Below are 57671 nucleotides of genomic sequence, written 5' to 3'. Positions count from 1 at the left end.
CGCCTGCGTGCCGATACGCCTGCCGGTTCACCGTTTCCAGCCCAACCGCACGCAGCAGCGTATCTTCCGGCGCAACCATGAACTGCTCAGCATGGACGTGCTGCCCCGCGCGACGGAGGAACAGTTCGCCCTGTTCCGGCGATACCAGCAGTCACGCCATGGCAATGGCGACATGGCGGGGATGAATGCCGCCGATTACCGCAACATGGTCGAGGATACGCCCATCCGGACCTTCATGATCGAATTCCGCGACCGTGAGGGACAACTGGTCTGCGTCAGCCTGCTCGACCGGGTGGAGGATGGGCTGTCGGCGGTCTATACCTTTTTCGACCCGGACATGCCGCGACGCTCCCTTGGCACTTACGCCATCCTGTACCTGGTGGAGCGGGTGCGCATGATGGGGCTGTCACACCTCTATCTGGGATACTGGATCAAGGGCAGCCCCAAGATGGCCTATAAATCGCGGTTCCATGCGGCTGAAATCATGCGTCGGGGTGTGTGGAGCGAACTTGTCGAACCCCAGCACGACACGTCCCATTTCCTGCCGGTGCTGCCGGTTACGGTGGGATAGCAGGGCCTTTTAGTCCCCGGAGACTTTTACGAACATCCTGTTGAGCAGGGAATGAACGTTTCCGGGGACGCTTTTTGATCCAAAAACAGGATCAGTCCGCCTTGCGTGGCTTACGCACCGCCCATGCCGGGGCCGGGCGTCCCATGTCGCCACGTTTTCCCATCTGTTCCTTCATGTCCGACATCGTGCGCACGCGCTGCGGGTCGGGCCATGCAACCCCGTCCGCCGCCGTGAACACCACGGCGTCACGCAGGTGGCCTTCCTTGTATTTCTGCAGGGCCACGCCAAGGCCACGCGTCATTTCCGGCAACTGTTCCAGCGGGAAGACCAGCATGCGTTTGTTGGTGCCAAGGACAAGGACATGATCCCCCTGCGCCGGCACGCAGACCTGCGCGCTTTCCCCGTCCTTGAGGTTCAGCACCTGCTTTCCGGTGCGCTTTTCCGCCACCATGTCTTCTTCACGTACGATCATCCCACGACCCGCGCTCGACGCCAGCAGGCGCCGGGCATCCTGGGTCACGGGGAAGATCGTGATGATGTCTTCCTCATTCGACAGCTCGATCGTCAGGCGCAAAGGCTGCCCGTCCCCACGTCCACGCGGCAGGTCGGCGGCGCGCAGCGTAAAGGCGCGCCCGTCGGTGGCGAAACAGCACAGCCGGTCGGAACTCTGGCACTCCACGATCAGGCGCAGCCCATCGCCTTCCTTGAATTTCTGCGCTTCAGGATCGACCCCGTGCCCGCGCACCGTCCTGATCCACCCCTTCTGCGACAGGATGACACTCAGCGGTTCGCGCTCGACCGGCAGGGCGGCGGAAATATCGACCTCGGCCGGGGGGGCCGCCAGCGTGCTGCGACGCGCACCCAGCGCACCGCCGCCAAATTTCTTCTGGATCGCCTTGATTTCCGACGTGATGTGCTTCCAGCGCAGGCTTTCCTTTTCCATCAGCGCCAGCAGGCCGGAACGCTCCTCGGTCAGGGAGGCATGTTCCTTGCGGATCTCGGTCTCCTCCAGCCTGCGCAGGCTGCGCAGGCGCATGTTCAGGACCGATTCCGCCTGCAGTTCACTCAGGTCGAACGCCGCCATCAGGGAGGCGCGCGCATCGTCTTCCTCGCGGATGATGCGGATGACCTCGTCAAGGTTCAGGTAGACCGCAAGGAAACCGTCAAGGATTTCCAGCCGCCGGTCCACCGCCTCCAGCCGATGGCGCGTGCGGCGCACCAGCACGTCATGGCGATGGTCCAGCCATGCCTGAAGCACTTCCTTCAAGCTGCGCACGCCGGGCACCTGATCCGCGCCAAGCACGTTCATGTTGAGGCCAAAGCGGCTTTCCAGCGGCGTGGCCCGGAACAGGGTCTCCATCAGGACTTCCGGTTCGATCCCGCGGGATTTCGGTTCCAGCACCAGCCGGATATCAACCGAACTTTCGTCACGGATATCACCAAGCAGGGGCAGCTTCTTCTGCTCCATCAGGTCCGCGACCTGCTCGATCAGGCGTGATTTCTGCACCTGGTACGGGATTTCGGTCACCACGATCTGCCATGTGCCGAAACGCCCCTGCTCCACACTCCAGCGTGCGCGCATGCGAAAGCTGCCGCGCCCGGTTTCGTAGGCGCGGACGATGGCGTCGCGATCCTCCACAATGGTGCAGCCGGTGGGAAAATCCGGCCCCGGCATGACGTCCAGCAACTGCGCGGTCGTTACCGCCGGGTTGCGGATCAGCAGCGTGGCGGCGGCGCAGATTTCCCCCACGTTATGGGGCGGGATGCTGGTGGCCATGCCCACCGCGATGCCCGCCGCGCCATTGGCCAGCAGGTTGGGAAAGGCCGCAGGCAGGACGACAGGCTCATGCTCCTCACCGTCATAGGTGGGGCGGAAGTCAACGCTGTCCTCGTTGATGCCCTCGAGCAGCGCCTTGGCCACCTCCGTCAGCCGTGCCTCGGTGTAACGCATGGCGGCGGCATTATCGCCATCGACGGAGCCGAAATTCCCCTGCCCTTCGACCAGCGGGTAACGCACGGCAAAATCCTGCGCCAGCCGCACAAGCGCCTCGTAAACCGAGGCATCGCCATGGGGATGGTATTTACCGATGACATCGCCCACCACACGGGCGCACTTCTTGAACCCCGCCGTCGGGTCCAGCCGCAACTGCTGCATGGCGAAGATCATGCGGCGATGGACGGGCTTCATCCCGTCGCGCACATCCGGCAGGGAGCGCGACATGATGGTGGACATCGCATAGGCCAGATAGCGCTCGCTCAGCGCATCAACGAGCTTTGTATCCTCAACATGACCACGCGTGACATCGACAGACATGAAAACTCCTCCAGCACCGGAAGAACAGATAGCGAAAATGGAGGCTTTGTCCAATGCCCCAATTCGGCAAAAACTACGCGCCCCCTTCCGGGTCGTCGGGGATATCGCCGTTTTCAGCCATTCTGGCCACCATATCGAGCAGCCTGATACGCGCGGCAGGTAACGGGCGATGACGTTGCCCAAATGCGTCACGGGCCAGGAAATGCCCCGTCAGCCGCAATCCGGCGAGCCAGTCGGCCGGGGTGCCGTCCTGCGCCGGGTCCAGCAGGAATGGCGGCAGTGCCAGCAGGCGATCGCGCCACTGCCCCGCATGCCCGTCGCTGACGGCGCGACCGCTGCGGGGGGAGACCCATTTCAGGTCATGCTTCTGGCCGCTGACGGCACAGCATGACAGGTCCAGCCCGAATCCCAGATCCGACAGCAGGAGTGCCTCCCAGCGGATCAGCGCCGCCATGCCGGTCTGTTCCGCGTCAACCGGGTCGAGGCTGATGCAGGCCAGAAGCCGCGTCAGCTCCTGAAAGACCGCAAGATGGGGTTCGCGCTCAGGCAGGCTGGCATCAGCCAGCGCGCACATCGAGGCCAGCATGGCCAGCGGCAGCGCGAAATCCAGCACCCGCGCGGCGGAGGCATGGACAAGTTCCCCACGAAGCCCGCCAAGCTGATCGGGCACACGCGCACTCCATCGCGCGGTAATCAGGTTGCCGGCCTGCCACACCGGCCGTCCCTGCCGTGATGCGCCACCACGGACCATGCCGTGATAAAGCCCATGCTCCCCGGTCAGGACATGGGCGATGACGCTGCTTTCGCCATAGGGCACGGCAGAAAGCACAAGGGCGGGAGCTTCCCATTCCATCAGGAAGTCCCCGCCCCTTCAGTCATGCCGATACAAACCGGCAATACTCAGTGACCAGCGGCCTTTGCCACTTCGGCAGCAAAGTCGTTGTCTTCCTTCTCGATGCCTTCGCCAAGCGCGAAGCGTTCGAAACCGGTCAGCTTCGCACCTGCCTTTTCCACAATGGCGCGGACGCGGCTTTCGCCATCATGCACCCACACCTGCTCCAGCAGGACCACTTCCTCATAGAACTTGCGGATACGGCCATCGACCATCTTGCTGATGATCGCCTCGGGCTTGCCCGACGCCTTCGCCTGTTCGATCAGAACCGCGCGCTCACGCTCCAGCGCCTGCGGGTCAACACCGTCGATGTCCAGCGAGGCCGGACGGGTCGCGGCGACATGCATGCCGATCTGGCGGCCCAGCGTTTCCAGCGCGTCGGTCGCACTCGGGCGCCTCGACGGCGGCCAGAACGCCGATCTTGCCCAGTCCGGGGCTGACGGCGGAATGGATGTAGGTCGCAACCACACCCGACGGCACCTTCAGGACGCGGGCGCGACGGATGGACATGTTCTCGCCAATGGTGGCGATCAGGTGCGTCAGTTCGTCGGCAACCGTGCGGCCGCTCTTCAGGACAGCGCCCTTCAGCTTTTCAAGGTCTTCGCCAACCTTCAGCGCCGCTTCGGCGACTTCGGTCACGAAATTCTGGAAATGCTCGTTACGCGCGACGAAGTCGGTTTCCGCGTTCACTTCGACCATGGCGGCGGCATTCGGGGCGGATGCAACACCGACCAGGCCTTCGGCGGTCACACGGCCGGACTTCTTGGCCGCGGCCGAAAGACCCTTCTTGCGCAGCCAGTCGATCGCGCCTTCGATGTCACCCTGCGCCTCGGTCAGCGCCTTTTTGCAATCCATCATGCCGGCGCCGGTCTTCTCACGAAGATCCTTGACCAGAGCTGCGGTAATTGCCGCCATTATCTGTATCTCCTTACGACAGGCATGCGCCCTGCCGTCGGCAGGGCGCGTCCTTGTAATCCGGTATGGGCCGGGTCGCATATCGACCCGTCCGGCATGCGGCCCCGTGGACCCGCATGCCGGGTGGTCAATCAGACCGCAGGTGTCGCCGGGGCGGCGGGCGCCTCTGCAGCAGCAGCTTCGGTAGCCGCCACTTCAATCGCGGGATCGACAGGCAGTTCCTCGGCCGCGCCGAAATCCTCGCCCGATGCGCCGAGTTCGGCGGAGATGCCATCGAGCACCGCGCCGGACACCAGTTCGCAATACAGCGCGATCGCGCGGATGGCGTCGTCGTTGCCGGGAATGGGATAGGTCACGCCACGCGGGTCCGAGTTGCTGTCGAGGACCGCAACGACCGGGATACCCAGCTTGTTGGCTTCTTCAACCGCCAGCTTTTCCTTGTTCGTGTCGATCACGAACAGGATGTCCGGCAGGCCGCCCATTTCCTTGATCCCGCCCAGCGAACGCTCCAGCTTCTCGCGGTCGCGGGTGATGTCCAGGACTTCCTTCTTGGTCAGGCCCTGGGTGCCGTTTTCCAGCATTTCATCAATGCCGCGCAGGCGCTTGATCGAACCGGTGATCGTCTTCCAGTTCGTCAGCATGCCGCCCAGCCAGCGGTGGTTGACGTAGTACTGCCCGCAGCGCTTGGCCGCTTCGGCGATCTGGTCGGCCGCCGCGCGCTTCGTGCCGACGAACAGGACGCGGCCACCACCGGCCACGGTGTCACGGATCGCCTTGAGCGCGCGATCCAGCATGGGGACGGTCTGCTGCAGGTCGATGATGTGGACCTGGTTGCGCACACCGAACAGGAACGGCGCCATGCGCGGGTTCCAGCGGCGGGTGTGGTGACCGAAATGCACGCCGGATTCAAGAAGCTGGCGCATTGTGAATTCAGGCATAGCCATTGTGGCTCAATCCTTGTCTTCTGGTTTGTCCTCCGTGAAGCGCCGGTCCCGTGCGGGACACCAGAGGCACATGCTTCACGTGCGAATTGCCATGGCGGATACGGCCACGGCAGGGCCGTCATATGACGGCTTTCGGGATGGATTGCAAGTAGGTGTGCGGCGGGAAACCGGGATTTTTTTGGCAACATGCCCCTGCATGCGCCGTGCCATGCCGCCTTTACTCCACCACCTCACGCGGGCGGCGGCCGGGGGCGACCTTGCCAAACCATGTCATGACGGGGCGCACGCAGATCAGCAGCATCATCAGCGACGCCAGCACCGAGGCACTTGCCGCACCTTCGAGGTGCCAGCGCCACGCCATGAAATAGACCAGCGGCAGATAGGCGATCGTCACGACAATGCGGGCGATCAGGACCCGTGACACCTGCCCGACGACAGTCAGCAGCGGTTCAAGCGGCACGATGCCCAGCCCCATGATGGCGTTGCCCAGCATCAGCATGATCATCAGGTTGCCGCCGGGCCAGTGCACACGCAGCATCCATGTCAGGAGCGTATTGCCCGCGACCATGGCGAAAAGCATCAGCAGGAGCGAAAAACCGCCGATCAGCATGAACAGGCGCAGCGTTACATGCTTCAGCCCATACCAGTCATGCTTCTCCCTCAGGCGGATGAACTCCGGATACAGCGCGGGCATCATCAACTGCGCGGGCTTTGCGATGCCATCGCCGATCTGACGTGAGACGCGATAGACGGCGGCATCCGCGGGGCCAAGCAGCCCCCCCACCAGCAGGGTTCCGAACTGGTTGAACACCGTGCCAAGCACATGATTGCCGCTGGTGGACAGGGTAAAGCGCCATATCCCCGGCGCATCGCCCGCTTCCAGTTGCCGGAACGGCTGGAAACGCCTGACCTTGCCCCCGCTGCGCAGCAGCCACCACGCCATCGCGCTGTTGGTGATGAACAGGGCAAGCTGCGTCATGCTCCAGACCATCATGAAATAGTACAGCCCCATGTGCAGCCACAGGCCAACGCCCGTGCCCACCATGCGCACGACGACACCGGACAGGTCGCATGCGCTGCTGAGCCAGAAGGCGTTGCACAGCCGGAATATGCCGGTGGACCATCCCGTATTCATGACACAGATGGTCAGCATGTAGACCATGGCGCCCAACTGGTCCGCCTGTGGCCATCCCATGGAGGTGCCGAACAGCCACACCCCCAGCATCCCGACAAGCGCGCCGGTCGCCCCGCTGAGCAGGTCCGCACGCATGCAGAAGAACAGGATCCGGTGAAAACGCGGCAGGTTGCCCTTTACGAACGGCTCGGTCCCGTAATGCAGCAAAGGCTGCCATGATGGCAGGTGGGTGGCCGATGAAATGGCGGAGCCAAACGTCGTCACCAGCATCAGTACGCCGAACTGCGACAGGCCGAGCGCACGCACGGACCACGCCATGTACAGGAAACTGCACACGGCATTGGTCGCACGTCCCGCGACAAGGAAGCCGGTATTGCCAAAAATCCGCCGGAGCGTACCAGTTTCCTCAACCGCCATGGGGTATTCCGCCCGATGACAGTACCGGAAGCCCTGTTTTTGGCACAGGTAGGGAAATGATCACACTTGTTTCCGTCTCTTGCCGCCGGTCACGGCGGGGAATGTCCACAAGGTGCGTCGTGGTCGGACCAGAGGCAATGCTATCCATCGCGACATAGTGTAAAACGCTCCCGAAGGTAAGACTACCCCCCGGCCTTTCACGTTCCCTGCCCCGCACGTTCCGTCCCCGCCCCACCGCGCGTCGCTGCCAGTGCCCAGCCGAGTGCGATGAACACCCATCCCGCCGTTGGCTGGGTGGAAAATGAACTTGTGGACTGCAACGGCCAGACGATGACGAACGCCAGGACGCACATCACCATCTGTTCCACCCCCATATGGGCGCGCAGTCCCCTTGCCATGGGACGCAGCAGGGCGATGACCAGCAGGCAGAACAGGACCATCCCCGGCACGCCCGCCATGGTCGCGACCTGTATGTAATAATTATGCGGATGCAGGTTGCACCCCGGCGCACCGCCATGGGGGCCATCGGCAATGCCAAGCGCGGGCAGCCCCCGAAAATAGATCGGGTTGGGACAGTTGATGCGAAACCCGTCATATCCCATCCCCACCAGCGGATGGTCGGACACCATCACCCCCGCCCGGATGAACAGCATGCCGTATGGGCTGTCCGCGAAGCCGTGCATCTGGTGCTCGAAACTGATGACCAGTTTGTTATACGCCTGGGGTGCGACGACGGGCGACAGTGCGATGCCACCCGCCCCGATCATGCACGCCAGGACAAAGGGCAGACGCAACGAACGCACCATCAGCGCCACGCATAACGTCCCGAACAGGAACAGCAGGGTCGGCATGCGTTGTGAAATCAGCAGGAATGTCAGAACCAGCAGGACAAGAAGCCCCCCGGCGCAGAGCAGTCCCCCGCGGGTGCGCCGCTGCGCAAGGGAAATGATGACCGGCATCAGGCCGGGAAATGCCGTCATGAACAGCGCCTGCCCCGCCCGTGGCGCCCATAGCGGCCCCAGCAGGGCGCCATCTTCCCACCGGCCATATCCCATGATGTTGCGCCCCCACAGATATTGCTGCCAGCTTCCCGCCACCATCCATATCGCGACCCATGCATAAGCAGTGGCGAGGCGATGCCTGTCGCGCGCATCCGTCAGGACCCAGAACGCCATCGCCGCGACGAACACCGGATATCTCAGCAGCAGCACGGACTGCACGACCGCACGCATCGACCCCGTGCAGGCGGAGGCCAGGACGATATCCGCCCCCAGCAGGAGCGACAGCACAAACCATGGCTGACGCAGCCATGACCAGTCCCGGCTCAGGGCGCTGTGGATGACGAACGCACCGGCAATCAGGCAGAGCAGGATTTCCGCGGGCGCCAGCGCATAGCACAGCAGGAGCGGAAACGCATATGTGCCCCACACGACAGGCCGCTTCATCCATGACAGGTCTGGCGGACAGGAAGCACGGGCGCTGTCGGGCATGATGTTTCCAGATGTTGGGACGGCCAGGCCCGCTTGTGAAAAAATCAGGCCGTTTCCGTCAAAAAGGATTCCTGCCCTCCGTATTCCACACTTTCACGGCATGGCCCATATCGCAGATGCATCATATCTGTCCGGGGCGACGGGCATGTGCGGATGGCAGGCGAGAGGCGGCTATGCCCGGAACCGGCGCTGCAACTGGAAAAGATGCAGCGCCGGCCAGAAACTGAGAATGGCCGCCACCAGCAGCGACATGCGCAGGGCATCGGCGCCGAAATGTGGCGTCAGCATGTCGCTGATCCACCCGAAAAGCGGCGGGCCAAGGCCAATGCCGACCGCGTTGGCAAGCAGCGCATACAGCCCCGTCGCGGCCGCGCGCCGGTGCACGGGCACCACGCTGGGGATCGCACCATAGATCGGCCCCGTGCAGAGCGCCGAGAGCGTCGTCGTCAGCACCAGCATCGTCAGCGAAAGATTGAGTGAGTGCGTCAGCACCTGCACGATCTGGAACGGCTGGGAAATGAGATAAGCCCAGAAGGCAAAGCGCATCGCCCCACCAAAACCGAAGCGTCTGGCCACCCGGTCGGCAATCGGGCCACCGATGAAGGTGCCGAGGACGCTTGCAATTCCGATCCCGATCCCGAACCATGCCCCGGCCTGCCCCGATGTCAGGCCGAAGGACCGCATGTAGAAGGAAACGCCCCACAGGGTGATGCCATAAGTCACCACTTGGCTGGTGACACCATAAAGGAGCAGGTCACGCAGCGGCCGGTTGGCCAGCAGCGCGCGCCACGACCCGCCCTCGGGCTCCGCAGGCGGCATCGGTGGTTCACGGACGAATACATAAAGCAGGATCGCAACCGGAATCCCCGCCAGCCCCACTGCCGCGAATGTCACGCGCCAGCCCACATGCTCGACCAGATATCCACCCCCGGCCAGGCCGATGACATAACCGAGGTAGGACACGCCATAGGAAATCGCGAACGACGTACTGCGCTTCTCCGGCGTCGAATAGGCCGCATTGAGCGCGGAGGAGGAAGGAGAAAACGCCGCCTGCCCCAACCCCACGCAGACACGGGTCGCCGCCATGGTCGCAATCCCATGCGTGCGCCCCATCAGGGCCGTGGCGATACTCCACAGCGCGATGCCGAACGACGCCATGCGTGCGGCAAACCCACGATCGGAAACCAGGGCGAAAGGCACGATCATCACGCCATAGAGCAGCGCGAAGGCCGTGCCGCCGAGCAGACCCACCGTTGCGTCCGAAAGATGAAGGTCGTGCTTGATGGCGTCATTGGCCGAGGAGAAAACAAACCGGTCGATGAAATCGAGCATGCCCGCCACGCCAAGGAGCATGATGACGGCCGGCGACCATCCCCGCCGGGAAGGAAGGTCATGACGCGCATCCGTATCGCGTGCGCTCATGCCCCGCGACCTCCGGACAGGTCCCCGGCCCGTTCCCGTGCGTCATGGGTGTCATGTCGAGATGGCGTGTCCCTGTTCGGCATCATGAATCGCTTCCAGTTTCGTGCGTTACCGGAGTCATTAGCACATTTATGCCGGAACGCTGATCCATCGGCCGGACCGCCACCGGACCACCTGAATGGTGCGGTTTTTGTGCAAAGTGCCATCTAGACGGCAGTGGAATACGTAGCTAAACAGACGCTATGGAGAGGTGGCCGAGCGGTTGAAGGCAGCGGTCTTGAAAACCGCCGTGCGTGTGAGCGTACCGTGGGTTCGAATCCCACCCTCTCCGCCACATGCCCCTTCGGGGCAGGCGCTTTTTTCCAGAAATCATGCACGGCATAGTGCTTTATTTGCAGGAAATGGAATTGATGAATTCCATTACCAGACAAGTAATAGACTATTTCAAAATAACTTATTCATTATGAATAAAAGTTTTTAAGGGCATGAATACACAAAAAGCCTGCATCCGGAACAGATGCAGGCGTTCTGCTTCATATCATACCCGTAACCGGATCAGGCGACGCGACGGTTCCCACCGCGCGGGCCACCATGGCCACCGGGACGACCACTGCGACCATTGCCGCCACCACCACCGGAACGACCACCGCGTCCGCGGCCACCACCGCCCAGCACGGGGGGACGCATCGTGGAATTGGCCGCAGCCTCGGAATGGTAGGGATGTTCCTGCACGACCGGGATCTTCTTGCCGATCGTCTTTTCGATGTCACGCAGCCATGCGCGCTGTTCCGCATCACACAGGGACACGGCCCAGCCATCACGTCCCGCACGCGCGGTCCGGCCAATGCGATGGACGTAGCTTTCGGGCACGTTCGGCAGGTCGTAGTTGAAGACATGCGTCACGTCATCGACATCGATGCCGCGTGCCGCAATGTCGGTCGCAACCAGCACCTTTACCGCGCCGGAACGGAAACCCGACATCGCACGCTCGCGCGCACCCTGCGACTTGTTGCCGTGGATGGCCTCCGCCGTGATGCCGTGTTCGTTCAGGAAGGCGGCAACCTTGTTGGCTTCATGCTTCATCAGCGTGAACACGACGGCGCGTTCCACCTTCGGGGAGTCCACCAGCAGCTTCAGCGCCTCGCGCTTGTTGCCCGTGTCCACATACATGACGGCCTGGCGGATACGGTCCACCGTGCTGGACGGCGGGGTGACCTGCACCGTCGCCGGGTCACGCAGCAGGCCATGCGCCAGTTCGGAGATGCTCTTGGGCATCGTCGCGGAAAACAGCAGGGTCTGGCGGTCGGTCGGCAGGGTCGCAACAATCTTTCGGATATCGCGGACAAAACCCATGTCGAGCATCCGGTCGGCCTCGTCCAGGACAAGGATCTCCAGCCCGGACAGGTCCACATGCCCCTGCCCCATCAGGTCGAGCAGGCGGCCCGGTGCCGCAACCAGCACGTCAACGCCACGGCGCAGCGCCTCGATCTGGCGCCCCTGCCCCACGCCACCGAAAACCACGGCATGGGTGAACTTCATGTGCCGCGCATAGGACGCGAAGCTGTCATCGATCTGCGACGCCAGTTCACGCGTGGGTGCCAGCACCAGCGCACGTGCGCCCTTGGGATGGGCGCGGCCCTTGCTGGTCAGCAGGTGGTTGAGGATCGGCAGCGCGAAGGCCGCCGTCTTGCCGGTGCCGGTCTGCGCCAGCCCCAGCAGGTCACGCCCCTGAAGCAGATAGGGAATTGCGCCAGCCTGGATCGGGGTGGGCGTGGTATAGCCTTCCTCGTTGAGGGCACGCAGCAGCGGCTCCGCAAGATGAAGATCGGCGAACGTTGTCATGAAAAGCGCCTCCTGGCGCAAGGAAATATGGCCGGAAACGTCACGACAGCATGCGCGTCCGGAAAAACCTGATGAAGGAACACAAGACCTGCCCCTGCCGGTTCGCACGGGGCGGCCGTCTGTCGTCGCAAAGTATCAGGTGTCGGGATGAAACTGGTCCTGTCGCTTCTGTCGTGTCCCCCGCGTCAAGGACACGCGCCTACATGCCAGCAACCGGGACAGGCGCGGTCCGTCCCTTGGCGCGGCTTCTATCGGTTTGTGTCCCCGCCCGCAAGTTTTTTCCATCTTCCCGCGACGGGAGCGGTTTCAGCCGGGGAAACGATCGGTCAGGATGACCTCCGCATCCGGCAGCGCGCCGACCCTTGGCGCGGCCTCCTGCGTGGCCCTGCCGATCACCACGAACATGGCGACCACGTGATCTTCGGGCAGGTTGATCAGCTTGCCCACCGCGCCATAATCGAACCCGTCCATCGGGCAGGTCTGGTACCCGCGTGCGGTCGCCGCCAGCATCAGCGTCTGCGCCGCAAGGCCCGCACTGCGCATGGTTTCGTCACGCTGCACCCATTCGCGCCCCATGTAGTAATCGCGGATCATGCCCGCCATCTGGTCCTGCACCGCCTTGGGCGCACCGTTGAAATAACGGGCCGGGTCCTTCTTCCACGCCGCCATGTCGGCACAGATGACCACCAGTGCGGAGGCATCGGTCACCTGCGCCTGGTCCCACGCCACCTTGCGCAGTTGCGCGCGCAGGGCCGGGTCCTTCACCACGACGAAACGGCAGTGCTGGATGTTGAAAGCACTTGGCGCATGCCGCGCCGCATGCAGCAGGGTGGCGAGTTCGGCATCGTCAAGGCGATAGGTAGGATCATATGCCCTTATGGCGCGACGCGTGCGGATTGCCTCGAATGTTTCCATGACCTTACTTCCTTCTGCCAGGTTGTAGGGGGTATGCGCCCTTACCTGCGACGCAGCAGGAACAGCGCCTGCTCCCCGAACAGGTTGGCCAGCCGGATGGAGCGCCGCCACGGCGCGCGCTCGCCTTCCTCATCCACGGCCATCCATTGCTGCACAACGTAACCCTCGTCACGGCACAAGGTCAAAAAATCCAGAATCGTGCAGGGATGGATATTGGGCGTTTCGTACCATGGCGTGTTCCACACCGCCGTCATCGGCATGCGCCCGCTCAGCAGCAGCTTGAGGCGAAGCTGCCAGTGGCCGAAATTCGGGAACGACACGATGGCGTATTTCCCGATCCGCAGCATCTGGCGCAGGACTTCGCGCGGGCGTTCAACCGCCTGCAGCGTACGTTGCAGCACCACATAATCGAACGCGTCATCGGGATAATGTTCAAGGTCGTGATCGGCATCCCCATGCATGACCGGCAGGCCGTGCGCAACCGAACGCGTGACCTCCTGCATGTCGATCTCGATCCCGCGCGCATCGCACCCGCTGATGCGGAACAGGTAATCAAGCAGCAGTCCGTCGCCACTGCCGATATCGAGGACCCGCGTCCCCGGCCGGATCATCCCGGCAATCAGTTTCTGGTCAAGGCGCATGGTCAGGCAATCCGCGCATGTTCTGCCGCTCCGGCGACAAAGCCCCGGATGGTGCGGTCAAGGTCGGGTTCATCAAGCAGGAAGGCGTCATGCCCCTTGTCGCTTTCGATCTCGACAAAGGAAACGTTGGCCGCGACCCGGTTCAGCGCACGGGCGAGAAGCCGCGCCTGCGAGGTGGGAAACAGCCAGTCGGAGGAAAAGGAGATGATGCAGAACCGCGTCCGCGTGCCCCGGAATGGTCGCGACAGGTCCCCCTCGTAATCCGCGCCGAGGTCGAAATAATCCATGGCCCGGGTGATGGTCAGGTACGAATTGGCGTCAAAGCGACGCACAAAGGTGGAGCCCTGGTGCCGCAGGTAGCTTTCCACCTCGAACATTTCCCCGAACAGGGAACCGGGATTAGCGCCATTTCCCTGCGGGGCCTTGCGCACGCGCCGCCCGAATTTGCGGTTCAGCGCCTCCTCCGACAGGTAGGTGATGTGCGCCATCATCCGCGCCACCGCCAGACCACGCGCCGGAATGGCGTCATGTTCCCAGTACCGGCCGCCATGCCATTGCGGATCGGCGAAGATCGCCTGCCGGCTGACCTCGTTAAAGGCGATGTTCTGCGCGGAATGGAAGGGCGACGTCGCGATCGGGATGGCGGCGAACACCATTTCGGGGAAGGTCGCCGCCCATTGCAGCACCTGCATGCCCCCCATGGAACCACCAAGCACCGCAAACAGCTTTGTAATTCCCAGATGGTCAATCAGCAGTTTCTGCGCCTGCACCATGTCGCGGATCGTGATGGGCGGAAAATCGGTTCCCCAGGGTTCACGACCACCGTCAGGACACTCCCGCAGGGAACGTGGGCCGGTACTGCCCATGCATCCACCCAGTACATTGATGCAGATGACGAAGAAGCGGTCCGTTTCGATCGGCAGGCCCGGCCCGACAAGGCGGCTCCACCATCCGGGCTTCCCCGTCAGGGGATGCGTCTCCGCCACATACTGATCGCCCGTCAGGGCGTGGCAGATCAGGATGGCGTTGTCATTCCGGGGCGAAAGCGTGCCATAGGTGCGATAGGCCACCTCCACCGGGGCAAGGTGAAAGCCACATTCAAGCGTCAATCCACCGGCAAAGGCCACATGCTGGTGCGAAAGGCACGAAGCGGAAACGGTCTGGTCCATGGTGAAGCCGACATCCCGTAAACACGCGACATGGCAGGCCGCCATGCCCCGATCCCCTTCAGACAAAGGTGCAGCGGTATGACACCTGCACCGGACATGCGCAAGATTTCCCTGCCTGACCCGGCCTGTCCGGCGCGTCCCCCTTTGCCCCGAACCTCACGATAGCGTGACACCTGCCCGGCACAACTTTCATGCGGGAGGGTCGTTATAACACGATGCCTTCGCCACGGCCGCCCATCCGGGCCGTGGCCCCCACCATTACGGAGCATGAAACCATGGCAATCAGGAAATACGGCACGGCACAGTGGACTGGCGGCCTGAAGGACGGCAAGGGCAACGTCTCGACCGAAAGCGGCGCCCTGTCAAAGCAGCCCTATGGCTTCAACACCCGCTTCGAGGATACGCCCGGCACCAACCCCGAGGAACTGATCGGCGCGGCGCACGCGGCATGCTTCGCCATGGCGCTGTCAGGGGTGCTGGGTGGCAAGAACATCACGGCCGACCTGCTGGAAACCAAATCCACCGTGACGCTGGAAAAGAAGGATGACGGGTTCGCCGTGACCGCCGTGCATCTCGACCTGCATGCTACGGTGCAGGACGTTGATTTTGCGACCTTCAGCGAACTGGCCAACACGGCGAAGACGGGATGCCCCATCTCCAAGCTGCTGAACGCGCCCATCACGCTTAAAATCGTGCTGGAGCAGTAATGCGCAAAGGGGGACGATCAGCCCCCGACCTGCCCCCGGTGGCGCAGCAGGTGATCGGCAAGCACGCAGGCCATCATCGCCTCGCCCACCGGCACGGCACGGATGCCGACACATGGGTCATGACGGCCCTTTGTCATCACCTCCACATTCTCGCCCGAACGGGTGACGGAGGGGACGGGGGTCAGGATTGAACTGGTCGGCTTGACAGCAAAGCGCGCCACGACAGGCTGTCCCGTGGAAATCCCGCCAAGGATGCCGCCCGCATGGTTGGAGGCGAACCGCAGCGTCCCGTCCTGCATGCGCATCGGATCGGCATTTTCCTCCCCCGTCAGGGCGGCAGCGGCAAAACCTTCGCCAATTTCGACACCCTTGACGGCATTGATGCTCATCAGCGCCATGGCAAGGTCTGAATCCAGCTTGCCATAGATGGGAGCACCCAGGCCCGCGGGCACGCCTTCGGCCACGACCTCGATCACCGCACCGATGGAAGAACCATCCTTGCGGATTGCGGCCAGAAGTTCCTCCCACTGCGCAAGGGCAACCGGATCGGGGCAGAACAGCGGGTTACGCCCCACCAGGTCCCAGTCCCAGCGCGTGCGATCCACCTTGAGCGCACCGACCTGCACCAGGGCCGCGCGGATCCGCACCCCCTGCCCCAGCACCTTGCGCGCCACGGCGCCTGCGGCAACACGCATCGCCGTTTCCCGCGCGGAGGAACGGCCCCCGCCGCGATAATCACGGATGCCATATTTACGGTCATAGGTGACGTCGGCATGGCCGGGACGGTACCGTTCGGCAATGTCGCCGTAATCGCGCGAACGCTGGTCGGTATTGTGGATCACCAGCGAGATCGGGGTGCCGGTCGTCTGCCCCTCGAACACACCGGACAGGATTTCCACCCTGTCGGCTTCCTGCCGCTGCGTCGTGAATTTCGACTGCCCCGGCCTGCGACGGTCCAGCCATGGCTGGATGTCCGCCTCGCTCAGGGGCAGGCGCGGCGGGCACCCGTCCACCACGCAGCCAATCGCCGGACCGTGGCTTTCGCCCCAGGTCGTGACACGGAACATGTGACCGAAGGTGTTGTACGACATCGTGTTATGCCCTGCCGCCCCTGTGTGTCAGCTTCCCGCGACGGTGATGTCAGGGGCCGTGGGGTTCTTCATGCCCACGATGTGGTATCCCGAATCGACATGATGGATTTCCCCGGTCACGCCGCCCGACAGGTCGGACAGCATGTAGAGGCCCGCGCCCCCCACTTCCTCAAGCGAGACATTGCGTTCCAGCGGGGAATTGTACTGGTTCCATTTCAGGATGTAGCGGAAATCCCCGATCCCGTTGGCCGCCAGCGTCATGACCGGCCCGGCGGAGATGCCGTTGACGCGGATGCCGTCGCAGCCCAGGTCCACGGCCATGTAACGCACCGAAGCCTCCAGCGCCGCCTTGGCCACGCCCATCACGTTGTAATGCGGCATGACACGTTCCGCCCCCAGATAGGTCAGGGTCAGCAGCGAACCGCCCGATTTCATCAGGCGCGCGGCCCGGCGCGCCACCGCCGTGAAGGAATAGCAGGAGATGTCGAGCGCCTTGAGGAACGCCTCACGCGGGGTATCGACATACCGGCCGCGCAGGAACTGCTTGTCGGCCCATCCGATCGCATGCACCACGAAATCGATCTGGCCCCATTCCTTCTCGATCGCGGCGAAGGTGGCGTCGATGGCCGCGTCATCGCTGACATCGCACGGCAGCACCAGCGTGGACCCCACGGATGCGGCCAGCGGCCGTACGCGCTTGCCCAGTGCCTCCCCCTGATAGGTGAAGGCCAGTTCGCCGCCCTGCTCCGCCACGGCGCGGGCGATCCCCCACGCGATGGAGCGGTCGTTCGCGACGCCCATGACAAGTCCGCGCTTGCCTTTCATCAAAGAACCTGTAGCGGAGATTTTGGCCGCGCCGTCTGACATGCTACTACCCTTGGTGGTGAATGGCGTATGAAAATTTCGGCATGGTGGTCGCACAAGCCGAAGCATCGGACAAGGTCCGGCGCATGGAATTGTAGCGATTAATGCCGCCGTCGTAATTTACCTTATATTTCGATATGTTTCGCACCGGACCATACGCTGCGCGCAAAATGTGGTCCCCAGACCGGAAAATGCACATGACCACCAGACTGATCGACCTTGATGCGGACCCTTTCGACCTGTTCGACGCATGGATGAAGGACGCCGTGGCGCACGAACCCAACGATCCCAACGCCATGGCGCTGGCCACCGCCACGCCGCAGGGACGGCCGTCGGTGCGGATGATCCTGCTCAAGGGGGCGGACCGGCGCGGGTTCGTGTTCTATACCAACCTCAACAGCCGCAAGGCCGGGGAACTCAAGGCCAATCCGCACGCCGCCCTGCTGTTCCACTGGAAAAGCATCCGCCGCCAGATCCGTATCGAAGGACCGGTCGAACCCGTCACCCCGGCGGAGGCGGACGCCTATTTCGCAAGCCGCAGCAGGATCTCCCGCCTTGGGGCGATCGCCTCCAACCAGTCGCACCCGCTTGCCGACCGGGCGGTGTTCGAGGCACGGCTGAAAGAGCTTGAAGCTCTCTACCCCACGGAGGACACCCCCATCCCCCGCCCCGCCAACTGGAGCGGCTTTCGCCTGGTGCCCGACAGTTTCGAATTCTGGCAGGATCGCCCCTATCGCCTGCATGACCGCGCGACATGGACCCGCACGGACAAGGATGACTGGACCCGGCAGCGTCTTTATCCCTGAACTTGCGGCCCCTTTATTCGTTTCCTGAAAGAGTGAGTTTCACAAGCCACGAAAAAAAATCGGGAAACAGACATGAAAGGGGCGTCCATGCACATCCGCAAGATACTGCTGCCACTGTCTGGCGCGGAAAATGCTGGAAGCGCCCTTGGCATCGGGGTCATGTTCGCACAGCGTTTCAATGCCCATATCGCCGGACTGCACGTTGGCAGCGACTGGCAGGAGGTCAGCCCCATGGCGGGCGAAGGCCTGTCGGGGGCGATGGTGCAGGAAATGATCGCCGCCGCCCTGCATGAAAGTGCCGGCCACCTGAAGGAAGTCCGCCACACGTTCCACAGCTTCATCAAGGAAGCGGGCCTGCCGATCGTGGCCCCCCGCTCCCCGCTGTCAACCATCCCGATGGACCGGCCGAGCGCCAGCTTCACGGCCATGGCGGGGAACATGTACACCGTCGTCGCCCATCAGGCGCGGATGTCCGATATCGTCATCGTGCGCAATACCGGGGCCAGCGGGCAGGTCTCCTCCTCCGACGCGCTGCATGCCACGCTGTTCGACAGCGGACGGTGCGTTGTCGTCGCCCCCATCGAACGTCCCGTCAGTGTGGGACGGCGCATCTGCATCGCATGGAACGGCACGACAGAGGCCGCAACCGCCCTGCGCCATGCCCTGCCATGGATCGTGGAGGCCGAGGAGGTGCGCATCCTCTACAGCCGCAGCTACCAGCGGCTTGGCCCGGAGGCGCGCCACGTCAAGCATTACCTCGACATCCATGGCGTGGATACGACCATGCACGAATTCCACGCCGATGGCCGCAGCGTCGGCGCGGCCCTGCTGGAGGCGTGCCACGATTTCAACGCGGACATGATGGTCATGGGCGCCTATTCACATTCCCGCCTGCGCCAGATGATCCTTGGCGGGGTGACGCGCCATGTGCTGGAGAACGGAAAACTGTCGGTTTTCATGAGCCGTTAATATACACTGAAAAATAGTGCAATAAGCCCTCACGCATACATGGGCTTGCCATGCATAAACCGAAGACCGTACATTATTCCCCTTGCATGGATGGGGAATAGTGATTAACTCCTCACCAAATTAACGATTAAATATCGTGAACTGCGGAAGGAGATCGCAACGTGCAGGTTGATCCGTCAATTATACGATCACTGCAGGCTGAGGGAAATACCGCACATGACGTCCTGCGGATCGCCCTGACGGGGGACATGCGCGGACGTATCGGGCTGGTATCGTCCTTTGGCGCGGAATCCGCCGTCCTGCTGGCCATGGCCGCGGAAATCGACCCGGCGGTGCCCGTCCTGTTCCTGCAGACCGGGCAGCATTTCCCCGAAACGCTGCAATACCGGCAGAAACTTGCACGCTTCCTTGGCCTGACCAACGTGCGCGACATCCATCCCGACCCGGTGCAGATCCATGACCGCGATCCGGAGGGACAGTTGTGGGCGTTCGATCCCGACGCCTGCTGCGCCCTGCGCAAGGTCGAGCCCCTTGACGAGGCGCTGATCCCCTTTGACGGGTGGATCACCGGGCGCAAGCGCACGCAGGCCGCCACCCGCGTCAACCTCCCCATTGTTGAAAAGACGGAGGACGGCCGCATCAAGGTCAACCCGCTGGCACAGTGGACCCCGCGTGAACTTGATGCGGAAATGACGCGCCGCAACCTGCCGCGCCATCCGCTGAGCCTGCGTGGCTATCCCTCGATCGGCTGCGCGCCGTGCACCCTGCCCGTCGGGGCGGACGCGGACCCGCGCTCCGGCCGCTGGGCAGGACAGAACAAGACCGAATGTGGCATTCATGTCCGCAAGGTGTCCTCACCATCATGACGAAGGCAGCCCCGACCTTATGGTAGACGTGTCTTCATCTTCTCATCCCGCCCCCACTTCTTCCCCGGAAAGGAAGGTCTGCAAGTCCATGGACGATCTTGATCAGCTCGAAGCCCAGAGCATTTTCATCCTTCGTGAGGCCTATCGCAAGCTCAAGCCGCTGGCGATGCTATGGTCTCTGGGCAAGGATTCCAACGTGATGGTATGGCTTGCGCGCAAGGCGTTCCTTGGGCGCGTGCCGTTCCCGGTCATGCATGTCGATACCGGCAAGAAATTCCCGGAAATGTACCAGTTCCGCGATGAATACACCAAGAAGTGGAACCTCGACCTGCTGCTCGGCGACTGCCCGGCGGTGGAGGAAATCGACCCGACCCTGCCACCGGCCGCGCGGTCGGCCGCGCGCAAGACGGCGGGCCTGGCCGCGATGATCGAGAAATACAAGCTCGCGGGTGTCATCGCCGGCATCCGCCGTGATGAACAGGCCACCCGCGCAAAGGAGCGCGTGTTCAGCCCCCGTGGCGCGGGACACAAGTGGGACGTGCGCAACCAGCCCCCCGAATTCTGGGACCAGTACGCCACCCCGCACGAAGCGGGCATGCATATCCGCGTCCATCCCCTGCTGGCATGGCGGGAGATCGACATCTGGCGCTATATCGAGCGTGAGGGCATCCCGCTGGTGGACCTGTATTTCTCCAAGAACGGCAAGCGGTACCGCTCGCTCGGGGACCAGGACATCACCAACCCTGTCGAAAGCAACGCCAGCACGGTGGCCGAAGTGATTGCCGAACTGGAAACCTCGCGCACGTCGGAACGGGCGGGCCGCGCGATGGACCATGAATCCGAAGATGCGTTCGAGCGTCTTCGCGTTGCCGGTTACCTGTGAACGTCGGGCCGAGCGGAGTATCAAGAACATGAATACGATTTCCCCTCCGGTCTCGCAGGAGGCCGCAACCCCGATCGTCATCGTCGGGCATGTGGACCATGGCAAATCCACCCTGATCGGGCGACTGCTGTACGATACCGACAGCCTGCCTGACGGGCGCGTGGCGCAGATCATCGAATCCAGTACCAAGCGTGGCCTGTCTGTTGAATGGAGCTTCCTGCTCGACAGCCTGCAGATCGAGCGCGACCAGGGGGTCACCGTCGATTCGACGCGCATCCCCTTCCGCCTGGGGCAGCGGCAGTTCGTGATCGTCGATGCCCCGGGCCACCGGCAGTTCCTGCGCAACATGATCACCGGCGCCGCCGATGCGGAGGCCGCCGTACTGGTGGTTGACGCCGCCGAGGGCGCACAGGAACAGACCCGTCGCCATGCGATGCTGCTGCGCCTGATCGGCATCCGCCATGTCATCGTGCTGATGAACAAGGTCGATCTGCTGGATTATGACGAGGCGAAGATCACCGCGTCGGAAAAGAGCGTCGCCGCCCTGCTGAAGCAGTTGGAGATCGAACCGACCCTGTTCGTGCCCGCCTCCGCGCGTGAAGGCGACAACATCGCGTCGCGTTCGGAGCGGATGGCCTGGTACAAGGGCCCGACCCTGACCGAGGCGCTGGCCCTTGTCCCCGCGCCCTCGTCGCGTTCCGACCTGCCGCTGCGCCTGCCGGTGCAGGATGTCTACCGCTTTGATACGCAGCGCGTCGTGGTCGGGCGCATCGAACGTGGCCGCATCAACATCGGCGACAGCGTCGTGATCGGACGCCACGGCACGATCGCCCGGATTGCCACGATCGAAAGCTGGCATACCGCGCCGCAGACCTCCGCCATCGCGGGGCAGTCGGTGGCCATCACGCTGGAACCCGACGTGATTCCCGACCGTGGCGACCTGCTGTTCCCGCCGGGTGAAGCACCACTGCAGGGTGCGCGCGTGCAGGCGCGCCTGTTCTGGCTGCGTCAGGAACCGCTGCGCGTGGGTGAAAGCTTCCGCCTGCGACTGGCCACGGCGGAACATCAGGTGACGGTGGCCTCGATCGATTCCGTTGTCCGACTCGAGGACCTGACCGAACATCCCGCCGATGTCGTCCCCCCCGAAGGCTTTGCCGAGATCACCCTTGCGGTGTCGGAGACGATGCAGTTCGACCCCTTCCTGCCGGGCACGGCGGACGGGCGCGGCGTCCTTGTGGACCGCAACCAGCAGATCGTCGGTGGCGTGCCCCTGATCGGGGTGGCGGAGATCGCCAGCGGGACCAAGGCCATCCATCCGACCGGCAGCACGGTATCCACATGGGACCGCGCGCAGGCCAAGGGGCATCATGGCGGCGTGTTCTGGATGACCGGCCTGCCCGGCGCGGGCAAGAGCACCATCGCCCGCGCGGCGGAAGTGCAACTGTTCTCCCGCGGGGTCGATGTTTCCGTGCTTGATGGGGATACGCTGCGCGCGGGCCTGTGTTCGGACCTTGGCTTCAGCGAGGCGGACCGGCGCGAGAATGTCCGCCGTGCGGCGGCGGTGGCGCGCATCCTTGCCGACAGCGGGCAGGTCGTGCTTGTCGCCCTGATCTCGCCCACGGTTGCGGATCGGGAACTCGCACGCCAGATCGTGGGCGACGAGTTCCACGAGGTGTTCGTCGATACCCCGCAGGCCACCTGTGAAACGCGCGATCCGAAGGGCCTGTATGCGGCCGCGCGGGCGGGGAAGATTTCCGGCTTCACCGGGATCGACGCCCCTTACGAGGCGCCTGCGAAGCCTGAACTGCGGCTTGCGACCGAAAACCGCGATGCCGCCGACAGCGCGCGTGACCTTGTGACGTTCATTGCGGACACCACCGCACTGAACCGCAAGGCTGCTCCGGCGTCCTGAGGGAACAGGGCGAAGCGGACGGGTTTTCCTGCCGCTTCGCCTGTCCCTTTCCCATGCCGTCGCGACCGTGGCTGCGGTCGATATCGCTGGCGTCATGTGGAAATATAAAATATACGTGCACACCCGTATGAATCACGCGCATCTCCATCCCGCACGGTGGAATGCCAGCGCCTGCCTCGCCTGAAAGGGATTGACCAGAAGTGGATGTCAGGAACAACCGCCGCACAACAACAGGCTCCAGCGTTGTCACGGCCAATCGCCTGCTCGACGGGCGGATCGTCTGGCTGACGGACCAGGGCACATGGTCCGTTGATATCGCCTGCGCCGCGGTCTGGCCGAATGACAGGATCGAGGCCGTGATCGCCGATACCGCCCGCCACCAGCAGGAGCAGGGCGTCGTGGGCGTATATGGCGTGCAGCTTGCGGATCAGGAGGCGGGGATCATGCCGCTGACGGTGCGTGAGCGGATCCGTGCCTTTGGCCCCACCGTGCATCCACAGTTCGCCCCCTCCCATGAGGATACCGTCCATGTCTGACACCGCGTCCCAGACAGCACCGGCGCCCGCCGTCGGCCGTTACGCCTATGACCAGGTGGACCGCACGTTCCTGCACGAACGGGTGGAACAGTTCCGCGACCAGGTGGCGCGCCGTATTTCGGGCGAACTGAGCGAAGACCAGTTCAAGCCGCTGCGGCTGATGAACGGCCTGTACCTGCAGTTGCATGCCTACATGCTGCGCGTGGCGATCCCTTATGGCATGCTGGGTGCGGCGCAGATGCGTGAACTGGCGCATATCGCGCGGACCTATGACCGGGATTACGGGCATTTCACCACGCGCCAGAACATCCAGTTCAACTGGATCCGGCTGGAGGATACGCCCGACATCCTTGGCCGACTGGCGGACGTGGACATGCACGCCATCCAGACCAGCGGCAACTGCATCCGCAACGTGACGTGCGATGAATTCGCGGGTGCTGCGGCGGACGAAGTGCTCGATCCGCGCATCCATGCGGAAATCCTGCGGCAGTGGTCCACCCTGCATCCGGAATTCTCCTTCCTGCCGCGCAAATTCAAGATCGCCATCACCGGCAGTCCCCATGACCGGGTGGCGGCGCGTTTCCATGATATCGGCCTGCTTGCACGTCCCGGCGATGACGGGCGCGCGGTCTTCGATGTCCATGTCGGCGGCGGACTGGGGCGCACGCCTGTCATCGGCGTGCTGCTGCGTGACGGCCTGCCGGAGGAAGACCTCCTTGCGTGGCTGGAGGCGATCGTGCGCGTCTATAACGCGCATGGGCGTCGCGACAACATGTACAAGGCCCGTATCAAGATCCTTGTGCAGGCGCTGGGGATCGAGCGTTTCCGCGAGGAAGTCGATGCCGAATTCGCGCAGATGGATCGTGCGCGCTACCGGCTGGATCCGGCCATCGTCGCGGGCATCCGCGCGCGTTTCGCCGTGCCGGACCTGCATGCCCCCGCGGACGCGGCGCAGCGGTTGCAGGCCGATCGCGCGCGCAATCCCGCCTTCGACCGCTGGGTGCGCACCAACACGCACCCGCACCGGGCACCCGGCTTCATCTCCGCCGTGATTTCGCTCAAGCCCGATGGGGGGATCCCGGGTGACGTGACGGCGGACCAGATGGACACCATCGCCGCCCTTTCCGAACGCTACAGCTTTGGTGAGATCCGCATCACCCACATGCAGAATGTCGTGCTGGGACATGTGCGCCAGGACCAGTTGCAGGAACTGTGGCAGGAACTGTCGTCAGCGGGGCTGGCGACGCCGAATATCGGCCTGGTGGGGGATATCATCGCCTGCCCGGGGCTGGATTACTGCTCGCTGGCGAATGCACGCTCCATTCCCATCGCGCAGAAGCTCAGCGCCCGCTTTGCCGATCCCGGCCTGCAGGAGCGCATCGGCGCGCTGCGCATCAACATCTCCGGCTGCATCAATGCCTGCGGGCATCATCATGCCGGCCATATCGGTATCCTTGGCGTGGACAAGCGCGGGGAGGAATATTTCCAGCTGACACTGGGCGGCTCGGGCGAAAATGACGCGGCCATCGGCCAGATCATCGGCCCGGCCCTGCCGGAGGATGAGACCGTGGATGCCATCGCCGCCCTGATCGACGCCTATCTGGTGCACCGGCACGAGGATGAGCGGTTTGTTGATACCTATCGGCGGCTTGGCGCTGCCGTCTTCAAGGATGCTGTCTATGCCACTGCTTGAAAATGGCCGGATTGTCGCGGATACGTGGACACAGGTTCCCGATGACGCCCCCTGCCCCGCCGATGGGGCCGTCATCGTGCCGCTTGCCCGGGTGGAAGAAGCGCTGGCGCGCGCGGGCAATGCACCGGTGGGTGTGCGCCTGACACCTGATGAAGACGTCACCGCCCTGCGTACCGTGCTGCCCCGTCTGGCGCTGGTGAATGTGGACTTTCCCGGTTTCCGTGACGGGCGTGCCTTCACGCAGGCCCGTGCCCTGCGTGAACACCTGCATTTCAAGGGCGAGATCCGCGCCACGGGCCAAACCCTGCCCGACCAGTACGAATTCATGCTACGCTGTGGCATCACCACGGTCGTCATTGCCGAAGGTAGCGATCCGTCCATATGGGAAAAGGCACATACGCGTTTTACCGTGGCGTATCAGCCCTCCGTCCTGAACGAGAAGCCGCAGGGCTTTGGCCTGCGGCGCTTTCTTGAGGCCTGATGCCCTCGCGGGGTGAGGCCGCCTGCATGAGCTTGTGCTTTCACCCCGTCATTCCCCATGCTACCGCAGGGACATGCAAACGCGTGTATCGCAACGGGATGACCTGACGTTCCGCGACAGGATATGTGGCCGACTGTCGTGTGCCCTGTGGTCGGGGGTCGCCTCGGCGCTTGCCCCCGTACTGCGGCCATATCTTGCGCGGCGTGTGCGACGGGGCAAGGAAATCGCGGCACGGGTCTGCGAACGGCGGGGCATCGCCACCCTTCCACGCCCCGAAGGGCCGTTAGTGTGGCTGCATGCCGTCAGCGTGGGCGAAACCCTGTCCATCCTTCCCGTCATCGCCGCGTTGCATCATGCCCGGCCCGACCTGCATTTCCTCGTCACCACCGCCACCACCACATCGGCGGCCCTGCTGGTGCAGCGACTGCGCGAACTGCCCGATGGCCTGCGGGTCATTCACCAGTTCGTGCCCCTCGATGTGCCTGCATGGATGCGGCGGTTCGTGCGCACCTGGCATCCTGACGGGGCGATCCTGACGGAAAGCGAGTTGTGGCCGAACATGATCGCGGCCTGCGGGCATGAAGACGTGCCGGTTCTCCTGATCAACGCGCGCATGTCCGATCGGTCCTATGCCATGTGGCGGCGCCTGCCCTGCATTGTCGGCGCCATGCTCCGCGCGCTTGCGTGGGTGTGCGCCCGTTCGGCGGAAGATGCCCGGCGTCTGCATGCGTTGGGCCGGACAGATATCGCGCTGCTCGGCGATCTCAAGGACGCGGCATCCCTTCCGCAGAAGGACACGGACCTTGCGCTGCTGAAACAGCAGGTTGGCAACCGTCCCGTCTGGATCGCGGCATCCACGCATCCGGGAGAAGAAGAGATCGTCCTGCAGGCCGCAGCCCTCGCCCGCAGCCAGATCATCGACCTGCTGACGATCATCGTGCCGCGCCATCCCGAACGCGGCGCGGGCCTGATGCCGCTTGTGGGACCGCATGCCCCACGTCGCGCCATGGGGCAGGCCCCTGCCCCCGGTGACAGTGTGTGGATCTGCGATACGCTGGGTGAAATGGGGCTGTTCTATGCCCTGCACTGCCCTGTCCTGATGGGCAACAGCCTGCTGCCCGCCCCGCAGGGTGGTGGCCATAATCCGATGGAACCCGCGCGCCTTGGCAATGCACTGGCCAGTGGTCCCGCCATCGCCAATTTCCGGCAGGCCTTCGCGGCGCTGGGCGATGCGGTGACCTATGTGGCCAATGCGCAGGAACTGGCATGCTGGGTGGTGGATATGCTCCGCGATGAAGGCAGGCTGCATGACGCCATGACGGCAGGCCGCGCGGCCGCGACCCGTGATGCACAGGTTGCGCAGCGTGTTGCCGCAGGTATTCTCAAGGTGGTGTACCGCTGATGCACGCGCCCCATTTCTGGGAATGGCAGGGCGGGTCCCGCAGCCTCCCGGCTTTGCTGCTGTCCCCGTTTTCATGGCTCTATGCCGCCATCGGCAGGATGCGCCTGCGTCGGCATCCATGGGCCGCCCCCGTCCCCGTCCTGTGCTGTGGCAACCTGACGGTGGGGGGCACCGGCAAGACGACCGTGGCGCTGGATCTGGGCCGTCGCCTTGTCGCGCGCAATCGCCGGGTTGCTTTCCTGACACGGGGATATGGCGGCAACCTGCGGCAGGTCACACGTGTGCAGGCAGGACGGCATACCGCGCGCGACGTGGGCGACGAAGCCCTGCTGCTTGCGGCCCTTGCCCCCTGTTATGTCGGCGCGGACCGGGCGCAGGCCGCGCGCCTTGCCATCGCGGACGGGGCCGATTGTCTGATCATGGATGACGGATTGCAGAATCCCGGACTCCGGCGTGACGTCTCGCTCGTGGTGGTGGATGGGTACCAGGGGTTCGGCAATGGGTGCGTGCTGCCGGCCGGTCCCTTGCGCGAACCTGTATCCTCCGGCCTGTCACGTGCTCAGGCGATCCTCATGATCGGGGAAGACCGCACCGGCCTGCTGCATGGCCTGCCACCCGCCCTGCCCTGCCATTGCGCGACATTGCAGCAGGACGAGGCCGCCCTTCCCCTGCACTGTCCTGTCGTCGCGTTCGCGGGAATCGGGCGACCTTCCAAATTCTTCGACGGACTGCGCCAGTCAGGCGTCGATGTGCGACAGGCCGTCGCCTTTGCCGATCATCACCCCTACCACCCTGCCGAACTGGCGCAACTGCTGAAGACCGCCCACGACATGAAGGCCCGACTGGTGACCACGCCCAAGGATTTTGTCCGCCTGCCCCCGGATTTTCAGGCACGGGTCACACCCGTCGGGGTGTCGCTCCGCTGGTCCGACCCACAGGTGCCCGAACGCCTGCTGGAGACATGGCTGGGGAAATCGGGACAATGAGCAGTTCCCACGACAGGCCGCCACCACGCCGCATGTGGGTGGAGGCGACGCTGCTGTCCGCACTGCTGGCGGGATTGCGGCGCATGAAGCCCGAACATGCATCCAACGCGGCAGGGTGGCTGTGCCGGGTGGCTGGCCCGTGGCTGCCGGTTTCAAAAGTGGCCGATGCCAACCTGCGCTATGTCATGCCGCATCTGGGGCGACGGTCGCGATGGCGCATCATCCGTGACATGTGGGAAAATATCGGCCGCAATGCCGGCGAACTCCCCCACCTTGCGAAACTGCCCCACAACCCCTCCGCCGGGCCGGGATGGGATGTCGTGGGGGAAGAACACCTGCGCGCCCATGCCCATACGGGCCAGCCCGTCATGTTCGTGTCGGGGCATATCGGCAACTGGGAAATGCTGCCCCCCGCCGTGGCGCGCTACGGGCTTGCATTCTCCTCCTTCTACCGCGCGCCGAACAACCCGTATGTGGACCGGATGCTGTGCGACCTGCGTGACGAGGCCATGGGACAGGCCGTGCCCCTGTTCGCCAAGGGCGCACGTGGCGCGCGGCAGGCGCTGGCGCACCTGATCCGCGGCGGCCATCTGGGGATGCTGGTTGACCAGAAGATGAATGATGGAATCGAGGCCCGATTCTTCGGCAGGCCCGCCATGACGGCAAGCGCCATGGCCGCCATGGCGCTGCGGCAGAAATGCCCCGTGATCGCCGGATATGTGGAGCGGCTGGGTCCTGCACGTCTGCGCGTCCATGTCTCCCCGCCCTTGGAACTTCCCGATACGGGGGACCGCAAGCGCGACCAGTTGCTGCTGACCCAGCAGGTCAACGATTACATTGAACAGAAAATACGCCAACATCCGGGCAGTTGGCTCTGGCTGCATCGCCGATGGAATAGGCAACTGAACAATAAATAATCATTTAATGACTCTAAAGCGCAACAAAGCATTGCTTTTTTGTCACGGTCGGCAATTTCTGCCTCTTTCTGCGGCTTCTGGAGACAGATTCAGTTTGGCAAGCACTCATGCAAGACTTACCGTTGAGACGTGCTGTTAACGCATAGGATATGTCAGAGGGCCGACATTATGAGCATGATGGATCATCAGATTTCTGCCTCCAATGTTATTCCGCTTCGGCAGGGGTTTCTGCCCCGTCATTACGAATACCTGATGCGTTGGCTGGAAGCAGGTACCTGCATGGGACTGTGCGACGTCGATGTCACATCTGCCGAAGAAGGCGATGGCATTGAAAATGTGCTTGTCTGGGTGCGTGAAAATGCAGACCCGGCCTACATGATCCAGCCGGAAGGCATGCGCTGGGTCCTGATCGACCAGTTGCGCGACCGGCGCCTGTCATCATATCGCAGTTTCGAAGCGGCATTGTACGCCATCCGTCCGGTGCTGTCCTGTGGTGCCACCGCTGCGGCATGATTGCCGCAGCCCTCCTTTCCCACTGACGCCGCCGGACGGACAGAGTTCCTGTCCTTTGTCAGTTCGTTCCGTTCTGCAACCGCCCTGAAGGGGCCTGAACCATCCGGCTGCCACCTTCGGGCAGGATCTGGAAAATCGCCAGATCGCGGCGTGTCCGGCCACTGGCCGTAAAGCCGAAAACACCATCCACCCCTGAAAATCCCTCGTTGCGGGTCAAGGCCTGCACCGAATAGCCATTTTTCGCGCCCCCCGTCCGTGGCGCCTGGTCCAGTGCCTTCACCAGTGCCGCCGCGTCATAGGACAGGTCGGCCAGCGGGGTCGGCATATGATGGTACTGTGCCATGAAAAGCTGGACGAAATGCTGCCTGCTTGCCGGGTCCGGCGCAGCGTACCAGGCATTCTGCAACTGCGCCAGTTTGCCCGCGAATGCGCCCCAGAGGCCGGGCCCCATGATGCGCGTCTGGGTCGGAGAGACCTGCACCGCACGCAGCCCTTCGATCACATGACCCAGTTGCAGCCCCGTATCCGCCAGCAACAGCGCATCGAATGGCGGTGGGGCCAGGGGTACTTCCGCGGGTTGCGCGGGAGGCGTGGGGGGAGCATCCGTCGCGGCGGCGTCGGGGTTGGCCGGGTCAACGCCGGTCGGCACGGGCGCAGCAGGGGCGGTTGCCGCCGCCTGTGTTGCCGCCGCGGCAGCACGGCTATCGAAGGCGGAGAATGTCTTCAGTTGTTCGGTAATCTCGGCGGCGGTCGTGCCATGGTACATGATCTGGGGGGATTGCAGGCCATGTTCGCTACAGCTCTGCCTCAGGGCATCGCCCATGGCATGGCCCAGTGCCGTATTGGGCAGGAAGGCGGCGAAATGCTGCCGGTTTTCCCTGACGGCCGCCCCCACCATGCGGCGCACCTGCTGTTCCGGGGCGATCCCAAGGATCCAGACATCGGGACGCGCAACCGACACGTCGGAGGTAAAGGACAGCATCGGCACGCTGGTCTGTGCCGTCATTGCCGCCGCCTGCGTGGCGTCCCCCGCCGTCAGCGGACCAAGGATGATCCCGTCACCCGCCTTTACCGCAGCCTGCGCGGCGGCAGCGGCCCCGCCGGGGGCGGTCGTGTCATGGACGTCAAGCTTCGGCGCCGTGGGCGTGTTCATGGCCATGCGCGCCGCGCTGAGCATTTCTTGCCCCAGTCGTGCATTGTTGCCCGTCAGCGGCAGCAGCACGCCGACATTGCGCCCGGCATGGGATGTTTTCGTCCCTTCCCCGCCGCCAGCACACGCCGCAAGCGTGGACATGAGCACCCCGGCCAGCAATAAGGCCTTGCAAGGAGATCCCTGCGTGGCAGAAACAGGATCCTGTCCAAGCTTGCGGGTTACCAATGTCTGACGACTCATGTCTTTCGCCTTTGCAGTCTCGATCGGCGACGATCCATAGCGGAGATGCGAAGCCGCGTCATGCGGAGAGAGAGGATATACAGGTCATGTCATCACATGATGGAGGCATATTGACGCTGGTGGCAACGCCGATCGGCAATATGGGCGATATTTCCGCACGCGCGGTACAATGCCTGAACGAAGCCGACCTGATCCTGTGCGAGGATACGCGCACCAGCGCGAAACTGCTGCAGGCGCATGGCATCAGGACCCGCACCCGCCCCCTGCATGACCATAACGAGCAGGAACGCATCCCCGCCCTGCTGGACCTGTTGCAGCAGGGCCGCAAAATCGCGGTCATTTCCGATGCCGGCACGCCCCTGATGTCGGATCCCGGATACCGCCTGGTACGCGCCGTCATCGCGGGCGGCGGGCATGTCACGGCGGTGCCGGGGGCCAATGCGGCGGTCATGGCGCTGACGCTTTCGGGCCTGCCGCCCCATCCCTTCATGTTTTCCGGCTTCCTGCCGCCACGCGATGCCGCCCGGCGCGAAAACCTCTCCGTACTACGTGCCGCGGAACAGGCGGGGCTTTGCGCCACGCTGATCTGGCATGAGGCACCACATCGCCTGGCGGACATGCTGGCCTCACTTGCGGCGGTATTCGGCCCGGAACGGCCGGCGGCGGTTGCGCGCGAACTGACCAAGAGGTTCGAGGAAGTCCGGCGCGGCCCCGTGGGTGAACTGGCGCAACATTACCGGGACCATGCGCCACGGGGGGAAATCACGGTCATCCTCGGCCCCCCGCCTGCCGACGATACGGGGCCGCAGGACCTCGACACCCACCTGCACGAGGCCCTGAAATCACTCTCCATCAAGGATGCGGCATCCCTGGTGGCCGGGATCGTCAACCTGCCCCGGCGCACCGTCTATGCCCGGGCGCTGGAACTGACACGGGACGCGGACTAGGCAACGGGCAGGACCCGTTTCCTATTTGTCGCCAATATCCGTGTTGAACAGGCTGTCCGGCGGTTCCGCCCCGCCCACGGACGCATGCAGCAGGTCCACACGCGTGCTTTCCCCCTGCGCATCCTGGACGATCCATCCCCGCAGCAGAAGCTGTCCCTTCTCCTCATGGAAAAGCAGCGTCAGGCTGCCATCACCGGGCGAATCCGTCCGTACCAGCGTGATCTCTATCTGCGGCCCTTCGTGAACCAGCGCCGTGACCTGCACATCCCCCGACAGCGCAAGATGCGGACGCAGCAGAAGCCCGATCGGCGTCTTGTCCATCGGCATCGTGGTGGTCTGGCCCAGTTCGCTGTCATTGAAGACGACCTGGTCATGGTTGGCGACCAGCAGGAGCGGGCTGGGCGGATCATACTGGAAACGCATGCGGCGGTTCCTGCGGTCCAGCCATGCGGTGCCGGTGGACTGCTTCCCGTCCGATGCGACCTGATGGAATTTTGCGGTCAGCAGCGTGATGGTGTTGAGGTGCTCCTCGATTCGGGTGATCAGGGCATGATCCTGGTCCGAAGCCCCCACAACCATCTGCGCCTGTGCTCCGGCCGGCAGGGCATATGTCACAAGCCCGAGCACCAGCGGCATCGCCAGCATGATCGGACGCAGACCACGCAGACGTGAAAGGGGAAAACGGTCAGGGTATTTCATCGGGAAAGTGTCCGGCCAGAAAAAGCACATGCACGTGCGTGCCCCATCACTTCGTCAAGATCAAGGCAAAGCGGGAGGCATACGGGGGGATCAGCCGGAACTGCCGATCAGGACACCAGCGGCGAACACCAGCGCACCGCCAAGGACGATCTGCACGATGGCCGAACCGAATGGCGTATCCTGATAACGCCAGCGTATCCATGAAATGACGAACAGTTCGATGACCACGACAATAACGGCCGCCATCATGGCGGTGGTGAAATTATCAATCAGGAACGGCAGCGTATGGCCGATTCCCCCCGCCGTCGTCATCAGCCCGCAGATCAACCCGCGCAGCAGCGGCGCGCCACGGCCCGACAGCTTGCCATCGTCGGACAGCGCCTCCGCAAAGCCCATGGAAATCCCCGCCCCGACCGAGGCCGCCATCCCCACCAGAAACGCATTCCACGGCAGATGCGTCGCAAAGGCCGCGGCAAAAACTGGCGCAAGCGTGGAGACGGAACCATCCATCAGGCCCACAAGGCCGGGCTGTATGATCTGCAGGACAAAGCGGCGGCGCGCATCCTCGTCCTCCTCCTCCCGCTTGGAAGCGGGAAGCCGGTCGAGTTCGATCGCACCTGCCGCCTGTTCATGCCGGTCCTCGGCCAGCGCAAGGTCGCCGAGCAGCTTTCGCGTCGCGATATCGGTCGTGCGCGTCGCCGCCTGGCGGTAGAACCGCGCGGCGTCGAGTTCCATCTGACGCGCATGGCGGCGCACCGCGTCGATGCCCTGCCCCTGCACCTGCCATGCGGGCTTGCGGGTCAGGAACCCCGCAATGTCCTGCCGCCGAATCAGGGGGATATGCTGCCCGAACCTGCTGGCATACAGGTCGATCAGGTCACGGCGATGCTGGTCTTCCTCCTGCGCCATGTCGGTGAAAATTTTCGAGGTATCGGGAAATTTCTCCCGCATCGCATAGGCGAAATCAGAATAGATGCGGCCGTCCTCTTCCTCGTTGGAAATGGCGAGGGCGAGGATTTCCTGATCCGTCAATGTCGAGAATTTGCGCATGCATTACTGTATGCAGAAAGCAGTTATCGCGTTCAAGCCATTTCAGAAGACGAAAATAATTCTCATTATACAATAACAACCCAGAAAACCGGACAACAACACAAAAACATTACTATCCACCCGGATTGAGACCGCGTCGCAATACAAAACAACACCCGTACATACAGGGGGCCGGCCACCAATTCCTGATGACCGGCCCCATGGCATCCCGAACGTGGCAATGCTTCAGATTGCGGATTCGTCGAAAATACGGGTCACATCACCGCCCCAGCGACCATGATAGGCCTGCAGCCAGGCCTCGGCCTGCGTCGGGCCGCCACTGGTGATTTCATGCAGGGGATCAAGGTAACGCGCCTCGTCCTGCCCGGTGGCGTCCTTTCGCGCGCGCGCGCGCAACCCGTCGGTGGCGATCGCGACCATGCGCCCGGCAAGGCCACGCAGCACGCCGCCCGCCCATGGCGCATCCAGCCCATGGCGCGGCACCGCCGCACGCAGGGCGACATAGCTTTCCCATGGCTGTTCACGCACAAGGGCGTCCGCCGCGGCCAGCGCCGCGTCATCATACAGCAGGCCGACCCACAGCGCGGACTGCGCCAGCATCATCGCGGGCGACCCGGCATCCGCGCCACGCATTTCCAGAAACTGCTTCAGCCGGACATCGGTGAAGGCAGTGGTCATATGGTCCTCGAAATCGCCCAGCGTCGGGGTCAGTCCCTCCAGCCCCTGCTGGGTGTCGCCATTCATCCATGCACGGAAGGAACGGCCCGCCACGTCATGGATCCGCCCGTCGCGCATGATGAAATACATCGGCACGTCAAGCAGCCATTCGACATACGCCTCGAATCCGAAATCAGGGGCAAAGAATGCCAGCGGCATGCCCGAACGCTGGTTATCCGTGTCGGTCCAGACATGGGCACGGTTCGACAGCAGGCCATTGGGATGGCCCTCGTAAAACGGCGAATTCGCGAACAGCGCCGTCGCCACTGGCTGCAGCGCAAGCGAGACACGCATCTTGCGCACCATGTCCTGTTCGGAGGCGAAATCGAGATTGACCTGGACCGTGCAGGTCCGCAGCATCATGTCCAGCCCCAGCGTGCCAACCTTGGGCATGTAGTTGCGCATGATGGCGTAGCGGCTTTTGGGCATGGTCGGCATGTCTTCGCGCCGGGCGAAGGGGTGAAAGCCCAGCGGCGCGAACCCGAGGCCAAGCCGGTCACAGACGGGATGCAGGCTGTCGAAATGCTCCTGCATCTCCGCCCGGGTTTCATGCAGGGTCGCCAGCGGCTTGCCCGACAGTTCGAACTGCCCGGCCGGTTCAAGGGAGATGGACGCCCCCCTGTGCGCCTCGCGCCCCTTCAGGCCAATCAGCGCGCCCGTGTCACGGATGTCGTGCCATGCGCCGCGATCCTGATCCCGCAGGGACGACAGGACGGCATGGATCCCGTCAGGCTCATACGGGGGCGGCAGCCATGGCGCACGGCCCGGCGGCGTGGCCTGCGGACGTATGAAGCCGAATTTCTCATGTTCCGTGCCGATCCGCCACGCATCTTGTGGTTTTGCCCCAGCCGCCAGCAGGCCGGCCAGTTGGGTAACCGATTCGATCGGAGTTGTATCTTGGTCGCCAGGGTTGGACATGACGTGGCGGGAATCCTCGTTACAGAAAGAGTGCGAAACCATTGTGGACCGGATCCGGTCCCTATGCCAGAGAGCGGCCGGATCAATCCCCTCCGGCCAGTCCCCTGCGGATGCCAGCCCCCATCAGGGCCAGTCCTGCCGCTGCCGCCGTATCCGCCCGCAGCACAAGCGGCCCCAGCGACAGCACCCGTGTGACAGGCTGGCGACGCAGGAACGCCTGCTCCTGGGCCGAAAACCCGCCTTCGGGTCCGATCAGCAGGGCATCGCCGGAACGCGCACGGGGAACTTCACCTTCCTGCGCCGTGGGGTCCAGACGTTCAAGTGCAACGAACAGTTGCATATCTGCCGGGTAGTGCGCAATCGCATCCGTCATCGGCCGGATCGGGCGGATGTCGGGAACATCGAGGCGCTCGCACTGCTCGCTGGCCTCACGCGCGATGGCCGACAGCCGTCCCTCGTTCAGGCGATGGGTATTCGTGCGTTCCGTAATGACGGGATGGAAACAGCCAACACCAAGTTCCGTTCCCATGCGGATGATCATTTCGGTCGCATCGCGCTTGAGCGGCGCGAACATGATCTGCGGCCCCCGCGTCACGCACGGCGCGCGATCCATCTGCCCAAGGCGGATTTCCCCACGATCACGGCGCAGCATCTCTATGGTGGCGGACCATTCACCATCGCGGACGTTGAACACGACCACGCGCGCGCCCGCGCCCAGACGCAGGACATTGCCCAGATAATGCGCGCGATCCGGTTCCAGCCGGATGACCATTTCGGGCTGCATGGGCGGGTATGCCTGCGGGTCCATGAACAGGCGGGGACTGTCCCTCATGATGTTTCCTTCGGTCTGTGGCGTATCGGCCTGCCATCTCGGTCTTGTCGTCGCGGCCCGGACTTGACCACGCACGATCATCCGGCCCATCTGTGTCCGCATTAGCAGCCAGGTCGCCCGGCGTCATCGTCATGCCGGGCCTCATCGCCGGGAGAATACATGTCGTGACACAGTCCGCGTCGCATACCGACATCCGTACTGACGGCTGGATCGGGCGTCTTCCCGCGCCCCTGCGCCCCTATGCGCTGCTGGCACGGCTGGACCGGCCCATCGGGACATGGCTTCTGTTCCTGCCGGGGGTATGGGGCATCCTGCTGCCTGCCGGTGTCACGCCACGCGAACGCCTGCGCCTGATCGTGCTGTTCGGGATCGGCAGCATCGTCATGCGCGCGGCAGGATGCGTGGTCAATGACATGTGGGACCGCGATATCGACCGCATGGTCGCGCGCACCGCCGGACGCCCGCTGGCCAGTGGCGCGCTGCGCATGCGCGAGGCCGGGCTGTTCCTGATCGCGCTGCTGCTGATCGGGTTCAATATCCTGATGTGCCTCAACCCGCTGTCACGAGTGCTGGGTGCCTCCTCGCTCCTGCTGGTGGCGCTGTATCCACTGGCCAAGCGGGTGACGTGGTGGCCGCAGCTTGTCATGGGCTTCACGTTCGGGTTTGGCGCCCCGCTGGGATATGCGGCGGCGGCGGACCGCATCGACCTGGCGCAGGGTATGCTTTATGCCGCCACCATCGTCTGGCAACTGGGGTTCGATACGATCTATGGCTTTCAGGACATGGAGGACGACGCCCGGATCGGGGTGAAGTCCACATCGCGCCTGATGGCGAACAGGGCGCGCGGCTTTGTCGGGACCTGCTACGCACTCGCCCTTGCAGGCATTGCGGCAGCGGGGGCGCTGTCGCACCAGGGGCCGGGCTTCTGGGCCGGGCTGCCGCTGCCGGCCGCGCTGCTGGCATGGCAGGTCATGCGCCTTGACGAACACAATGCCCCGCAATGCCTGCGCCTGTTCCGCTTCAACCGTGAAACGGGCCTTGCCGTGGCGCTGGTGCTGGTGGCGGGCTTGCTGACGCGCGGCGCGCCCTGAACAGATGCGGGCGGGGCGGCATGTTCCCCTGCCCGGCCATCATGTCAGGTTACGGTGGAACAGCGCCTTGGCCATGTCCATGCACTGCAGGAACAGTGCCGCGTCGTAACGTGGCCCTTCATCACGCAGGAAGGCATGCTGCGCGTTGAATTCATGCCATTCGTAACGTATTTCCGCCAGTTCCATCCGCTCACGGATCAACTGCCGGCCGGCGAACGGCACATGCGGGTCCTGACGTCCCCACACCATCATTACCTCGCCTGAGATTTCAGGCAGGCGTGCGAGCGTATCGTCATGCTTCCCCTCCCCAAGGGAGGCGCAATGGATATCGGTGGCGTAAAAGCATGCCGCCGCCCGCACGCGCGCATCGAACGCCGCACGGAAGGCCAGATGCCCGCCAAGGCAGACGCCCAGCGTCCCCACCCGCCCCGAACAGGCGGCGCAGTCATCAACCAGCCACGACACCGCCGCACGGGCATCATGGTCATAGGCCGCAAGGGGCTTGGTATATTTCAGGGCATTGCCCCGATCCGTGCCCGCCCTGTCATAGGCCAGGACCGTGCCCGCCGGTTCGTATTCATGGTACACCTCCGGCACCGCAACGACATGGCCCTGCCCCGCCACCATGGCCGCAAGCCTGCGGATGGGGGCCGTGACCTGATAGATTTCCGAAAACAGGACGATGCCGGGAAACTGTCCCTCCGCCACGGGGCGAAAGACATGCAGGCGCATCCGGCCAGAGGGCGTGTCGATGTCGAATGTCTCGTCAGTGCGGATAATCATGAAACCTGCAATTCCACCATTGGGTCAGAAATCCCCTGATCGCCGCCTCAGCGACCGAGGTCACGCAGCCTGCGTCCCTTCATCAGGTGATCCTCGATCGCCTCAAGGGAGACGCCTTTGGTCTCCGGCACGAAGCCAAGGGTAATGACGATGAATATCGCGTTCATCAGCGCGAAAAGCCAGAAGGTCCGTGCCTCCCCCAACACCTCGAGGACCGAAAGGAACGTGTTGCTGATCAGCCAGTTGGCGGCCCAGTTCGTGAATGTCGAACATGCGATGCCGAAATCACGGCCCCGCAGCGGCTGTATTTCCGAACACAGCGTCCACACCAGCGGCCCCGCCCCCATCGCGAATCCCGCAACGAACAGCAGCAGCGCCACCACCATCCCGATCTCCTGCGGCAGGGTCGAGGCCCCCATCGCCACCAGCGCGCCCGCGACCGCCATGCTCAGCGTCATGACAACGCAACTCAGCAGCAGCAGCGGGCGACGCCCCCAGCGGTCGATGAACAGGATCGCAAGCCCCGTCGCCGCCATGTTGACCAGACCGATGACCGCCGTGGACCACGTGGCGGCCGCAACGCCGAAATGCGCGGCCTGAAAGACCTTGGGCGCATAATACATCAGCACGTTGATGCCCGTCAGTTGCTGCATCACCTGAAGCAGCATCCCCAGCCCGACAGAGCGGCGGAAATTGGGATTGGTGCGAAAGAAGGTCCACACATTGCCGTGCTCCTTCTTCAGTTCTGTTGCGATGTCGTCGATTTCACGATCCGCCTCCTGCGGGCTTGAACGCAGGTAGCGCATGACAAGACGGGCATGGCGCGTATCGCCGCGCATCATCAGCCAGCGCGGGCTGTCGGGCAGGAACAGGCAGCCAATACAGAACACCACCGCCGGCAGCGTCATCAGCCCCAGCATCCATCGCCAGTGCCCGCCATAGGACAGGAAGCTGTCAACGACATAGGCCAGGAAAATGCCCAGTGTCATCATCAACTGGTAACATGAAATCAGCGACCCGCGGGCGGATTCCATCGCCACCTCGGAAATGTAGAGCGGCGCGGTAAATGCCGCGATCCCGACCGCAAGGCCCAGGAAGACGCGGCCGATGACCAGCACCATGACGGACGGCGCCAGCGCACAGGTGACCGACCCGGCAAGGAACAGGATCGCCGCCCCCATCAGCGCCTTGCGCCGGCCAAAGCGGTACGACAGGTTCCCCGCCACGATCGACCCCACGGCGGCAGCCGCCATCATGGAGGAGACGATCCATTCCTGCATCTGCGCGGAGGCATGGAATTCATCGCCGATGAAGGTCAGGGCCCCGGCGATGACACCCGTATCAAGGCCGAACATCAGTCCGGCAAGGGCCGCAAGAAGGCTGACGCCCACGGAACGGGCCAGGAATTCGGGGGAACCCTGCGTCCCGTCGGGCCGTGTTATGGATGCCGGGGACTGAAGTGACGACATGACAGTTTCCTTGTCCGGTTTTTATGATGAAAGCGCGGACGGCTTTCATTCTGTCTTGTTATTTGCAACTGTTGTCATTGCTCGCGATGCTGGCGGCAGATGGTGTTCCCATATGCCGGGCATGTCCGGTCAGCTTATGGAAAAGGATTTATTTTTCCAGTCACCATCCCGACACGGACGCACGGCACCCAGGATCGTGTGCAATATTGCCCACGTTACGCCATGGTCGCGTTCCATATTCGCCTTTTCACCCCACATGCGGCGCATGTCGCGACAGATCACCCAATAATAATAATTTTACAGATGTGATGATGTCCCCTTTTATTGCCGTTACCCTTGCCGTCATGGCCATAATCGCCGTGATCGTCCTGATCGGGCGATGCAGGATCAATCCGTTCATCGTGCTGTTCGGTGTGTCGATCCTGCTTGCACTATGCGCGGGCATGCCGCCGCAAAAGGCCATCTCCTCGTTCGAGGAGGGCGCGGGCAAGGTCCTGGGCCATGTCGCCACCGTGATCGCGCTGGGCACGATGCTGGGCAAGATGCTTGCGGAATCCGGCGGCGCGGACCAGATCGCCCTGACCATCACCCGCATCGCGGGCGCACGCCGCGTCAGTTGGGCCATGATGGTCATTGGCCTTCTGGTGGGACTGCCGGTCTTTTTCGAGGTCGGGTTCGTCCTGCTCATCCCGCTGGCCTTCACCCTTGCGCGACGCACGCAGACGCCGCTGCTGATGGTGGCGCTGCCGATGGGGGCGGCGCTGTCGGTCACCCATGCGATGATCCCGCCGCATCCCGCAACCCTGCTGGCGCTGGCGGCCTATCATGCGGATACGGGCCGCACCATCCTGTGGGGGGCCATCATCGGAACGCCGGTCGCGGCCCTGGCCGGTCCCGTCTATGCCCGGTTCATCACCCCGCGGATTGGCCCAACGAACGAGGCCGCACTCGCCAGCCAGTTCGTCAATGACGCGACGCCCGCGAACCTGCCGCCCTTCATGACCACGGTGTTCTCGATCCTGTGCCCGGTGCTGCTGATGCTGGTGGGATCAGTGGCGGACCTGCTCTCGCGCCCCGGTGACACGGCCAACACGATCCTGCATTTCGTCGGCAATACCGATATCGCGCTGGCGATCGCGACGGTGCTGTCCTTCTACGTGCTGGGGGTCGCGCGGGGCTTTTCACGCGCGACCATCCTGAAGTTTACCAATGAATGCCTCGGCCCAACCGCGCTGATCATGCTGCTGGTCGGCGCGGGCGGCGGGTTCGGGCGCGAACTGGTCGATAGCGGGATTTCATCGTCCATCACCACGCTGGCGCTGGGCGCGCATGTCCCCCTGCTGGTGCTGGCATGGCTGCTGGCGGTCGTGGTGCGCGTCGCCACCGGATCGGCCACCGTGGCGATGAGCACGGCATCGGGAATCGTGGGGCCGATCCTGCTGCATGCGCACGGTGTCTCGCCCGAACTGATGGTGATCGTCACGGGCGCGGGTTCGGTCGCGCTCGGCCCGCTCAATGATGCGGGATTCTGGCAGATCAAGGAATATCTGGGCCTGACGGTGGGGCAGACCATCCGCACATGGTCGGTCGTGGAAACCCTGATCGCCGTGCTTGGACTGCTGTTTACGCTGCTGGCGTCACTGGTTGCCTGAAAAGGCCCTGAAACAGAAGAACGCCGCCCTTTTGTCAAAAGGCGGCGCCCATAAACTTTTTATCTTCTGTCCAGAGGATCATTTCGTCGGGGCGTACGGATTCTGTGAACCACGCAGCAGCAGGCGGATCGGCGTGCCCGGCAGGTCGAACGCCTCACGCAGGCCATTGACCAGGTAACGCTGGTAATCCTCGGGCATCTGTTCCGTCCGGGTGCCGAACAGGATGAAGGTCGGCGGCCGCGACTTGGCCTGCGTGATATAGCGCAGCTTAAGCCGCCGTCCCTGCACCAGCGGCGGCGGATGGCGCGAGACCATCATTTCGAACCAGCGGTTGAGTTCCCCCGTCGGCACACGGCGGTTCCACACCTCATAGGCATGGCGCACGGTCGGCAGCAGCTTGTTGACCCCCGCCCCGGTCAGCGCGGAAAACGCGACGACGGGAATGCCCTTCATCTGGCTGAGGGAGGTTTCGATACGGTCGCGGATGGCCTGCCGCGTGGCGTTGCGATCCTCCACCGCGTCCCACTTGTTCAGCGCGAGGACACAGCACCGTCCCTCACGCTCGATCAGGCGGGCGATCTGGAGGTCCTGCTCATGCACGCCCAGCGTCGCATCAAGTGCGAGGATCACGACTTCGGCCATCTTCAGCGCCTCGATGGAGGCGGAGACGGACATCTTCTCCAGCGTCTCGTCGATACGCGCCTTGCGCCGCAGCCCCGCCGTATCGACCAACTGGATCGGGCCTTCGTCGTCATGCAGCATGACGGATACGGAATCGCGCGTAAGCCCCGGTTCGGGGCCGGTGATCATCCGTTCCTCGCCCAGCAGTCGGTTGAGCAGCGTGGACTTGCCCGCGTTCGGTCGCCCCACGATGGCAAGGCGCAGCGGACCGGGCGGACGGGTATCGTCCTCCTCCTCGCCCTCGGCCCGTTCGCGCCGGGACGGGCGGCGCGGCTGTGTCGGGCCGTCGGGAATACGGTCGGCAATTTCGCCCATGAGGTCGGCCAGGCCTTCGCCATGCTCGGCGGAAATCGCAAGCGGCGCGCCAAGCCCGAGGGAGAACGCCTCCATCGCGGCGGCGGCCCCCTGCCGTCCCTCCGCCTTGTTCGCAAGGACAAGGACCGGACGCCCCTGCCTGCGCAGCCATGCCGCGAAATGTTCGTCTGCAGGCGTGATGCCCGCGCGCGCGTCAATGCAGAACAGTACAAGGTCCGCCATCGCCACGGCGGATTCGGACGACGCCCGCATGCGCCCGAACAGCGTGTCAGGGGCGGCTTCCTCCAGACCGGCGGTGTCAATCAGGCGGATGCGCCTGCCACGCACGGTAGTCTCGCTTTCCTTGCGGTCGCGGGTCACGCCCGGCGTGTCGGCGACCAGCGCCTGCCGGCGGCCGACCAGACGGTTGAAGATCGTCGATTTGCCCACGTTGGGGCGGCCGGCGATGACCACGACGGGCAGGTCGTGCCCCGGATCGGACGGGAATGATGAGGTCACGACTGGAACTTTCTCAACTATAGGCCATGAGGCCACCGCTGTTGTTGAGCAGGAGCATAAGCCCGTCAACAACAATCGGGGTCACGGTCACAATATCGGGCAGGGTATGCAGCGACAGGATGTGCCCCACCGCCGGGTCGATGATGACGACACCGTTCTGCGGCAGGCTGGAGATGCACACCAGCTTCCCCCCCGCCAGCAGCGGGCCGGTCCAGACGACGCCGCCCTTCTGCTTGGTGCTGTTTTCATACTGGCGCAACTGCGTGATCCAGCGCACATGCCCCGATTCCCGGTCAAGGCAGGCCAGTTCCTCGTCCATCGACAGCAGGAAGATCCAGTCGCCGATCACGACAGGCGTGTTCTGCCCCGAAATCGCGCGTTCCCACAGGCGCCGCCCCGAACGCATGTCGATCGCGACCAGGACCGAGCCCGTGCTGATGGCGTACGCCGTGCCGTTGCTGATGACCGGCATGCCATGCACGCAGGAAAAGTCGATCAGCGCCCCCTGCCCGTTGGAACTGGCCAGCGTATCGGCCCACACGACCTCGCCACCTTCGGCACGCAGCGCGACAAGGTCGCCCGATCCGAACCCGGCCAGCACGACGCCGTCCATCACGGCGGGCGCAGGCTGCCCCGCGATGATGGTGTCGGCCGACGTGGCGGTATAGGTCCACAGGATATCGCCATTGGACGCATTCACGGCAAACAGCTTTTCATCGATGGTGCCAAAGAACAGGCACCCATTGGCAAAGGTCGGCGCGGAGCGTCCCGGCGTCCCAAGCTGCAGCCGCCATTTCAGCTTGCCCGTATGCGCATCCACCGCAAGCGCCTGCCCGATGCCATCGACCACATACAGCGTATCGCCATCAATGGTGATGCCACCGCCGATATTGTTCGACAGCATCTTCTTCGGCTTGGGGTTGTATTCCCAGACCTTGTGCATGCCGGGCCATGTAAAGGCACGGATCACGCCCTGCGCATCGGCGACATACAGCCGCCCGTTCTGCACCACGGGCGGCGACTGGATCATGCCGCGTCCCGACTTGCCAAGCGCGACATAGGACAGGAATTCAGGCTCCGAATTGCCCGCGCCGATCCTGTGGCTCCACTGGTGCTGCATGTTGCCCGCCCATGCGACATTCACACCGCCATGCCCGGGCGTCAGCCCCGGCTGTGGCCAGGCACTGATCGACGTGGCGGCGGGCACCGTCACGGTGGCGGTCGTCTCGTCCGTATCGACCGTAAGACCCGCACCGGTGCTGAGCACATCCGTCCGCCGCCCGATCAGCAGCGGCTTCTTCTTCGGCGTCCCGCCGGTACATTCCGCAAGCAGCGGCAGCATCGCCGCCCCAAGCAGGGCGCGGCGGCGGGTCAGGGTCTTTTTCATTGCGTTCACGCCTGTCGGGTGGGGGGGCCGTACCATGCCGGGGGAGACCTTATCCACCGACATGGCCGGTCCCCAGCGTCTGCAGCAGTCCGTCGGCACGGGTGCGCACCCCGTCGGACACGTTCATGTCCATGCTCAGCCGCTCCAGCCGGTGGCGGGCATCGTCCTCATGCCCCTGACGCAGATCCAGCAGCGCCTCGCACTCCAGCGCAAGGCCGCGCCATGGCTGCTGCGCCCCGTCAAGCAGGGCCAGCCGCGACCGCAGCATCGCGGGATCGGCCGTATCGATCTGGTGCTGCACCCACAAAAGGCCGGCAAGCGAACTGATGGTGGGATCGGCGGCCTGATCGGCGTTCACCTGCGCCCACAGCGCCAGCGCCTGCGCGGTGTCGCCACTGTTGACCAGCAGGGCGGCGCGTTCCATCCGCGACAGCGCGCGCAGCGGCGGGCGGGCGGTCTTTTCCAGCGTCTCAAGCTGCGTCAGCGCGGTCTTCTGCTGCGCATTGAGCGCCACCACATCCCCGTCGGGCGCATGCGCCGTCGTCGTATTCCTGAGCGCCGCGAAATAGGCGTCGGCGCTGGCCTGGTCCGCCTGCTGCACGCGCCACGCATTATACTGCCACGCCCCGCCACCGATGCAGATGGCCACGACAATGACGCCCGCCAGCATCATGTAACGCCGCGCCAATGCGCGCAGCCGCTCGGCGCGCATTTCCTCATCGACTTCCCTGAAGATGTCGTCAGCCACGTTTAACCCGCTCTCCGCTTGCTGCCGTGCAGGATGCACGGCACCCGTCCCGCCGGGACGATCCCTGTCATGAAGGGCAGACCATACCTGTCCTGCGCGGCGACAGCAAACCCGGATGTACCGACCATGCACCTGTCATGAGGCCCCGCCGCAACGCAGGTATCCCCATCACCTGCCCCTTCCGGTTGCGGACGCTCCTGCGCCCGCTCCACCCGTGGCGGGATCAGCGGGCAGCCAGATGGTCGTGGCCTTTTTTCATTTCCGCTGACAGGCGCGCGAACTGGTCGGATACCTGCTTCTGGACCTGGGCTGCGGACTCGTGGACACGGTGCATGCGCGCGCTGGCGTCCGCGCTGATGGCCGCCTGTTCCTTCGTGGATGCCGCAGCCACGCATGTGGCATAGGTCCGGGCCGCCTTTTCATAGGCATTGACCCGATCGACGCTGGCGTTGAAGCGCGACACGTCGCCTGAATCGACCTTTGGCGCGACCGGGGCCGCCCCACACCCCTTGGGCGTCCATCCTCCCGCAGGCTGCGCCCACGCCGCCGCGGGGGACATCGGCCCCACCAATGCCGCAACCCCACACAGGGCCATGAAACCACGGGCCAGAAAACCGCCGCGCATGTCCATCATGATCGTCCTCGGACCTTTAAGAAAATTATGTTCGCACAGGGATGTAAAGGCACGACATGGCAAGAACGGGGCAATTCCCGCCCTGCCCCGCCATTGACGCGCGGCGCGCCTTTACCCTGCTTTCGCGACGTCCGCCAGCAGGTGCAGCGCCGCATCGAGGACATTTTCCACACCAAGGTCGCGCATGTCCGCACTGCCCGCCGGGCCGGGCGCGACCACATGGGCCACGCGGCGCCCGCACGGGGCATATTCATCCGCGCGGCTTGGCCCGAACAGGCCCAGCGTCGGCGTGCCTGCGGCGGCGGACAGGTGCATCAGGCCCGAATCGTTGCCCACGAACAGCATGCAGCGCTGCAGCAGCGCCGCGACCTCCGTCACCGACAGCCCCCCCCCGGTATCGAGGGCATCGCCAAGGGCCGAGATGACCCCCTGCGCCATCTGACGTTCGGTATCGCCCGGCCCGTACAGGATCACGGGCCGCGCGGGGCCGTGGACGGCCACGAACGCATGCCAGAAGGCGACGAATCGTTCGGCGGGCCAGACCTTGCCCGCCCAGTTCGCGGTCGGGGCCAGCGCAACCCATGGTCCCTGTCCGTCGGGCAGCAGCGCGCCCGCACGCGCGCGTTCGGCAGCACTGGTCCAGACCACAGGCATGGGCGGCGGCGACAGGTCCAGCACCCGCGCCAGGTGGGAAACACGCGCCCCCGGCCGTCGCCCCCCACGCATGCCGCGCCGGGTGGCGACACGCAGCAGGAACGGAATGACCGATCCGCGCAGGTCCACGCACAGGTCCCACCGCGTTCCCACACACTGCCGCCACAGATCGACCCAGTGCATGTCATAGGGCCGCTTGGTCATGACAATGGTCCGCTCCCGCTGCGGCATGTGCGCGAACAGGCCCGCCGCGACGGGGCCGCAGACGATGGTGAACCGCGCCTGCGGATAACGGTGCAGGAGATGGTCCAGCAGGCCGGTCGAGATCACGGCGTCCCCCAGGCGGGTGGAGGTAATGAACAGGATGCGCATGCAACGGTGCATATGCGTCTTCGGCGGGGATGCCAAATCTCCGTTATCCCCTTGCCTGATGCCGCCCGTATCCCCACAGTGCAGGTCATGGTAAAGTATGCGTATCTGCCGGGCCGCGCGGTGCTGGCTGTCTCTGGCAGGGACCGGGTTTCGTTCCTGCAGGGACTTGTGTCCAATGACATGACAACCGTAACCCCCGCCCATGCCGCATGGACCGGCTTCCTCTCCGCACAGGGGAAGTGGCTGGCGGATTTCTTTGTCTTCGCCGACCCGCATGGCGAACGCCTGCTGCTTGATTGCGATGCGTCACAGGCACAGATGCTGCGCCAGCGCCTCTCACGCTATCGCCTGCGCGCCGATGTGGACATCAGTGAAACCGGATACGCCGTGCATGCGGGATGGGACGGCGCGATGCCCGGTGACGGGCGCTTCCCCACCAGTGCCGACCCCCGCCTGCCGCAGGCCGGATGGCGAACGCTGCACGGGCATGCCGCGCCAGACACCACGGCGGATGACGTCGATTACGACCGCCACCGCCTCGCGCTTGGGCTGCCCGATGGCGTGCGCGACTGCGAGTCAGGGAAGACGCTGCTGCTGGAGGCCAATTTCGACCAGCTTAATGGCATTTCGTGGACCAAGGGATGCTATATGGGACAGGAACTTACCGCGCGCACCCGCTATCGCGGGCTGGTGAAGCGCCATCTCCTGCCGGTCGAGGGCACACGTGACCTGCCGCCCCCCGCGACACCCATCATGCATGAAGGGCGCGAAGTCGGCGAACTCCGCTCCTCACGCGACCAGATGGGCATGGCCATGATCCGCAGCAGCCATATCCACACGCCGGGCCTGACGGCAGCGGGGCATCCCCTTGCCGTGCGCGTGCCCGCATGGTTCCACCTGCCGCAAAAGGAAGGGGAAGGCTAGACACGCCGCGACGTTGCGGGCATGTGACAGGGTGCATGTTCCTTCTACCGGATTGACTGATCCCATGGCCTATACCCCGCCCGACGCCGCCACCTGCGCCAGCATGATCGCCCAGGTCCGTTTCAACGATGACGGGCTGATCGCCGCCATTGCACAGCAGCATGATACGGGCGAGGTGCTGATGCTGGCATGGATGAACGCCGCAGCCCTTGGGGAAACGCTGCGCACGGGCCGGGTCTGCTACTTTTCACGCAGCCGCCAGGCGCTGTGGCGCAAGGGGGAGACATCGGGACAGGTGCAGACGCTGGTGGATGCGCGGCTGGACTGTGACCGTGACGCGGTCCTCGTGCTGGTGGATCAGAAGGGCGTGGCATGCCATACCGGACGACGTAGCTGTTTCTTCAACGCCATGCGGCCCGAGGGGCTGGTGGTGATTTCGCAGCCGCAGATCAGCGCGGACGAACTGTACAAGCACGGCTGAGCCCCCTCGCCCACCACCGCAGCAGGAAAGGAGATCCCATGCCCGCTGACCTTCCCCCGGAACAGGATCCCCGCGCCAAGCTGGCCTGGATCATCCTGACGATTTTCCTGACCATCATGCTTGGTGGATACATGGTCATCTCGCAGGTGCGCGCGCTTGTGAATGCACAGGTCGAACTGCCGCAGCAGCCTGATGGCGACAAGCCGACGCCGCCCCCCACCCCGGTCGCGCCCTCAGGTAGCCCGCAGCCGTCCAAGACACCCAACAGCGCGCAGTAACAGGCATCAGGCGGCCACCCGCGCGCTGCCTGAAATGCGCCATGTGCAGCATCGTGCAATCATAAGAACGTTTCGGGCGAGGCTTTTTTTTCCAAAAAGCTTCGAAAGGCGCGCCCCCACATCCTTATTTTCCAGCACCCTGTGACACATGCAGCAGGTCGAGGATTTCATCTGCGGCGGCGGCGGTCGGGTCGCCCTGCGGGCCGTGCAGTGTGGCGATGATGTCGCGAAACCCGGCCCGTTGCATGCGCGCACTGTGCCCGTCCGTCAGCAGGCGCACGATGGTATCGGCCAGCAGGTCCGCCCGACAGCGTTCCTGCAGCAGTTCAGGCACAAGACGATGCCCCGCCAGCAGGTTGACCATCGCGACATAGGGCACCCGGATCAGGCGGCGGGCAATCGCGGCGGTCACGGGATTGACGCGGTATGTCACCGCCATGGGCACACCGGCCAGCGCAAGTTCCAGCGTGGACGTGCCGGATTTGGTCAGGGCCGCACCCGCCGCGGCAAAGGCGTCGTGCTTGTCCTGCAGGTCCGTCACGATGATGGGCCGGACGGGCCAGTCCGCGACGCCCCGGCGGATGGTGTCGGCAATCACCGGGGCCACGGGCACCACCGGCACGATGCCGGGGCAGCGTGACCGCAACTGGCGCAGCACCTCCCCGAACACCGGCAGCAGGCGCGGGGCCTCCGAACGGCGACTGCCGGGCATCAGCACCAGCACGGGCGCATCCTGCGCGATGCCATGGCGCGCGCGAAACGCCGCCCCATCGCCCGTATCCGCCCCGGACTGCACCACCGGATGCCCGACAAAGCGTCCCTCCACCCCATGGCGGGCAAAAAAAGCAGGCTCGAACGGCAGAAGGCAGAGCATGCGTTCCCACAGGCCGGGGAACCTGCGCACACGATGTTCCCGCCATGCCCAGACCTGTGGCGCGACATAATGGACCCGTGGCACCGACAGCGCGGCCACCCGCCGCAGCAGGCGCAGGGCAAAGCCGGGACTGTCGATCGTGATGATCAGGTCGGGGCGGATCGCATGGATATGCGCCACTGCCTGCTCCAGCCTGCGCGACAGGAAACGCAGGCGCGGCAGGACCTCCACCAGTCCCATGACCGCAAGGTCCCGCATGGGAAATTCGCTCCGCAGGCCTGCGGCCTCCATCCGTGCGCCGCCAACCCCGACGAAACGCAGGTTTGGGTCACGTCGCGCCAGTTCGCCCATCAGGCGCGCACCCAGCACGTCGCCGCTTGCCTCCCCCGCCAGGAGCCAGATCGTCCGCTGTACCGTGGAAGGGGTCGGTGGTGTCATCAATGCCTGTTTTCCCGGAAGATGGTTGCGCCATGGTGCCATATCCGTGCCCGTCATGCCGGCTTCATGGTCTTTTTTTCAGATGCGGTCGTTAATTACCGATGGAGCATCTCAAGGCTCTGCCCTGAAACCCGCCAAAGGGTATTACCCTTTGGAAACCATGATTTATCCAATGAACTGGTGGGCAGGTTCGATATCCCCCGGTTCGTTGAAAGGAGCATTTCGACACGCAGTCATCATCCAGAAGTTTTTGGTGAAGCTTTTTTCAAAAAGCTTCAGGAAACCCTGCCTTTTTGAACAAAGTCCGCACCTGCTCCCACGCTATTCCTGCTTCAGGAAGCTTTCGATCCCGGCCTTTACGTCCTGTGGCAACGGCACATATTGCAACTTGCGCGCCGTATCGTCCCCGCGCTCGAACGCCCATACAAAGAAATCACGCACCGCCCGTCCCCGCGCGCGGTCCGTGGGATCGGTGGGGATCAGGACATAGGTCGCCGACATGATCGGCCATGCCCCTTCCCCCGCCGCGTCAAGGATCTCGACACGGCGTGTCGCATCATCCTCCCACTTCGCGGAGCGGGCAGCGGCCTCGAAACTGTCGTTATCAGCAGCGACATCTTCGCCATGGCTGTTGCGCATCCGCGCCATGACCATGTGGTTCCCCGCGGCATAGGCATATTCGAGGTAGCCGATGCTCCCTTCCGTATTGCGCACGGCGGCGGCGATGCCGTCATTGCCCCGCGCGCCCTCGCCCACCGGCCACTGGATCGAGGTCCCGGCCCCTTCCTGCGCCTTCCATTGCGGCCATGACTGCGAAAGGTAGGTCGTGAACACGAAGGTCGTGCCCGACCCGTCGGCACGGCGCACGGGTGCGACGGGAATATCCGGCAGGGCAAGCCCCGGATTGACGGCGGCGATGCGCGCATCATTCCATGACGTGATTTCCCCGTCATAGATCTGCGCCACAAGCGCGCCCGTCAGGCGCAACTGGTTATCCGCAATTCCCGGCAGGTTGATGACGGGAACGATCGCCCCCATCACAGTGGGAAACTGCGCCAGTCGGGCATCCTTCAGCGCCGTGGCCGACATGGGCGCGTCCGATGCCCCGAAATCGACCGTGCGGGCGCGCGCCTGGTTCTGCCCCGCACCCGACCCGATCGTCTGGTAATTCAGGGTGATGTTCACATCCCGCGCCGCGTCCTCGCCCCACGCGCCATAGATCGGCGCGCCGAAACTGGACCCGGCCCCCGTGATCGCCGTGGCGCCCGCCGTACTGGCATATCCCGCCACCAGGACGGCAAGCCCCGTCCCGATCCATCCCCCTATGGCGCGCAATGGAGTCTCTCCCTTGATGGACATGCGGATGACAGATGCATGGACGCGACGGGACACATCGCCCCGTCGCATCACCCACATTCAGCCACGCAGTTCGGCATTGCAGGTTTTCTGTGCCGCGGCAATCACGCGTGCGCAGACGGCCTCGATATCCGCATCGGTCAGGTTGCGGTCGATGGGCTGGATCGTGATCTCGATGCCCATGGACTTGTGGCCTGCCGGGATCTTGTCACCCTCGTACACATCGAACAGGCTGACGGCGGAAATCAGGTTGCGTTCAGCCCCCCTGACGGCACGCAGCAGCTTTTCCGCCGGGACGTCGCCTGCGACGATGAAGGCGAAATCCCGGTGCAGGGGCTGGAACGGCGACAGGTTGGGCACCGCGCGGCGACGGCGCCTGGGTTCGGGGACGTCCTCGATGAAGGCCTCGCACCCCACCACCGGCAGGTCGATCCCGCGTTCGGCCAGCAGCGCCGGATGCAGTTGCCCGAAATAGCCCAGCACCAGCTTCGGCCCCTGACGCACCGTGCCGGACCGGCCCGGATGGTAATGCGCGGGCGCGTCAGGCGTGATGCTCAGCCCCTCCATCGGGGCACCGGCGACACGCAGCACCTCCAGGATATCCGCCTTGGCCGCCCACAGGTCCACCGGCATTGCCGCATGGCCGGGGGTGCGCGCCGAATGGCCGCTGCGGATGGCCGCTGCGATCTGCCGCTGCCCGGCCTCGCCAAAGCCCGCGCCGATTTCAAACAGGCCCAGGTCGGGATAGCCACGCGCCGCGTTGTGATGCACCGCGCCCAGCAGGTTCACCAGCGGCGTGGGCCGCATCTGGTCCAGGTCGGCGGCAATGGGGTTGAGCAGGTGCAGGCTTTCGGGCGTTTCACCAAAGGCCGCGGCCTGTTCATGCGCGACGAAGGAGAAACCGACCGTCTCCAGCAGGCCACGCGCGGCCAGATGCCGCCGTGCAGCGGCCGCGCGCACCTGCGCGGGCGTCAGCGCGGGCACCGGCACGGCGGACAGCGGCGGCAGGGACACCGCCGGGATCGCATCCATGCCCTCAAGCCGCAGGATCTCCTCGATCAGGTCCACTTCCGAATCCACGGCCATCGCGCCCTGCGCCGCGCGGGCGGCCTGCTCGGGCGGCAGGTCACGCGCCTGGTCCAGCACCATCGGCGTCGCGATGTCGTTGCGCCATGACGGGACGCTGACGACCACATGCTCCGCATCACGCTCGCGCACTTCAAAGCCCAGCCCTTCGAGCGAGGCCACGGCCCGGTCCGGCGCAACCGTCAGGCCGCCCAGCGTCCTGATGCGCTCAAAGCGCAGGTGCGCGTCACGCTGCCATGCCGGCGCGCTCCCGGCGGAGACGACCTCGCTGGCCTCGCCCCCGCACAGGTCGATGATCATGCGTGTCGCGGCTTCAAGCGCTGCGGGCGGCAGGGCCTGGTCCACACCGCGTTCAAAACGCTGGCGCGCATCGGAATGCAGGTTGTGCCGCCGTCCGCTCAGGGCGATATGCACGGGATCGAACAGCGCGCATTCGACAAAGACGTCGGTCGTCGCCTCGTCCACGCCGGTGGCCTCGCCCCCCATGATGCCCGCCAGCGACTGCACGCCATTGGCGTCGGCAATCACGCAGTCATCCACGGTCATCACATGCTCGCCCCCGTCAAGGGTGCGCAGCGTCTCGCCCGCGCCACGGCAGACGGTCAGGACATTGCCCCCCACCTTCGCCACGTCGAAGACATGCAGCGGGCGGCCGAGGTCGAACGCGAAATAGTTGGTGATGTCCACCAGTGCGGAAATCGGACGCAGGCCCACGGATTCCAGCCGCCGCTGCAGCCATTCCGGGCTGGGACCGTTGCGCACGCCACGGATCGTACGGCCCAGCACCCACGGGCAGGCCTCGGCAAAGCTGTCGGCCCATGTCAGGGGCGAGGCAAAGCGCCCCTCCACCGTTTCGGCCAGCCAGGGTTTGAGCGTCCCCATCCCCGCCGCCGCCAGGTCGCGCGCGATGCCACGGATGGCCAGCGCATCGCCCCGGTTCGGCGTGATGGCGATTTCGACGACCGGGTCATCCATGTCCGCGAACAGGGCATAGGACTGCCCCACCACCGTACCGTCGGGCAGTTCGGCAATGCCGCCGGTTTCCTGCCCCAGACCCAGTTCGCGCAGCGAGCACAGCATGCCGCCGCTGGCCTCGCCCCGGATCTTGCCGGCCTTGATGGTGATGTCGCTGCCGGGGATCCATGTGCCCGGCGGGGCGAAGATGACCGACAGGCCCGCACGTGCGTTGGGCGCGCCGCAGACGACCTGCACGCGCTCGAACCCCTCGCCCGCGTCAACCTGGCAGACACGCAGGCGATCGGCATTGGGATGCTGCTCCGCCGTGAGGATGCGCGCGGTGCGGAACGGGGCGAGGACCGCGCCGCGATCCTCGATCCCCTCGACCTCCAGCCCGATCGTGTTCAGCCGCGCACACAGTTCCTCCAGCGTTGCCGTGGTGTCCAGGTGTTCACGCAGCCATGACAGTGAGAACTTCATCGATCACAGACCTTCATGCAGCAGGGCGGGAGACAGGGGGCTGGTTCCGTAATGGCGCAGCCAGCGTACGTCGCTGTCGTAAAAGGAACGCAGGTCGGGAATGCCATGGCGCAGCATCGTCAGGCGCTCGATCCCCATGCCGAACGCGAATCCCTGCCACTCCCGCGGGTCGAGGCCGCAGTTCGCCAGCACGCGAGGCTGCACCATGCCGGAGCCAAGGACCTCCAGCCAGTCATCGCCGCCACCGATCTGCCCCGTCCTGCGCGACCAGCCGATATCGACCTCCATCGACGGTTCGGTGAACGGGAAGTAGGACGCGCGGAAACGCACCGGCAGGTCAGGCTGCGCAAAGAAGGCACGCAGGAAATCCGACAGGCAGCCCTTGAGGTGGCCCAGCGTGATGTCGCGGTCGATCACCAGTCCCTCGCACTGGTGGAACATCGGCGAATGGGTCGCGTCATGATCGGCGCGATAGGTGCGGCCCGGCGCGATGATGCGGATGGGCGGTTCATGCGCCAGCATGGTGCGGATCTGCACACCTGATGTCTGGGTGCGCAGCACGCGCTCCACCGTGCCGCCTTCCTCCTGCGGGAGGTAGAACGTGTCCTGGTCCGTGCGCGCGGGATGGTGCGAGGGTGTGTTGAGGGCGGCGAAGTTGTGCCAGTCGGTCTCGATATCCGGGCCTTCGGCAACCTTGAAGCCCATCGCCCCGAAGATCGCGGTCATTTCCTCGATCGTGCGGGTGATCGGGTGCAGCGTGCCTTCGGCCTGCGGGGCGGCGGGCAGGGTGACATCGACCCGTTCGGCGGCAAGGCGGGCATTGAGGGCCTCGGCCTCCAGCGCCTCGCCCCGGGCCGCGATCTCGCGCGAGAGTTCGTCGCGCAGGCGGTTGAGCGCGCTGCCGCGGACCTTGCGCTCCTCGGGCGACATCCGGCCGAGTTCCTTCAGCAGGCCGGTCAGGCGCCCGGACTTGCCCATCGTCGCGACGCGCACCTCGTCCCATGCCCGCAGGTCGGGTGCCGCGGCCAGCGCCTTGAGGGTGTCTTGCTTCAGGGTTTCGAGATCGTCACTCATGCTACCTCGCACAGGCTCACCGGACAGGCAGGCCGAGGCGCATTCGACAAATGGCGGCCATGCCGGTCATGGGGTTACGTGGGGCGGGACCACGACGCTGCTGTCGCGCGCCGGGATGCACCCGGGGAACTTAAAAACAAAACGGGCCGCCCGGCAGGACGACCCGTTTTGCGGACCTGTCACCACACGGGGTGGATGACAGGTTCAGGCCAGAGCGGCCTGCGCCTTCTTGACGATTTCGGCAAAGGTCGCCGCGTCGTCGAACGCGATGGCGGCCAGCACCTTGCGATCGATCTCGATCCCCGCCTTGTCCAGACCGTTGATGAAACGGCTGTAGGTCAGGCCATGCTCACGCACGGCGGCGTTGATGCGCTGGATCCACAGGGCGCGGAATTCACGCTTCTTGTTGCGACGGTCGCGATAGGCATAGCGAAGGGCCTTTTCCAGCCGTTCGAGCGCAATGCGGTAGTTGGTGGAAGACCGGCCACGGTAACCCTTGGAGAGTTCCAGAACCTTCTTGTGACGGGCGTGTGAGGTAACGCCCCGCTTGACGCGTGCCATGTGTCAGATGCTCCTTATGCCAGCCCGTAGGGCGCCCACTGCTTCACAGTGCGGCCATCCATTTCCGTCAGGGTCTGCGAACCGCGGTTGGTGCGCTTCATCTTCTGCGAACGGTTGATAAGGCCGTGACGCTTGTTGCCGGGGCCAGCCAGCACCTTGCCGGTCGCGGTGATCTTGAACCGCTTCTTGACCGACGACTTGGTCTTCATCTTGGGCATTTTCATCTCCATCGTTTTTTCACGCGCCACCTGCCCAACGGACCGGCGGAAACATGAACGTGACATTGCGGCCGGGCATGCCCCTGAATCAGGCCCGGACGCGCGAACATCGCTGCCTATAGACAACGCCGCGACACCAATCAAGCCCTGATCCACCACGGCGCGTTGTCTCCCCCATGGCGCGCGCCTATAAGGTGACGGCAACAGGGGGCGGACAGCCCCCGGACGGAAGGAAACGAGCATGACAGCACGACGTGTGGCGATCGTAACCGGCGGCAGCCGCGGAATTGGCGCCAGCATCGCCGAAGCCTTGGCGAAGGACGGGTTCGATATCGCGATTTCCTATGCCCGCAACGCGGCGGCAGCGGACGAGACGGTGGCGCGGATCACCGCGCTGGGCCGCACGGCGCGCGCCTATCGCGCGGGCGAAGGCGATGGCGCGGCACGGGACATGATCGAACAGGTCGTGCGTGACTTCGGACGGCTGGATACGCTGGTGTGCAATGCAGGCATCTATCCCTATGCCCGGGTGCAGGACATGACGGTGGAGCAGGTGGATGCGACACTCGGCCTGAACGTGCGCGCAGTGATGCTGGAGACGATGGCCGCCGTGAAGCACATGAAGCGCGGCGGGCGCATCATCCTGATCGGTTCCGTCTTTGGCGAGCGCGCACCCTTCCCCGGCATCTCGCTCTACAGCGCGACCAAGGCGGCGCTGGGCGGCTTCGTACGGGGCGCCGCGCGCGACCTCGGGCCGGAGGGCATCACCATCAACGTGATCCAGCCCGGCCCCATCGATACGGACATGAACCCCGCCAATGGCGAGGGCGCGGACATGCTGCGCGGTTTCCTGTGCGTGCCGGAATATGGCAAGCCCGCCGACATCGCCTCCATGGCGGCGTTCCTCGCCCGTCCCGAAAGCGACAACATCACCGGCGCGGCCCTGAACGTGGACGGCGGACTGGCCGCCTGACCCACTTCCCCCGGCCATGCGGGCCGGGGCACCTGCCTGCATGCCACCCGATGGGATGCGGGCGGGACATGGGCTGCGCGGCGGCAGGAAATATGCCATTTCCCTATTTCCAATATCTGCATGACGCATGAAAAACGCCCCGACAACATCCAGCAATACTTCGTAATGCCGCCCCGCCGCGTCCCGCCATGCCCCAAATCCTGCCAACGCCCGTCGCCCCTGTCCCCTTCCTTCCGAAAACCGGCGGCAGGCACATCACTTTCGCGGGTTGTCACGTTTTCCATTTCTGATTAGGCGTCGTGAATACTTTGCCGTGGAAAATGGTCATGACCATACTCAATTCAAATACCCTGCCCCACCTGCCGCCGGAGATCACGATTCCGTCCTATGACCGTGCGAAGGTCACGCCGGGCATTGCGCATCTGAGTGTCGGTAATTTCCACCGCGCGCATGAAGCCGTCTATGTCGAACACGTGCTGGGCCGTCCCGGCCAGGCGGACTGGGGCATCGTGGGAATCGGCCTGATGGACAGTCCGACCGAAACGGACAAGGCCGACGCCATGAAGGCGCAGGACGGCCTGTATTCCCTGACGGTATGCGCGCCCGACGCGCCCGACACGGTGCATGTCATCGGCTCCATCGTTGAATATGTCCATGGCCCCGCCGATCGCGCCGCCGTCATCGCGCGCCTGGCCGATCCCGCGATCCGCATCGTCAGCATGACGATTACCGAGGGCGGCTACTACATTGACGAAAACGGTAATTTCCCGCTCGACCTGCCTGTCATTGCCGAAGACCTGAAACGCGACGTCCCCCACTCCGCCTTTGGCGTCCTGACCGAGGCGCTGCGCCTTCGCCGTGACCGCGGCGTCGGGCCGTTCACCATCCTGTCGTGCGACAACCTGCCGCAGAATGGCCATGTCGCGCGCACCGCCGTCCTGTCATGGGCACGCGCCCGCGATGTGGCGCTGGCGGAGTGGATGGAAGAGAACGTGACCTTCCCGTGCACCATGGTGGACCGCATCACCCCGGCCGTGCGTCCCGATGACGTGCGCCGCCTTGACGCCGCAAGCGGGCTTGACGACCGCATCCCCGTCTTCTGCGAGGATTTCATCCAGTGGGTGATCGAGGACAAATTCTGTGCAGGCCGCCCCGAATTCGACGCGGTGGGCGTGCAGTTCACGGATAACGTCCATCCGTACGAGGAAGTGAAGCTGCGGATGCTCAACGCCTCGCACTCGCTCCTCGGCCTGTCGGGCGTGCTGTCGGGATATCGCATCGTCAGCGACATCATGACCGACATGTATGAGGTGGCGCTGGTGGAGCGCTACCTTGCCTATGACGCCGAACCGCTGCTCAGCGCGCCGCCGGGCATGGCATTGCAGGAATATGGCGCGCTGCTGCTGCGCCGCTTCCGCAACCATGCGATCAGCGACCAGTTGCTGCGCATCGCCTCGGACAGCACGTCAAAGCTGCAGATGTTCGTCCGTGAAACCGCGATGGGGGTGCTGGCGACGCACCGCAACCCCGTCCGCATCGCGTTCCTGATCTCATGCTATCTCGAATATCTGCGTGGGCGTGACGACAATGGCGCGACCTACCCGATCGTGGAACCGCACCTGAGCGCGCAGGACCGCGCCCTTGCCACCGGCGCGGACATTGACGCCGCACTGGGCATGACGGTGTTCGCTGGCTGGGGCCTTGCGGACTCCGAAGATTTCGTCACGCGCTATCGCACGGTCCGGCAGTCCATTCGCGCGCATGGAACACGCCACACACTGGCGGAGGTCGTCCTCACGGCGGAATAACCCTCCCCCCCCCACCCTCCTTTCATGATC

At 64.3% G+C, this 57671-nt stretch carries 53 protein-coding genes, 1 tRNA gene and 1 pseudogene (1 of these 55 running past the window's edge); 24 read left to right on the top strand and 31 right to left on the bottom strand.

Features of this window, described 5'->3' with window-relative positions; all coding sequences use genetic code 11:
- Positions 1-571 carry the 3' portion of an arginyltransferase gene (locus tag HNH97_RS02325; RefSeq protein WP_171789740.1) on the top strand. Its footprint begins 203 nt before the window's first position, so 571 of the gene's 774 nt are visible here — the last part of the coding sequence; its start codon lies off the left edge, out of view; the stop codon is at positions 569-571.
- 91 nt (positions 572-662) lie between these two features.
- Here HNH97_RS02325 and parC read toward each other — a convergent pair whose 3' ends face one another.
- From parC to HNH97_RS02290, 7 genes and pseudogenes are all read right to left on the bottom strand, one after another.
- The gene (parC, locus tag HNH97_RS02320; RefSeq protein WP_171789739.1) at positions 663-2885 is read right to left on the bottom strand and encodes a DNA topoisomerase IV subunit A; all 2223 of its coding nucleotides are present in this window, start codon (positions 2883-2885) and stop codon (positions 663-665) included.
- Positions 2886-2958: 73 nt separating this feature from the next.
- The gene (gene recO / locus HNH97_RS02315; protein ID WP_110913262.1) at positions 2959-3738 is read right to left on the bottom strand and encodes a DNA repair protein RecO; all 780 of its coding nucleotides are present in this window, start codon (positions 3736-3738) and stop codon (positions 2959-2961) included.
- A 47-nt stretch (positions 3739-3785) separates the two neighbouring features.
- Positions 3786-4692, bottom strand: a pseudogene (gene tsf / locus HNH97_RS02310) (translation elongation factor Ts).
- Positions 4693-4823: 131 nt separating this feature from the next.
- A complete protein-coding gene (rpsB, locus tag HNH97_RS02305; protein WP_171789738.1) occupies positions 4824-5636 on the bottom strand; it encodes a 30S ribosomal protein S2 in 813 nt (270 codons plus the stop codon).
- A 217-nt stretch (positions 5637-5853) separates the two neighbouring features.
- Complete coding sequence (locus HNH97_RS02300) at positions 5854-7188, bottom strand: lipopolysaccharide biosynthesis protein (RefSeq protein ID WP_171789737.1); 1335 nt, start codon at positions 7186-7188, stop codon at positions 5854-5856.
- Between the two features lie 197 nt (positions 7189-7385).
- Complete coding sequence (locus HNH97_RS02295) at positions 7386-8678, bottom strand: O-antigen ligase family protein (RefSeq protein ID WP_244949243.1); 1293 nt, start codon at positions 8676-8678, stop codon at positions 7386-7388.
- Positions 8679-8849: 171 nt separating this feature from the next.
- Positions 8850-10100 (bottom strand): MFS transporter, encoded by a 1251-nt coding sequence (locus HNH97_RS02290; RefSeq protein WP_171789736.1) that lies wholly within the window; start codon positions 10098-10100, stop codon positions 8850-8852.
- A gap of 244 nt (positions 10101-10344) precedes the next feature.
- On the opposite strand from HNH97_RS02290, the gene HNH97_RS02285 reads away from it, so the two are divergent.
- A tRNA-Ser gene (locus HNH97_RS02285) sits at positions 10345-10434 on the top strand.
- A 221-nt stretch (positions 10435-10655) separates the two neighbouring features.
- Here the strand turns inward: HNH97_RS02285 and HNH97_RS02280 are convergent.
- From HNH97_RS02280 to metX, 4 genes are all read right to left on the bottom strand, one after another.
- Entirely contained in the window at positions 10656-11942 is a 1287-nt protein-coding gene (locus HNH97_RS02280; RefSeq protein WP_171789735.1) for a DEAD/DEAH box helicase, read from the bottom strand.
- A gap of 306 nt (positions 11943-12248) precedes the next feature.
- A complete protein-coding gene (locus HNH97_RS02275; RefSeq protein ID WP_171789734.1) occupies positions 12249-12857 on the bottom strand; it encodes a nitroreductase family protein in 609 nt (202 codons plus the stop codon).
- Between the two features lie 41 nt (positions 12858-12898).
- Positions 12899-13498, bottom strand: a complete 600-nt coding sequence (gene metW, locus HNH97_RS02270; protein ID WP_110913269.1) for a methionine biosynthesis protein MetW — start codon at positions 13496-13498, stop codon at positions 12899-12901.
- 2 nt (positions 13499-13500) lie between these two features.
- A complete protein-coding gene (metX, locus tag HNH97_RS02265; RefSeq protein ID WP_171789753.1) occupies positions 13501-14667 on the bottom strand; it encodes a homoserine O-acetyltransferase MetX in 1167 nt (388 codons plus the stop codon).
- Positions 14668-14942: 275 nt separating this feature from the next.
- On the opposite strand from metX, the gene HNH97_RS02260 reads away from it, so the two are divergent.
- Positions 14943-15374: an OsmC family peroxiredoxin gene (locus tag HNH97_RS02260; protein ID WP_110913311.1), complete on the top strand. Its 432-nt coding sequence runs from the start codon at positions 14943-14945 to the stop codon at positions 15372-15374.
- A gap of 17 nt (positions 15375-15391) precedes the next feature.
- On the opposite strand, the gene aroC is transcribed toward HNH97_RS02260, so the two are convergent.
- On the bottom strand, positions 15392-16465 hold the full coding sequence (gene aroC / locus HNH97_RS02255) for a chorismate synthase (protein ID WP_171789733.1): 1074 nt from the start codon (positions 16463-16465) through the stop codon (positions 15392-15394).
- 27 nt (positions 16466-16492) lie between these two features.
- The gene (gene fabI, locus HNH97_RS02250) at positions 16493-17332 is read right to left on the bottom strand and encodes an enoyl-ACP reductase FabI (RefSeq protein WP_110913272.1); all 840 of its coding nucleotides are present in this window, start codon (positions 17330-17332) and stop codon (positions 16493-16495) included.
- A 194-nt stretch (positions 17333-17526) separates the two neighbouring features.
- Here fabI and pdxH point away from each other — a divergent pair, with 194 nt between their 5' ends.
- The 12 genes from pdxH (at position 17527) to HNH97_RS02190 (ending at position 29293) form a co-directional block, all read left to right on the top strand.
- The gene (gene pdxH, locus HNH97_RS02245) at positions 17527-18135 is read left to right on the top strand and encodes a pyridoxamine 5'-phosphate oxidase (protein WP_171789732.1); all 609 of its coding nucleotides are present in this window, start codon (positions 17527-17529) and stop codon (positions 18133-18135) included.
- 87 nt (positions 18136-18222) lie between these two features.
- Positions 18223-19104 (top strand): universal stress protein, encoded by an 882-nt coding sequence (locus HNH97_RS02240; protein ID WP_110913274.1) that lies wholly within the window; start codon positions 18223-18225, stop codon positions 19102-19104.
- Between the two features lie 161 nt (positions 19105-19265).
- Entirely contained in the window at positions 19266-19970 is a 705-nt protein-coding gene (locus HNH97_RS02235; protein ID WP_171789731.1) for a phosphoadenylyl-sulfate reductase, read from the top strand.
- Between the two features lie 88 nt (positions 19971-20058).
- Positions 20059-20853 (top strand): sulfate adenylyltransferase subunit CysD, encoded by a 795-nt coding sequence (cysD, locus tag HNH97_RS02230; protein ID WP_110095427.1) that lies wholly within the window; start codon positions 20059-20061, stop codon positions 20851-20853.
- 28 nt (positions 20854-20881) lie between these two features.
- Positions 20882-22765, top strand: coding sequence for an adenylyl-sulfate kinase (gene cysC / locus HNH97_RS02225; RefSeq protein ID WP_171789730.1), 1884 nt, complete (start codon positions 20882-20884; stop codon positions 22763-22765).
- 200 nt (positions 22766-22965) lie between these two features.
- Positions 22966-23301, top strand: a complete 336-nt coding sequence (locus HNH97_RS02220) for a DUF2849 domain-containing protein (protein ID WP_110913276.1) — start codon at positions 22966-22968, stop codon at positions 23299-23301.
- Positions 23294-24994, top strand: coding sequence for a nitrite/sulfite reductase (locus HNH97_RS02215; RefSeq protein ID WP_171789729.1), 1701 nt, complete (start codon positions 23294-23296; stop codon positions 24992-24994). Before HNH97_RS02220 ends, HNH97_RS02215 begins: the two co-directional genes overlap by 8 nt.
- Positions 24981-25475, top strand: a complete 495-nt coding sequence (locus HNH97_RS02210) for a DUF934 domain-containing protein (protein WP_171789728.1) — start codon at positions 24981-24983, stop codon at positions 25473-25475. Before HNH97_RS02215 ends, HNH97_RS02210 begins: the two co-directional genes overlap by 14 nt.
- Before the next feature lie 73 nt (positions 25476-25548).
- The gene (locus HNH97_RS02205; protein WP_171789727.1) at positions 25549-26877 is read left to right on the top strand and encodes a 3-deoxy-D-manno-octulosonic acid transferase; all 1329 of its coding nucleotides are present in this window, start codon (positions 25549-25551) and stop codon (positions 26875-26877) included.
- Positions 26877-27863, top strand: coding sequence for a tetraacyldisaccharide 4'-kinase (gene lpxK, locus HNH97_RS02200; RefSeq protein WP_171789726.1), 987 nt, complete (start codon positions 26877-26879; stop codon positions 27861-27863). The genes HNH97_RS02205 and lpxK overlap by 1 nt, the downstream gene beginning before the upstream one ends.
- Positions 27860-28780, top strand: coding sequence for an LpxL/LpxP family acyltransferase (locus HNH97_RS02195; protein ID WP_171789725.1), 921 nt, complete (start codon positions 27860-27862; stop codon positions 28778-28780). Before lpxK ends, HNH97_RS02195 begins: the two co-directional genes overlap by 4 nt.
- Positions 28781-28954: 174 nt before the next feature.
- Positions 28955-29293, top strand: coding sequence for a hypothetical protein (locus tag HNH97_RS02190; protein WP_110913282.1), 339 nt, complete (start codon positions 28955-28957; stop codon positions 29291-29293).
- 58 nt (positions 29294-29351) lie between these two features.
- Here the strand turns inward: HNH97_RS02190 and HNH97_RS02185 are convergent, their stop codons facing one another.
- Positions 29352-30587, bottom strand: a complete 1236-nt coding sequence (locus HNH97_RS02185; RefSeq protein WP_320442952.1) for a penicillin-binding protein activator — start codon at positions 30585-30587, stop codon at positions 29352-29354.
- A gap of 83 nt (positions 30588-30670) precedes the next feature.
- Between HNH97_RS02185 and rsmI the strand changes: the two genes are divergently transcribed.
- The gene (gene rsmI, locus HNH97_RS02180; protein ID WP_407716839.1) at positions 30671-31633 is read left to right on the top strand and encodes a 16S rRNA (cytidine(1402)-2'-O)-methyltransferase; all 963 of its coding nucleotides are present in this window, start codon (positions 30671-30673) and stop codon (positions 31631-31633) included.
- Between the two features lie 21 nt (positions 31634-31654).
- Here the strand turns inward: rsmI and HNH97_RS02175 are convergent, their stop codons facing one another.
- The 4 genes from HNH97_RS02175 to HNH97_RS02160 form a co-directional block, all read right to left on the bottom strand.
- Entirely contained in the window at positions 31655-32278 is a 624-nt protein-coding gene (locus tag HNH97_RS02175; protein ID WP_390669753.1) for a LolA family protein, read from the bottom strand.
- A gap of 144 nt (positions 32279-32422) precedes the next feature.
- Positions 32423-33382: an iron exporter MbfA gene (gene mbfA / locus HNH97_RS02170; RefSeq protein WP_110913286.1), complete on the bottom strand. Its 960-nt coding sequence runs from the start codon at positions 33380-33382 to the stop codon at positions 32423-32425.
- A 225-nt stretch (positions 33383-33607) separates the two neighbouring features.
- A complete protein-coding gene (locus HNH97_RS02165; RefSeq protein ID WP_171789723.1) occupies positions 33608-35017 on the bottom strand; it encodes a glutamate--cysteine ligase in 1410 nt (469 codons plus the stop codon).
- 82 nt (positions 35018-35099) lie between these two features.
- Positions 35100-35849, bottom strand: coding sequence for a 16S rRNA (uracil(1498)-N(3))-methyltransferase (locus HNH97_RS02160; protein WP_171789722.1), 750 nt, complete (start codon positions 35847-35849; stop codon positions 35100-35102).
- A 164-nt stretch (positions 35850-36013) separates the two neighbouring features.
- Between HNH97_RS02160 and ubiA the strand changes: the two genes are divergently transcribed.
- Positions 36014-36940, top strand: a complete 927-nt coding sequence (ubiA, locus tag HNH97_RS02155; RefSeq protein ID WP_171789721.1) for a 4-hydroxybenzoate octaprenyltransferase — start codon at positions 36014-36016, stop codon at positions 36938-36940.
- Positions 36941-36979: 39 nt separating this feature from the next.
- Here ubiA and HNH97_RS02150 read toward each other — a convergent pair whose 3' ends face one another.
- The gene (locus HNH97_RS02150; RefSeq protein WP_171789720.1) at positions 36980-37723 is read right to left on the bottom strand and encodes a dienelactone hydrolase family protein; all 744 of its coding nucleotides are present in this window, start codon (positions 37721-37723) and stop codon (positions 36980-36982) included.
- A gap of 47 nt (positions 37724-37770) precedes the next feature.
- Entirely contained in the window at positions 37771-39192 is a 1422-nt protein-coding gene (locus HNH97_RS02145) for a sugar porter family MFS transporter (protein WP_171789719.1), read from the bottom strand.
- A gap of 311 nt (positions 39193-39503) precedes the next feature.
- Here HNH97_RS02145 and HNH97_RS02140 point away from each other — a divergent pair, with 311 nt between their 5' ends.
- On the top strand, positions 39504-40844 hold the full coding sequence (locus HNH97_RS02140; RefSeq protein ID WP_171789752.1) for a GntT/GntP/DsdX family permease: 1341 nt from the start codon (positions 39504-39506) through the stop codon (positions 40842-40844).
- Between the two features lie 78 nt (positions 40845-40922).
- Here HNH97_RS02140 and der read toward each other — a convergent pair whose 3' ends face one another.
- From der to HNH97_RS02115, 5 genes are all read right to left on the bottom strand, one after another.
- Positions 40923-42338 (bottom strand): ribosome biogenesis GTPase Der, encoded by a 1416-nt coding sequence (gene der, locus HNH97_RS02135; RefSeq protein WP_171789718.1) that lies wholly within the window; start codon positions 42336-42338, stop codon positions 40923-40925.
- 13 nt (positions 42339-42351) lie between these two features.
- Positions 42352-43725 carry a PQQ-like beta-propeller repeat protein gene (locus HNH97_RS02130; protein WP_110913292.1) on the bottom strand — a complete coding sequence of 458 codons (1374 nt, stop codon included), beginning with the start codon at positions 43723-43725 and terminating at the stop codon, positions 42352-42354.
- Positions 43726-43774: 49 nt separating this feature from the next.
- Entirely contained in the window at positions 43775-44473 is a 699-nt protein-coding gene (locus HNH97_RS02125) for a tetratricopeptide repeat protein (protein ID WP_171789717.1), read from the bottom strand.
- Between the two features lie 223 nt (positions 44474-44696).
- Entirely contained in the window at positions 44697-45107 is a 411-nt protein-coding gene (locus HNH97_RS02120) for a hypothetical protein (protein ID WP_244949238.1), read from the bottom strand.
- A 111-nt stretch (positions 45108-45218) separates the two neighbouring features.
- Positions 45219-46133 carry a glycosyltransferase family 9 protein gene (locus tag HNH97_RS02115; protein WP_171789716.1) on the bottom strand — a complete coding sequence of 305 codons (915 nt, stop codon included), beginning with the start codon at positions 46131-46133 and terminating at the stop codon, positions 45219-45221.
- 87 nt (positions 46134-46220) lie between these two features.
- Here HNH97_RS02115 and ygfZ point away from each other — a divergent pair, with 87 nt between their 5' ends.
- The 3 genes from ygfZ to HNH97_RS02100 all read left to right on the top strand — a co-directional run bounded on the left by ygfZ (position 46221) and on the right by HNH97_RS02100 (position 47816).
- On the top strand, positions 46221-47057 hold the full coding sequence (ygfZ, locus tag HNH97_RS02110; protein ID WP_171789715.1) for a CAF17-like 4Fe-4S cluster assembly/insertion protein YgfZ: 837 nt from the start codon (positions 46221-46223) through the stop codon (positions 47055-47057).
- A gap of 64 nt (positions 47058-47121) precedes the next feature.
- Positions 47122-47538 carry a phosphoribosyl-AMP cyclohydrolase gene (gene hisI / locus HNH97_RS02105; RefSeq protein ID WP_171789714.1) on the top strand — a complete coding sequence of 139 codons (417 nt, stop codon included), beginning with the start codon at positions 47122-47124 and terminating at the stop codon, positions 47536-47538.
- Positions 47539-47576: 38 nt separating this feature from the next.
- Positions 47577-47816 (top strand): hypothetical protein, encoded by a 240-nt coding sequence (locus HNH97_RS02100; protein WP_110913297.1) that lies wholly within the window; start codon positions 47577-47579, stop codon positions 47814-47816.
- A gap of 124 nt (positions 47817-47940) precedes the next feature.
- Here the strand turns inward: HNH97_RS02100 and lpxB are convergent, their stop codons facing one another.
- A complete protein-coding gene (gene lpxB, locus HNH97_RS02095; protein WP_110913316.1) occupies positions 47941-49128 on the bottom strand; it encodes a lipid-A-disaccharide synthase in 1188 nt (395 codons plus the stop codon).
- Between the two features lie 21 nt (positions 49129-49149).
- Here lpxB and HNH97_RS02090 point away from each other — a divergent pair, with 21 nt between their 5' ends.
- Positions 49150-49425, top strand: coding sequence for a hypothetical protein (locus HNH97_RS02090; protein ID WP_171789713.1), 276 nt, complete (start codon positions 49150-49152; stop codon positions 49423-49425).
- 24 nt (positions 49426-49449) lie between these two features.
- Here the strand turns inward: HNH97_RS02090 and pstS are convergent, their stop codons facing one another.
- From pstS to rpmI, 5 genes are all read right to left on the bottom strand, one after another.
- Positions 49450-50487 carry a phosphate ABC transporter substrate-binding protein PstS gene (gene pstS, locus HNH97_RS02085; protein ID WP_171789712.1) on the bottom strand — a complete coding sequence of 346 codons (1038 nt, stop codon included), beginning with the start codon at positions 50485-50487 and terminating at the stop codon, positions 49450-49452.
- A gap of 57 nt (positions 50488-50544) precedes the next feature.
- The gene (gene pheT, locus HNH97_RS02080) at positions 50545-53007 is read right to left on the bottom strand and encodes a phenylalanine--tRNA ligase subunit beta (protein ID WP_171789711.1); all 2463 of its coding nucleotides are present in this window, start codon (positions 53005-53007) and stop codon (positions 50545-50547) included.
- 3 nt (positions 53008-53010) lie between these two features.
- Positions 53011-54081 carry a phenylalanine--tRNA ligase subunit alpha gene (gene pheS / locus HNH97_RS02075; protein ID WP_171789710.1) on the bottom strand — a complete coding sequence of 357 codons (1071 nt, stop codon included), beginning with the start codon at positions 54079-54081 and terminating at the stop codon, positions 53011-53013.
- Positions 54082-54285: 204 nt separating this feature from the next.
- Positions 54286-54642 (bottom strand): 50S ribosomal protein L20, encoded by a 357-nt coding sequence (gene rplT, locus HNH97_RS02070; protein WP_003620466.1) that lies wholly within the window; start codon positions 54640-54642, stop codon positions 54286-54288.
- Positions 54643-54656: 14 nt separating this feature from the next.
- Positions 54657-54860 carry a 50S ribosomal protein L35 gene (gene rpmI, locus HNH97_RS02065; protein ID WP_012554749.1) on the bottom strand — a complete coding sequence of 68 codons (204 nt, stop codon included), beginning with the start codon at positions 54858-54860 and terminating at the stop codon, positions 54657-54659.
- Positions 54861-55101: 241 nt separating this feature from the next.
- Between rpmI and HNH97_RS02060 the strand changes: the two genes are divergently transcribed.
- Entirely contained in the window at positions 55102-55833 is a 732-nt protein-coding gene (locus HNH97_RS02060) for an SDR family NAD(P)-dependent oxidoreductase (protein ID WP_171789709.1), read from the top strand.
- Between the two features lie 326 nt (positions 55834-56159).
- Entirely contained in the window at positions 56160-57641 is a 1482-nt protein-coding gene (locus HNH97_RS02055) for a mannitol dehydrogenase family protein (RefSeq protein WP_244949235.1), read from the top strand.
- The last annotated feature ends 30 nt before the right edge of the window (positions 57642-57671 follow it).

It is taken from the genome of Gluconacetobacter entanii (assembly GCF_013155425.1).
GTDB lineage: Bacteria > Pseudomonadota > Alphaproteobacteria > Acetobacterales > Acetobacteraceae > Novacetimonas > Novacetimonas entanii.
This window is presented reverse-complemented; position numbering and strand designations above follow the sequence as displayed.

Bases quoted from the DNA above. Each gene is read 5' to 3' on its own strand.
- HNH97_RS02160 (WP_171789722.1), bottom strand. From the start codon at position 35,849: ATGAGGGACAGTCCCCGCCTGTTCATGGACCCGCAGGCATACCCGCCC.
- HNH97_RS02185 (WP_320442952.1), bottom strand. From the start codon at position 30,587: ATGTCCACGCTTGCGGCGTGTGCTGGCGGCGGGGAAGGGACGAAAACA.
- rsmI (WP_407716839.1), top strand. From the start codon at position 30,671: ATGTCTGACGACTCATGTCTTTCGCCTTTGCAGTCTCGATCGGCGACG.
- pstS (WP_171789712.1), bottom strand. From the start codon at position 50,487: ATGTCCATCAAGGGAGAGACTCCATTGCGCGCCATAGGGGGATGGATC.
- rplT (WP_003620466.1), bottom strand. From the start codon at position 54,642: ATGGCACGCGTCAAGCGGGGCGTTACCTCACACGCCCGTCACAAGAAG.
- HNH97_RS02190 (WP_110913282.1), top strand. From the start codon at position 28,955: ATGATGGATCATCAGATTTCTGCCTCCAATGTTATTCCGCTTCGGCAG.
- HNH97_RS02260 (WP_110913311.1), top strand. From the start codon at position 14,943: ATGGCAATCAGGAAATACGGCACGGCACAGTGGACTGGCGGCCTGAAG.
- pheS (WP_171789710.1), bottom strand. From the start codon at position 54,081: ATGAGTGACGATCTCGAAACCCTGAAGCAAGACACCCTCAAGGCGCTG.
- HNH97_RS02130 (WP_110913292.1), bottom strand. From the start codon at position 43,725: ATGAAAAAGACCCTGACCCGCCGCCGCGCCCTGCTTGGGGCGGCGATG.
- HNH97_RS02120 (WP_244949238.1), bottom strand. From the start codon at position 45,107: ATGATGGACATGCGCGGCGGTTTTCTGGCCCGTGGTTTCATGGCCCTG.
- HNH97_RS02165 (WP_171789723.1), bottom strand. From the start codon at position 35,017: ATGTCCAACCCTGGCGACCAAGATACAACTCCGATCGAATCGGTTACC.
- ygfZ (WP_171789715.1), top strand. From the start codon at position 46,221: ATGGTAAAGTATGCGTATCTGCCGGGCCGCGCGGTGCTGGCTGTCTCT.
- HNH97_RS02140 (WP_171789752.1), top strand. From the start codon at position 39,504: ATGTCCCCTTTTATTGCCGTTACCCTTGCCGTCATGGCCATAATCGCC.
- lpxB (WP_110913316.1), bottom strand. From the start codon at position 49,128: ATGACACCACCGACCCCTTCCACGGTACAGCGGACGATCTGGCTCCTG.
- HNH97_RS02275 (WP_171789734.1), bottom strand. From the start codon at position 12,857: ATGGAAACATTCGAGGCAATCCGCACGCGTCGCGCCATAAGGGCATAT.
- metX (WP_171789753.1), bottom strand. From the start codon at position 14,667: ATGGACCAGACCGTTTCCGCTTCGTGCCTTTCGCACCAGCATGTGGCC.
- aroC (WP_171789733.1), bottom strand. From the start codon at position 16,465: ATGTCGTACAACACCTTCGGTCACATGTTCCGTGTCACGACCTGGGGC.
- pheT (WP_171789711.1), bottom strand. From the start codon at position 53,007: ATGAAGTTCTCACTGTCATGGCTGCGTGAACACCTGGACACCACGGCA.
- HNH97_RS02290 (WP_171789736.1), bottom strand. From the start codon at position 10,100: ATGAGCGCACGCGATACGGATGCGCGTCATGACCTTCCTTCCCGGCGG.
- HNH97_RS02210 (WP_171789728.1), top strand. From the start codon at position 24,981: ATGCCACTGCTTGAAAATGGCCGGATTGTCGCGGATACGTGGACACAG.
- HNH97_RS02295 (WP_244949243.1), bottom strand. From the start codon at position 8,678: ATGCCCGACAGCGCCCGTGCTTCCTGTCCGCCAGACCTGTCATGGATG.
- HNH97_RS02175 (WP_390669753.1), bottom strand. From the start codon at position 32,278: ATGCTGGCGATGCCGCTGGTGCTCGGGCTTGTGACATATGCCCTGCCG.
- pdxH (WP_171789732.1), top strand. From the start codon at position 17,527: ATGACCACCAGACTGATCGACCTTGATGCGGACCCTTTCGACCTGTTC.
- lpxK (WP_171789726.1), top strand. From the start codon at position 26,877: ATGCACGCGCCCCATTTCTGGGAATGGCAGGGCGGGTCCCGCAGCCTC.
- cysC (WP_171789730.1), top strand. From the start codon at position 20,882: ATGAATACGATTTCCCCTCCGGTCTCGCAGGAGGCCGCAACCCCGATC.
- HNH97_RS02240 (WP_110913274.1), top strand. From the start codon at position 18,223: ATGCACATCCGCAAGATACTGCTGCCACTGTCTGGCGCGGAAAATGCT.
- parC (WP_171789739.1), bottom strand. From the start codon at position 2,885: ATGTCTGTCGATGTCACGCGTGGTCATGTTGAGGATACAAAGCTCGTT.
- HNH97_RS02115 (WP_171789716.1), bottom strand. From the start codon at position 46,133: ATGCGCATCCTGTTCATTACCTCCACCCGCCTGGGGGACGCCGTGATC.
- fabI (WP_110913272.1), bottom strand. From the start codon at position 17,332: ATGTCAGACGGCGCGGCCAAAATCTCCGCTACAGGTTCTTTGATGAAA.
- HNH97_RS02055 (WP_244949235.1), top strand. From the start codon at position 56,160: ATGACCATACTCAATTCAAATACCCTGCCCCACCTGCCGCCGGAGATC.
- hisI (WP_171789714.1), top strand. From the start codon at position 47,122: ATGGCCTATACCCCGCCCGACGCCGCCACCTGCGCCAGCATGATCGCC.
- HNH97_RS02205 (WP_171789727.1), top strand. From the start codon at position 25,549: ATGCAAACGCGTGTATCGCAACGGGATGACCTGACGTTCCGCGACAGG.
- rpsB (WP_171789738.1), bottom strand. From the start codon at position 5,636: ATGGCTATGCCTGAATTCACAATGCGCCAGCTTCTTGAATCCGGCGTG.
- HNH97_RS02215 (WP_171789729.1), top strand. From the start codon at position 23,294: ATGTCTGACACCGCGTCCCAGACAGCACCGGCGCCCGCCGTCGGCCGT.
- cysD (WP_110095427.1), top strand. From the start codon at position 20,059: ATGGACGATCTTGATCAGCTCGAAGCCCAGAGCATTTTCATCCTTCGT.
- HNH97_RS02090 (WP_171789713.1), top strand. From the start codon at position 49,150: ATGGTTGCGCCATGGTGCCATATCCGTGCCCGTCATGCCGGCTTCATG.
- HNH97_RS02060 (WP_171789709.1), top strand. From the start codon at position 55,102: ATGACAGCACGACGTGTGGCGATCGTAACCGGCGGCAGCCGCGGAATT.
- HNH97_RS02280 (WP_171789735.1), bottom strand. From the start codon at position 11,942: ATGACAACGTTCGCCGATCTTCATCTTGCGGAGCCGCTGCTGCGTGCC.
- HNH97_RS02195 (WP_171789725.1), top strand. From the start codon at position 27,860: ATGAGCAGTTCCCACGACAGGCCGCCACCACGCCGCATGTGGGTGGAG.
- rpmI (WP_012554749.1), bottom strand. From the start codon at position 54,860: ATGCCCAAGATGAAGACCAAGTCGTCGGTCAAGAAGCGGTTCAAGATC.
- recO (WP_110913262.1), bottom strand. From the start codon at position 3,738: ATGGAATGGGAAGCTCCCGCCCTTGTGCTTTCTGCCGTGCCCTATGGC.
- mbfA (WP_110913286.1), bottom strand. From the start codon at position 33,382: ATGCGCAAATTCTCGACATTGACGGATCAGGAAATCCTCGCCCTCGCC.
- HNH97_RS02100 (WP_110913297.1), top strand. From the start codon at position 47,577: ATGCCCGCTGACCTTCCCCCGGAACAGGATCCCCGCGCCAAGCTGGCC.
- HNH97_RS02145 (WP_171789719.1), bottom strand. From the start codon at position 39,192: ATGTCGTCACTTCAGTCCCCGGCATCCATAACACGGCCCGACGGGACG.
- HNH97_RS02300 (WP_171789737.1), bottom strand. From the start codon at position 7,188: ATGGCGGTTGAGGAAACTGGTACGCTCCGGCGGATTTTTGGCAATACC.
- HNH97_RS02150 (WP_171789720.1), bottom strand. From the start codon at position 37,723: ATGATTATCCGCACTGACGAGACATTCGACATCGACACGCCCTCTGGC.
- metW (WP_110913269.1), bottom strand. From the start codon at position 13,498: ATGCGCCTTGACCAGAAACTGATTGCCGGGATGATCCGGCCGGGGACG.